The 55,631-nt window shown below is 75.0% G+C and carries 54 protein-coding genes, 1 tRNA gene and 1 riboswitch (1 of these 56 only partly in view); of the genes, 17 read left to right on the forward strand and 38 right to left on the reverse strand.

Translation table 11 applies throughout. The features are described 5' to 3' along the window. Together ACK8HX_RS13360 and ACK8HX_RS13365 are read left to right on the forward strand one after the other, a co-directional pair. Positions 1 to 1,323: the 3' portion of a hypothetical protein gene (locus ACK8HX_RS13360; RefSeq protein ID WP_411941201.1), read on the forward strand. The gene continues 729 nt to the left of window position 1, outside the view; the window shows 1,323 of its 2,052 coding nt (coding positions 730-2,052); its start codon lies off the left edge, out of view; the stop codon is at positions 1,321 to 1,323. Further along, complete coding sequence (locus ACK8HX_RS13365; protein WP_411941202.1) at positions 1,320 to 2,441, forward strand: glycosyltransferase family 4 protein; 1,122 nt, start codon at positions 1,320 to 1,322, stop codon at positions 2,439 to 2,441. The genes ACK8HX_RS13360 and ACK8HX_RS13365 overlap by 4 nt, the downstream gene beginning before the upstream one ends. 12 nt (positions 2,442 to 2,453) lie before the next feature. On the opposite strand, the gene ACK8HX_RS13370 is transcribed toward ACK8HX_RS13365, so the two are convergent. Then, positions 2,454 to 2,594, reverse strand: coding sequence for a DUF2613 family protein (locus tag ACK8HX_RS13370; RefSeq protein WP_411941203.1), 141 nt, complete (start codon positions 2,592 to 2,594; stop codon positions 2,454 to 2,456). 20 nt (positions 2,595 to 2,614) lie between these two features. Continuing rightward, positions 2,615 to 4,366 (reverse strand): hypothetical protein, encoded by a 1,752-nt coding sequence (locus ACK8HX_RS13375; protein ID WP_411941204.1) that lies wholly within the window; start codon positions 4,364 to 4,366, stop codon positions 2,615 to 2,617. A 62-nt stretch (positions 4,367 to 4,428) separates the two neighbouring features. On the opposite strand from ACK8HX_RS13375, the gene ACK8HX_RS13380 reads away from it, so the two are divergent. Next, on the forward strand, positions 4,429 to 5,163 hold the full coding sequence (locus ACK8HX_RS13380) for a class I SAM-dependent methyltransferase (protein ID WP_411941205.1): 735 nt from the start codon (positions 4,429 to 4,431) through the stop codon (positions 5,161 to 5,163). 60 nt (positions 5,164 to 5,223) lie between these two features. Continuing rightward, positions 5,224 to 6,546: a lipopolysaccharide biosynthesis protein gene (locus tag ACK8HX_RS13385; protein ID WP_411941206.1), complete on the forward strand. Its 1,323-nt coding sequence runs from the start codon at positions 5,224 to 5,226 to the stop codon at positions 6,544 to 6,546. Between the two features lie 22 nt (positions 6,547 to 6,568). On the opposite strand, the gene polA is transcribed toward ACK8HX_RS13385, so the two are convergent. Further along, positions 6,569 to 9,265, reverse strand: a complete 2,697-nt coding sequence (gene polA / locus ACK8HX_RS13390) for a DNA polymerase I (RefSeq protein WP_411941207.1) — start codon at positions 9,263 to 9,265, stop codon at positions 6,569 to 6,571. On the opposite strand from polA, the gene ACK8HX_RS13395 reads away from it, so the two are divergent. The 3 genes from ACK8HX_RS13395 (at position 9,264) to ACK8HX_RS13405 (ending at position 12,898) form a co-directional block, all read left to right on the forward strand. Then, positions 9,264 to 9,647 (forward strand): hotdog fold thioesterase, encoded by a 384-nt coding sequence (locus tag ACK8HX_RS13395; RefSeq protein WP_411941208.1) that lies wholly within the window; start codon positions 9,264 to 9,266, stop codon positions 9,645 to 9,647. The two genes, polA and ACK8HX_RS13395, sit on opposite strands and share 2 nt — an antisense overlap. A 163-nt stretch (positions 9,648 to 9,810) precedes the next feature. Next, the gene (locus tag ACK8HX_RS13400; protein WP_411941209.1) at positions 9,811 to 11,553 is read left to right on the forward strand and encodes a DUF1800 domain-containing protein; all 1,743 of its coding nucleotides are present in this window, start codon (positions 9,811 to 9,813) and stop codon (positions 11,551 to 11,553) included. 10 nt (positions 11,554 to 11,563) lie between these two features. Continuing rightward, positions 11,564 to 12,898 carry a DUF1501 domain-containing protein gene (locus ACK8HX_RS13405; RefSeq protein WP_411941210.1) on the forward strand — a complete coding sequence of 445 codons (1,335 nt, stop codon included), beginning with the start codon at positions 11,564 to 11,566 and terminating at the stop codon, positions 12,896 to 12,898. Between the two features lie 37 nt (positions 12,899 to 12,935). Here the strand turns inward: ACK8HX_RS13405 and ACK8HX_RS13410 are convergent, their stop codons facing one another. Continuing rightward, positions 12,936 to 13,481 (reverse strand): GNAT family N-acetyltransferase, encoded by a 546-nt coding sequence (locus tag ACK8HX_RS13410; RefSeq protein ID WP_411941211.1) that lies wholly within the window; start codon positions 13,479 to 13,481, stop codon positions 12,936 to 12,938. A gap of 157 nt (positions 13,482 to 13,638) precedes the next feature. Between ACK8HX_RS13410 and ACK8HX_RS13415 the strand changes: the two genes are divergently transcribed. Next, on the forward strand, positions 13,639 to 14,412 hold the full coding sequence (locus ACK8HX_RS13415; protein ID WP_411941212.1) for a DUF554 domain-containing protein: 774 nt from the start codon (positions 13,639 to 13,641) through the stop codon (positions 14,410 to 14,412). Between the two features lie 23 nt (positions 14,413 to 14,435). Here ACK8HX_RS13415 and ACK8HX_RS13420 read toward each other — a convergent pair whose 3' ends face one another. From ACK8HX_RS13420 to hisI, 15 genes are all read right to left on the reverse strand, one after another. After that, entirely contained in the window at positions 14,436 to 15,044 is a 609-nt protein-coding gene (locus ACK8HX_RS13420; protein ID WP_411941213.1) for an ANTAR domain-containing response regulator, read from the reverse strand. A gap of 1 nt (position 15,045) precedes the next feature. Then, a tRNA-Leu gene (locus ACK8HX_RS13425) sits at positions 15,046 to 15,128 on the reverse strand. A 50-nt stretch (positions 15,129 to 15,178) separates the two neighbouring features. Beyond that, positions 15,179 to 16,630 carry a pyruvate kinase gene (gene pyk / locus ACK8HX_RS13430; RefSeq protein WP_411941214.1) on the reverse strand — a complete coding sequence of 484 codons (1,452 nt, stop codon included), beginning with the start codon at positions 16,628 to 16,630 and terminating at the stop codon, positions 15,179 to 15,181. Between the two features lie 248 nt (positions 16,631 to 16,878). Next, positions 16,879 to 18,339 (reverse strand): glutamate synthase subunit beta, encoded by a 1,461-nt coding sequence (locus tag ACK8HX_RS13435; protein WP_411941215.1) that lies wholly within the window; start codon positions 18,337 to 18,339, stop codon positions 16,879 to 16,881. Next, positions 18,332 to 22,873, reverse strand: coding sequence for a glutamate synthase large subunit (gene gltB, locus ACK8HX_RS13440; protein ID WP_411941216.1), 4,542 nt, complete (start codon positions 22,871 to 22,873; stop codon positions 18,332 to 18,334). Before gltB ends, ACK8HX_RS13435 begins: the two co-directional genes overlap by 8 nt. 128 nt (positions 22,874 to 23,001) lie before the next feature. Next, complete coding sequence (lgt, locus tag ACK8HX_RS13445; protein WP_411941217.1) at positions 23,002 to 23,922, reverse strand: prolipoprotein diacylglyceryl transferase; 921 nt, start codon at positions 23,920 to 23,922, stop codon at positions 23,002 to 23,004. Then, positions 23,919 to 24,686 carry a DsbA family protein gene (locus ACK8HX_RS13450; protein WP_411941218.1) on the reverse strand — a complete coding sequence of 256 codons (768 nt, stop codon included), beginning with the start codon at positions 24,684 to 24,686 and terminating at the stop codon, positions 23,919 to 23,921. The genes lgt and ACK8HX_RS13450 overlap by 4 nt, the downstream gene beginning before the upstream one ends. A gap of 26 nt (positions 24,687 to 24,712) precedes the next feature. After that, positions 24,713 to 25,195: a MauE/DoxX family redox-associated membrane protein gene (locus tag ACK8HX_RS13455; RefSeq protein WP_411941219.1), complete on the reverse strand. Its 483-nt coding sequence runs from the start codon at positions 25,193 to 25,195 to the stop codon at positions 24,713 to 24,715. Positions 25,196 to 25,230: 35 nt separating this feature from the next. Continuing rightward, a complete protein-coding gene (gene trpA / locus ACK8HX_RS13460; protein ID WP_411941220.1) occupies positions 25,231 to 26,046 on the reverse strand; it encodes a tryptophan synthase subunit alpha in 816 nt (271 codons plus the stop codon). Further along, positions 26,043 to 27,287 carry a tryptophan synthase subunit beta gene (gene trpB / locus ACK8HX_RS13465; protein ID WP_411941221.1) on the reverse strand — a complete coding sequence of 415 codons (1,245 nt, stop codon included), beginning with the start codon at positions 27,285 to 27,287 and terminating at the stop codon, positions 26,043 to 26,045. The genes trpA and trpB overlap by 4 nt, the downstream gene beginning before the upstream one ends. A 6-nt stretch (positions 27,288 to 27,293) precedes the next feature. Continuing rightward, entirely contained in the window at positions 27,294 to 28,103 is an 810-nt protein-coding gene (gene trpC, locus ACK8HX_RS13470) for an indole-3-glycerol phosphate synthase TrpC (protein ID WP_411941222.1), read from the reverse strand. A 14-nt stretch (positions 28,104 to 28,117) separates the two neighbouring features. Then, on the reverse strand, positions 28,118 to 28,354 hold the full coding sequence (locus ACK8HX_RS13475; protein ID WP_411941223.1) for an HGxxPAAW family protein: 237 nt from the start codon (positions 28,352 to 28,354) through the stop codon (positions 28,118 to 28,120). Positions 28,355 to 28,410: 56 nt separating this feature from the next. Beyond that, a complete protein-coding gene (locus tag ACK8HX_RS13480) occupies positions 28,411 to 29,016 on the reverse strand; it encodes a Trp biosynthesis-associated membrane protein (RefSeq protein WP_411941224.1) in 606 nt (201 codons plus the stop codon). Continuing rightward, positions 29,013 to 30,587 carry an anthranilate synthase component I gene (locus tag ACK8HX_RS13485; protein ID WP_411941225.1) on the reverse strand — a complete coding sequence of 525 codons (1,575 nt, stop codon included), beginning with the start codon at positions 30,585 to 30,587 and terminating at the stop codon, positions 29,013 to 29,015. The genes ACK8HX_RS13480 and ACK8HX_RS13485 overlap by 4 nt, the downstream gene beginning before the upstream one ends. Further along, positions 30,584 to 30,970: a phosphoribosyl-AMP cyclohydrolase gene (gene hisI, locus ACK8HX_RS13490; protein ID WP_411941226.1), complete on the reverse strand. Its 387-nt coding sequence runs from the start codon at positions 30,968 to 30,970 to the stop codon at positions 30,584 to 30,586. The genes ACK8HX_RS13485 and hisI overlap by 4 nt, the downstream gene beginning before the upstream one ends. Positions 30,971 to 31,102: 132 nt before the next feature. Here hisI and ACK8HX_RS13495 point away from each other — a divergent pair, with 132 nt between their 5' ends. Both ACK8HX_RS13495 and ACK8HX_RS13500 read left to right on the forward strand, forming a co-directional pair. After that, positions 31,103 to 31,300: a hypothetical protein gene (locus tag ACK8HX_RS13495; RefSeq protein WP_411941227.1), complete on the forward strand. Its 198-nt coding sequence runs from the start codon at positions 31,103 to 31,105 to the stop codon at positions 31,298 to 31,300. Next, positions 31,297 to 31,950, forward strand: coding sequence for a TIGR03085 family metal-binding protein (locus ACK8HX_RS13500; protein WP_411941228.1), 654 nt, complete (start codon positions 31,297 to 31,299; stop codon positions 31,948 to 31,950). The genes ACK8HX_RS13495 and ACK8HX_RS13500 overlap by 4 nt, the downstream gene beginning before the upstream one ends. 6 nt (positions 31,951 to 31,956) lie before the next feature. On the opposite strand, the gene hisF is transcribed toward ACK8HX_RS13500, so the two are convergent. Next, positions 31,957 to 32,730, reverse strand: coding sequence for an imidazole glycerol phosphate synthase subunit HisF (hisF, locus tag ACK8HX_RS13505; RefSeq protein WP_411941229.1), 774 nt, complete (start codon positions 32,728 to 32,730; stop codon positions 31,957 to 31,959). A gap of 33 nt (positions 32,731 to 32,763) precedes the next feature. On the opposite strand from hisF, the gene ACK8HX_RS13510 reads away from it, so the two are divergent. The 3 genes from ACK8HX_RS13510 to ACK8HX_RS13520 are packed head-to-tail and all read left to right on the forward strand — an operon-like array spanning position 32,764 to position 35,717. Then, positions 32,764 to 33,351 (forward strand): nucleoside/nucleotide kinase family protein, encoded by a 588-nt coding sequence (locus ACK8HX_RS13510; protein WP_411941230.1) that lies wholly within the window; start codon positions 32,764 to 32,766, stop codon positions 33,349 to 33,351. Continuing rightward, complete coding sequence (locus ACK8HX_RS13515) at positions 33,348 to 34,439, forward strand: FUSC family protein (RefSeq protein ID WP_411941231.1); 1,092 nt, start codon at positions 33,348 to 33,350, stop codon at positions 34,437 to 34,439. The genes ACK8HX_RS13510 and ACK8HX_RS13515 overlap by 4 nt, the downstream gene beginning before the upstream one ends. Positions 34,440 to 34,490: 51 nt before the next feature. Then, positions 34,491 to 35,717, forward strand: a complete 1,227-nt coding sequence (locus ACK8HX_RS13520; RefSeq protein WP_411941232.1) for an MFS transporter — start codon at positions 34,491 to 34,493, stop codon at positions 35,715 to 35,717. A 212-nt stretch (positions 35,718 to 35,929) separates the two neighbouring features. Here ACK8HX_RS13520 and ACK8HX_RS13525 read toward each other — a convergent pair whose 3' ends face one another. The 9 genes from ACK8HX_RS13525 to ribD all read right to left on the reverse strand — a co-directional run bounded on the left by ACK8HX_RS13525 (position 35,930) and on the right by ribD (position 42,848). After that, positions 35,930 to 36,931 (reverse strand): LysR family transcriptional regulator, encoded by a 1,002-nt coding sequence (locus tag ACK8HX_RS13525; protein WP_411941233.1) that lies wholly within the window; start codon positions 36,929 to 36,931, stop codon positions 35,930 to 35,932. A 59-nt stretch (positions 36,932 to 36,990) separates the two neighbouring features. Continuing rightward, complete coding sequence (locus tag ACK8HX_RS13530) at positions 36,991 to 37,377, reverse strand: PH domain-containing protein (protein ID WP_411941234.1); 387 nt, start codon at positions 37,375 to 37,377, stop codon at positions 36,991 to 36,993. A 50-nt stretch (positions 37,378 to 37,427) separates the two neighbouring features. Next, the gene (gene hisG, locus ACK8HX_RS13535) at positions 37,428 to 38,273 is read right to left on the reverse strand and encodes an ATP phosphoribosyltransferase (RefSeq protein WP_411941235.1); all 846 of its coding nucleotides are present in this window, start codon (positions 38,271 to 38,273) and stop codon (positions 37,428 to 37,430) included. Between the two features lie 23 nt (positions 38,274 to 38,296). Beyond that, positions 38,297 to 38,560: a phosphoribosyl-ATP diphosphatase gene (locus ACK8HX_RS13540; protein ID WP_411941236.1), complete on the reverse strand. Its 264-nt coding sequence runs from the start codon at positions 38,558 to 38,560 to the stop codon at positions 38,297 to 38,299. A 104-nt stretch (positions 38,561 to 38,664) separates the two neighbouring features. Next, on the reverse strand, positions 38,665 to 39,399 hold the full coding sequence (gene pnuC / locus ACK8HX_RS13545; protein ID WP_411941259.1) for a nicotinamide riboside transporter PnuC: 735 nt from the start codon (positions 39,397 to 39,399) through the stop codon (positions 38,665 to 38,667). A 5-nt stretch (positions 39,400 to 39,404) separates the two neighbouring features. Then, positions 39,405 to 39,905, reverse strand: coding sequence for a 6,7-dimethyl-8-ribityllumazine synthase (ribH, locus tag ACK8HX_RS13550; RefSeq protein WP_411941237.1), 501 nt, complete (start codon positions 39,903 to 39,905; stop codon positions 39,405 to 39,407). Positions 39,906 to 39,952: 47 nt separating this feature from the next. Further along, complete coding sequence (gene ribB / locus ACK8HX_RS13555) at positions 39,953 to 41,200, reverse strand: 3,4-dihydroxy-2-butanone-4-phosphate synthase (protein WP_411941238.1); 1,248 nt, start codon at positions 41,198 to 41,200, stop codon at positions 39,953 to 39,955. Continuing rightward, entirely contained in the window at positions 41,197 to 41,826 is a 630-nt protein-coding gene (locus ACK8HX_RS13560) for a riboflavin synthase (protein WP_411941239.1), read from the reverse strand. The genes ribB and ACK8HX_RS13560 overlap by 4 nt, the downstream gene beginning before the upstream one ends. A gap of 2 nt (positions 41,827 to 41,828) precedes the next feature. After that, positions 41,829 to 42,848 carry a bifunctional diaminohydroxyphosphoribosylaminopyrimidine deaminase/5-amino-6-(5-phosphoribosylamino)uracil reductase RibD gene (gene ribD / locus ACK8HX_RS13565; RefSeq protein WP_411941240.1) on the reverse strand — a complete coding sequence of 340 codons (1,020 nt, stop codon included), beginning with the start codon at positions 42,846 to 42,848 and terminating at the stop codon, positions 41,829 to 41,831. A gap of 132 nt (positions 42,849 to 42,980) precedes the next feature. Continuing rightward, positions 42,981 to 43,111, reverse strand: a riboswitch (FMN riboswitch). A 116-nt stretch (positions 43,112 to 43,227) separates the two neighbouring features. On the opposite strand from ribD, the gene ACK8HX_RS13570 reads away from it, so the two are divergent. After that, entirely contained in the window at positions 43,228 to 43,428 is a 201-nt protein-coding gene (locus tag ACK8HX_RS13570) for a hypothetical protein (protein ID WP_411941241.1), read from the forward strand. A gap of 72 nt (positions 43,429 to 43,500) precedes the next feature. Here the strand turns inward: ACK8HX_RS13570 and ACK8HX_RS13575 are convergent, their stop codons facing one another. The 6 genes from ACK8HX_RS13575 to ACK8HX_RS13600 form a co-directional block, all read right to left on the reverse strand. Then, the gene (locus ACK8HX_RS13575; RefSeq protein WP_411941242.1) at positions 43,501 to 44,112 is read right to left on the reverse strand and encodes a pentapeptide repeat-containing protein; all 612 of its coding nucleotides are present in this window, start codon (positions 44,110 to 44,112) and stop codon (positions 43,501 to 43,503) included. After that, positions 44,109 to 44,774 carry a ribulose-phosphate 3-epimerase gene (rpe, locus tag ACK8HX_RS13580; RefSeq protein WP_411941243.1) on the reverse strand — a complete coding sequence of 222 codons (666 nt, stop codon included), beginning with the start codon at positions 44,772 to 44,774 and terminating at the stop codon, positions 44,109 to 44,111. Before rpe ends, ACK8HX_RS13575 begins: the two co-directional genes overlap by 4 nt. Positions 44,775 to 44,800: 26 nt before the next feature. Then, positions 44,801 to 46,312 (reverse strand): RsmB/NOP family class I SAM-dependent RNA methyltransferase, encoded by a 1,512-nt coding sequence (locus ACK8HX_RS13585; protein WP_411941244.1) that lies wholly within the window; start codon positions 46,310 to 46,312, stop codon positions 44,801 to 44,803. After that, positions 46,305 to 47,243, reverse strand: coding sequence for a methionyl-tRNA formyltransferase (gene fmt, locus ACK8HX_RS13590; protein WP_411941245.1), 939 nt, complete (start codon positions 47,241 to 47,243; stop codon positions 46,305 to 46,307). The genes ACK8HX_RS13585 and fmt overlap by 8 nt, the downstream gene beginning before the upstream one ends. After that, a complete protein-coding gene (gene def / locus ACK8HX_RS13595) occupies positions 47,244 to 47,786 on the reverse strand; it encodes a peptide deformylase (protein WP_411941246.1) in 543 nt (180 codons plus the stop codon). Positions 47,787 to 47,897: 111 nt separating this feature from the next. Further along, complete coding sequence (locus ACK8HX_RS13600; protein ID WP_411941247.1) at positions 47,898 to 49,964, reverse strand: primosomal protein N' family DNA-binding protein; 2,067 nt, start codon at positions 49,962 to 49,964, stop codon at positions 47,898 to 47,900. Between the two features lie 67 nt (positions 49,965 to 50,031). On the opposite strand from ACK8HX_RS13600, the gene ACK8HX_RS13605 reads away from it, so the two are divergent. Continuing rightward, positions 50,032 to 50,178 carry a hypothetical protein gene (locus ACK8HX_RS13605; RefSeq protein WP_411941248.1) on the forward strand — a complete coding sequence of 49 codons (147 nt, stop codon included), beginning with the start codon at positions 50,032 to 50,034 and terminating at the stop codon, positions 50,176 to 50,178. 63 nt (positions 50,179 to 50,241) lie between these two features. Here the strand turns inward: ACK8HX_RS13605 and metK are convergent, their stop codons facing one another. After that, positions 50,242 to 51,462 carry a methionine adenosyltransferase gene (gene metK / locus ACK8HX_RS13610; protein WP_411941249.1) on the reverse strand — a complete coding sequence of 407 codons (1,221 nt, stop codon included), beginning with the start codon at positions 51,460 to 51,462 and terminating at the stop codon, positions 50,242 to 50,244. A gap of 133 nt (positions 51,463 to 51,595) precedes the next feature. On the opposite strand from metK, the gene ACK8HX_RS13615 reads away from it, so the two are divergent. Beyond that, complete coding sequence (locus ACK8HX_RS13615) at positions 51,596 to 53,056, forward strand: coiled-coil domain-containing protein (RefSeq protein WP_411941250.1); 1,461 nt, start codon at positions 51,596 to 51,598, stop codon at positions 53,054 to 53,056. Then, on the forward strand, positions 53,053 to 54,300 hold the full coding sequence (locus tag ACK8HX_RS13620) for a DivIVA domain-containing protein (protein ID WP_411941251.1): 1,248 nt from the start codon (positions 53,053 to 53,055) through the stop codon (positions 54,298 to 54,300). Before ACK8HX_RS13615 ends, ACK8HX_RS13620 begins: the two co-directional genes overlap by 4 nt. 65 nt (positions 54,301 to 54,365) lie before the next feature. Here ACK8HX_RS13620 and ACK8HX_RS13625 read toward each other — a convergent pair whose 3' ends face one another. Then, on the reverse strand, positions 54,366 to 55,172 hold the full coding sequence (locus ACK8HX_RS13625) for a hypothetical protein (protein ID WP_411941252.1): 807 nt from the start codon (positions 55,170 to 55,172) through the stop codon (positions 54,366 to 54,368). 195 nt (positions 55,173 to 55,367) lie between these two features. Next, on the reverse strand, positions 55,368 to 55,631 hold a 264-nt coding region (locus tag ACK8HX_RS13630), incomplete at its 5' end, for a hypothetical protein (RefSeq protein WP_411941253.1).

Below are 55,631 nucleotides of genomic sequence, written 5' to 3' on the forward strand. Positions count from 1 at the left end.
GGCCGGGCGGTGGTCGCCCTCCTCGTCGCCTCGCTGGTGCCGGCGCTCGCCTCGGTGACCCTCAACCTCGCGAAGTTCGACCACCCCTACCTGTTCCCCCTGCGTGAGCAGGTGTGGACGGAGGTCAGCGAGCAACGCCGCGAGGCGCTCGAGGCCAACGGCGGCACCATCACCGGTCCCCAGTTCCTCCCGACGACGTTGCCGACGTACTTCGGCGTCGAGGGCATCCGCTTCACGCCCTGGTTCCCCTGGGTGTCGGCGCCCGCCGACCCGCCGCCGGTGCACGCCGACGCCGTCTTCGACCAGACGTACCGGACCGCGAGCGTCACCGCGACGACGCCCCTCCTGCTCCTCCTCGCGGCACTGGCACTGCCCCTCGCGCTCACCCGCCGGGCCGCGACGAGAGCGGTGCTCGTGCCCCCGCTCCTCGGGTCGGCGGCCGTCGGGATGGGCGTGCTCATGTACGGGTACATCGCGAACCGCTACACGAGCGAGTTCGTGCCGTTCCTCGTCGTCGGCTCGGCGGTGACGGTGGCCACCCTCGCGCCGTACGCCCGGCGGCTCGGGCCCGTCGTCGGCGGCCTCCTGCTCGCGGGCGCGGCCGTGCTCACCGCGTACTCGCTCGCCGTCCACGCCCTCATGGGTCTGACGACGAGCGCGGTGACCGCCGGTGGGGACAGGCTCGTGCGCCACCTCGAGTGGCAGCGGGCCCTCTCCGGCGGGGAGGGGTCGGCGCAGGCCGGTCTCGTCGAGCAGGTCGACGGACCGCCCGCCGCGCCCGGGACGCCGGACACGCTCGCGATGACGCCCGGTTGCGGGGCCCTCTACCTCGCGACGGGCGACCGGTACGAGCCCTGGGTCCTCGTCGAGGAGCGACCCACGGTGCTCGAGGTCGGCCTCGGTCGCGACATCGAGCCGGGCACGGTCCGGCTCGCGAGCGTCCTCGCGACCTCGGTGCGCGACGTCGACCTCGAGGTCCGCGACGACCACCACGTGCGGGTGGTCGTCCGCGACGCCTACGCCACGGTCGAGGGCCCGTGGTTCGGCGTCTACCCGACGACGACCTTCCGCCTCGCCATCGCCCCACGGCCCTCGGCCCAGCTCGCGACGGTGACGACGACGCCGGGCGGCTTCGTCGCCCAGGTCCCCTACGTGCGCCGGGACCTCGACTTCAACTCCGCACCGGGCCGGGTCGTCGTCGATGCCGGGGCCCCGGCCCGAGCCCGTGCCCTCGGGGCGACCGTGGTGCCGCGCGAGGGCCGTCCCCCCGCCCTGTGCGAGGGCCTGGCCCGCGACGCAGGCGTCCCGGGCACCGAACCGTGAGCGCGCCGGACGGTGGCCGCCCGCTGCGAATCGGCGTGCTCGCCTGGCGCGACGTGCGGCACCCGGAGGCCGGCGGGTCGGAGGTCTACGTCCACGAGGTGACCACGCGGTGGGTCCGCGAGGGCCACGACGTCACCGTCGTCTCGGCCCGTCCCCACGGGCTCGCCCGTGAGGAGGTCGTCGACGGCGTCCGGCACGTGCGCGGCGGCGGGCGGCTCGGCGTGTACCCGTTCGGCCTCGCATGGGTGGCGCGGCACCGCCGCAGGCTCGACGCCGTCGTCGACGTCGTCAACGGCATCCCCTTCGCGACGCCGCTCGCCCGTCCCCGGGTCGTCGTGGCGCTCGTCCACCACGTCCACCGCCGGCAGTGGCAGCTCATCTACCCCGACTGGCGCGGACGTGTGGGCTGGTTCGTCGAGTCACGGGTCGTGCCGGCGCTGTACCGGGGGCGTCGCTTCGTCGCCGTGTCGGGCGCGACGCGGGAGGACCTGGGTCGGATCGGTGTCGACGCCGCGCGGGTCACCGTGGTGCGCAACGGCCTCACACCCCGCCCGCTCGCCGACGTCCCGCCCGGCGAGGAGCCCCGCGTCGTCGTCCTCACCCGACTGGTCCCCCACAAGCAGGTCGAGCACGTCCTCGAGGTCGCGGCGCGGCTGCGAGCGCGGCACCCTCGGCTGCGGGTCGACGTCGTGGGCGACGGCTGGTGGCGCGACCGGCTCGAGGCGCGCACCGCGGAGCTCGGGGCCGGCGACCTCGTGACCTTCCACGGCCACGTCGGCGACGGTGAGCGGGACGCGCTCCTGGCGCGGGCCCGGGTCATGGTGCTGCCGTCGGTGACCGAGGGGTGGGGCATCGCCGTCACGGAGGCGGCCGTGCAGGGCACCCCGACGATCGGCTACCGGTCGAGCGGGGGGCTCACCGAGTCGGTGGTGGACGGCGGCACGGGGTGGCTCGTCGACGACCTGGACGGGCTCGTGGCGCAGGTGGACGCGGTGCTGTCCGGTCGGGTGGACCTGGCGGGGACGTCCCGGCGGGCCCGGGGCCGGGCGCTGACCCTCGACTGGGACGAGACGGCCCGCGAGCTCCTCACGGTGCTGCGGGCGGAGGGTGCGGGCTGACCCGCGGGCGGCTCAGCGGTCGCCGTAGACGATGATCTCCTGGTTCGCCGGGTTCTTCTCCGGCGCGGCCGTCTGGGCCGAGACGAGGCTGAAGAGCGCCACCGTGGCGAGCACGACCCCGGCGACGGCCGGGGCGACGATGTTGCTGATCATGACGTCCTTCCTCGAATGGGCTACGCCACAGTAACAGAGCCCGAACGGCCGCCACGCGAGCTTCGGGGGCGCGCCACGACGAGGGTGACGAGGAGCACGAGCAGGTCCACCGCGGCGACGAGGGCGACCCGCCACCCGGGCACCTCGAGGGCGGCGCCGGCCCGGTCGTCGGTGCCGGTCACGCCGAGGAGGACGAAGGCCGGACCCTCGACGGCCGGCTCGGTTCCCGACGTGGCGAGGAGCGCGTCGAGGAGGTCGGGCGCGGCCGGGTCGTCTAGGGCGACGAGAACCCACCGGACGCCCAGCGCCGCGAGCCCTTCGGCGGTTCCCGGCCCGGGGTCGTCGACGAGGGACCCGATCCGAGCGGCGAGGGGGTCCTCACCGCGGACGACCCGGTCGGCGAGGACGAGGTCGTCACTCGTCACGACCCGGGCGTCGAGCCACCGCGATGCCGGGTCGTAGGTCGTGTAGGGGCCGGCCCAGGCGAAGGTGCGGTACAGCCGCCACGGGGTCGACGCGACGAGCCCCGGGTCGGCGGCGACGACCTCGGCGGCCCGCCCCAGCTCGGTCGGGTAGGCGACGGGGGTGAGGACCCGGTGCACCACGACCGTCGCGTCGGGCAGGAGGGCGAAGGGGGCGACGACCACGAGCACGAGGGCCGTCGGGGCGAGGGCGCCGGCGCGCCTGCGCACGAGCCGCAGCAGCCGGTCGGCGGTGACCGCGGCGGCGACGACGGCGAGCGCGACGAACGCAGCGAGCCACTTCTGCGCGTCGCGCAGCAGGCCCAGCCCCGGGACGACGGCGGTGAGGTCGGCGACGACCTCGCCGGCCACGGGGAGCGACGTGAGCGCGGCGAGGGCGAGCGAGCCGAGACCCAGCGCCCACAGCCGTCCCGACGGCCGCGCGGGGCCTGCGCCGCTCCGGCGGGCCGCGACGACGAGCACGACCACGACGAGGCCCGCGGTGAGGTGGCCGAGCCAGCCGGTGCGGCTGCCGGGGACGCTCTGGCCGTCCCAGATGCCACCGAGGCCGACGAGCGACAACAGGGCCGGGCCAGGGCGTTCGGCGCGGGCGGCGAACGCCGCCACGGCGGCCGGGTCGGACACCGCGCCGGCCCCACCGAGCAGGGCCGGGAGCAACCAGGGCAGCTGGACGAGGCCGGCGAGGACGACGACACCGACGTCGCGACGGTGACGGACGGCCAGCACGACCGCGGCCGCCCCGGCCAGGAGGGCACCGGTGGGGGTCAGCGCGCCCAGGAGCAGCCACGGCGCGACGCGTGCCGCGGTCCCGCGTCGTCCCGCGTCGCGGCCCGGGCGGACCACTGCGAGCACTCCGAGGACGGCCGCGTACCCGGCGAGGAGCGCCCACTGACCCAGACCGAGCCGCTCGACCACGAAGGGGTTCCAGACGGCCAGCGCCCCCGCCAGGGCGCGGGGCGCGACACCGAGCCCCCTGACCGCGCGGTGCCCCGCCATCCCAGCGGCGAGGAGGACGCCGACGACCGCGACGCGGCCCACCACACCCCCGTCGACCACTGTCGAGAGGACGGCGACCACGGCGTCGAGGGGTGCGGCGCGCGGCGAGCCGGTGCCGAGGCCGAGCGCCTCCGGCCGCAGGGGCAGCGCCGGGGTGAGGACCAGGTCGCGCGCGAAGGGGTACCCGCCACTGGTCAGCAGGGGCCGGCACAGGACGACGACCGGCACGAGGACCCAGAGGTCGAGCAGTGCCTCGACGCGCCGCTGGGGACGCACCTCCCTGTCGTCGGTCACGACGTCGCTCTCCCTATGCTGGCGCGGTCGTGGACACCCTAGACCGGAGGAGGTGGCTCGCCGTGGACGCTGCGGACGCCCCGGGCCGAGGGCCCGCCGGCGACGGTGGCTTCGACGCGCGGTGGCCCCTCGTCGACGCGGTCCCCGGGTGGCTGACCCGCGAGCAGGCGCGCGTCCTCCACGACGCCGTCCTCGCCGCTCCCCCGGACCCGTGCGTCGTGGAGATCGGGTCGCACCACGGGAGGTCGACGCTCGTCCTCGCCGCCTCCCGGCCCGACGTCCGCGTCACCGCCGTCGACCCGTTCGTCACGGCCCGCCTCTTCGCCGGCCCGTCCGTTCGGGAGTCGTTGGAGGCGAACCTGGCGTCGGCCGGCGTGGCGGACCGCGTCGACCTCAGGGTGACGACGAGCCGCGCCGCCCGGGCCACCTGGTCGGGAGTGGTCGACGTCCTCTACGTGGACGGCAAGCACGACGTGTGGACCGTGCGCGACGACCTGCGCTGGGTGGCGCACGTCCGCCCGGGGGGCGCGGTCCTCGTGCACGACGCGTTCTCGTCGGTGGGGGTCACGCTCGGCCTGCTCCTCCGCGTCCTCCCGCGTCGCGAGCTGCGCTTCGTCGGGCGCACCGGGTCGCTGGCCCGCTTCGTCGTCGGTGCCCCGACCCTCGGGGACCGGGCGCGGATGGTCGCGGGCCTGCCGTGGTTCGCGCGCAACCTCGTCGTCAAGGTGCTCCTGCGGCTGCGGTTGGGGCGGGCGGCGCGGGTCCTGGGCCACGACGACCGCGACGACCCCTTCTGAGGCGCACGACACCCCTCGAGGCCTGGTCGCGCCGGCCCTACGCGGTGGTAACTTTCGCCGGTGGCCAGCGCGGACCGGAAGGGCGGTGTCGTCGGCGGCGCCGTCGTCGCCGCCGCGATCGGCGTCATGAACCTCACGACCTACGGCCTGACCCTCGCCACGGCCCGCGTCCTCGGTCCCGACCAGTTCGGGCAGTTCTCCTCGGTCCTCGGCGCGCTCATCGTCGTCAACGTCGTCTCCCTCGCCCTCCAGGCCACCGGCGCCCGACGCGTCTCGACGGCACCCGGCGACCGGCAGGTCATCGAGCGCACCGTCCTCCGGTCGACCGCGGTCAGCGCCTTGGGCGTCGGCGCCGTCACGGTCCTCGCGGCACCACTGGTCACGGCCGGTCTCCGGCTCGACTCCCCCGTCGGCGCGCTGGCGATGGCGGTGGCCGCCGGGTTCCTCACCCTCATGGGCGGACAGGCCGGCATCCTCCAGGGCGAGCAGCGATGGGTGCCGCTCGCCGGGGTGTATGCGTCGATGGGCGTCGCCCGGCTCGCGTGCGGCGGCATCGCGCTCCTCGTCGACCGGTCGGCCGCGGCGGCGCTCGTCGGCGTCGCGGTGGGCGCGGCCGTGCCGGTGGTCGTCGCCGCGCTGGCGCTGCGGCACCCGGCCCGCACGGCGGGCCGCCCCCCGGTCGGCGCCGAGCCCGTCGAGTCCTGGCGCGCGTGGGAGCGCGGCGGCATCGCCCGCGAGGTGGCCCACAGCGCGCACGCGCTCCTCGCGTTCTTCGCCGTGTCGAACGTCGATGTCCTCCTCGCCCGCGCCCTCCTCGACGACGTGCCGGCCGGGCACTACGCCGCGGGACTCGTCCTCACCAAGGCGATGCTCTTCCTCCCCCAGTTCGTCGTCATCGTCCTCTTCCCCGCGATGGCCCGCTCCCGCGGCGGACGGCGCACGCACGTCCTCGGGCTCGGCGCCATCCTGGGGCTCGGCGTCGTCGCCGCCGGGGCCGTCGCCGTGGCCTCCGGCCTCGCGCTGGCGTTCGTCGGCGGGCCGGCCTACGAGCCCGTCGAGCCCGCCCTCCCCCTCTTCGCGGTGCTCGGCACCGTGCTCGCGATGGTCCAGCTGCTCGTCTACAGCGCGTTGGCGCAACAGCACCCGAGGGCCGTCGTCTCGCTGTGGCTCGCGCTCGTGGTGACGGTGGCCCTCTCCCCGCTCGCCGACTCCGCCCCGCAGCTGCTCGCCATCAAGCTCGGCGTCGACGCCGTGCTGCTCGCCGTGCTGACGGTGCACCTGCTCGTCGTCACCCCACGCGCCGCCGACCCGCCCGCCCCGCCGGTCGTCGAGCCCGCGATCGCCGAGGACACGAGCTCGCCGGAGCAGCCCGCCGTCCGCTGACGGCCGACCCGCGCCGCCGTGGTCAGTGGGCGGCGTCGTGCCAGGAGCGGCCGACCCCGACGCTGACCTCGAGCGGCACGTCGCCGAGGTCGAGGGCCGCACCCATCTCGCGGCGCACGAGCTCCTCGACCTTGTCGCGCTCGCCGGGGGCGACCTCGAGGACGAGCTCGTCGTGGACCTGGAGGAGCATCCTCGACGTCAGCCCCTCCGACCGCAGCGCGCCGTCGACGCCCTTCATCGCGAGCTTGATGATGTCGGCCGCCGACCCCTGGATGGGGGCGTTGAGCGCCATCCGCTCGGCGCCCTCGCGGCGCTGGCGGTTGTCGCTCATCAGGTCGGGGAGGTAGCGGCGCCGGCCGAGCATCGTCGCCGTGTAGCCGGTGGCCCGCGCCTCGGCGACGACCTCGCGCAGGTAGTCGCGGACCCCGCCGAACCGGGCGAAGTACTCGTCCATGAGGCCCTGCGCCTCGCCCGTGCTGATCGTCAGCTGCTTGGACAGACCGAACGCCGACAACCCGTAGGCGAGGCCGTACGACATCGCCTTGACCTTGCTGCGCATCTCGAGGGTGACGTCCTCCGGCGCGACGCCGAAGACACGCGCCCCGACGAAGCGGTGCAGGTCCTCACCGCTGCGGAACGCCTCGATGAGCCCCTCGTCGCCGGAGAGGTGGGCCATGATCCGCATCTCGATCTGGCTGTAGTCGGCCGACATCAGCGACTCGAAGCCCTCGCCGACGACGAAGACCTCGCGGATGCGGCGGCCCTCCTCGGTGCGGATCGGCACGTTCTGCAGGTTCGGGTCGGTGGACGACAGGCGCCCGGTGGCCGCGATCGTCTGGATGTACGTCGTGTGGATGCGCCGGTCGGGGGCCACCGACTTGATGAGCCCCTCGACGGTGACCCGCAGCCGCGAGGTGTCGCGGTGGCGCAGCAGCGCCTCGAGGAAGGGGTGCTCGGTCTTGGCGAACAGGTCGGCGAGCGCGTCGGCGTCGGTGGTGTAGCCGGTCTTCGTGCGCTTCGTCTTCGGCATGCCGAGCTGGTCGAAGAGCACCTCCTGCAGCTGCTTGGGCGACCCGAGGTTGACGTCGCGGCGGTCGATGGCCGACCACGCGTCCTCCTGCGCCTGGCGCATCTTGGCGCCGAAGTCGGCCTCGAGGGCGGTGAGGGCCGCCTCGTCGACCGCGATGCCCGTGCGCTCCATCACCGCGAGGATGTCGACGAGCGGGAGCTCGAGGTCGGCGAGCAGCTCGGTACCGCCGGTCTCGTCGAGCTTCCCGGCGAGCGCGGCCGACAGCTCGAGGACGGCGCGCGCCCGGACCATCGCGTCGCGCGAGGCGGCGTCGTCGTCGGTGGCGAAGTCCAGCATCCCCTGGTCGGAGGTCTCGGCCTCGGCCTTGAGCTCGCGGCCGAGGTGGCGCACGACGAGGTCCTCGAGGTCGTAGGACCGCTGGTCGGGCCGGACGAGGTAGGCGGCCAGGGCCGTGTCGCTCGTGATGCCGCGCAGCTCGAGGCCGCGGGTCGAGAGCGCCTGGACCTGCTCCTTCGCGTCGTGGAGGACCTTGGGCGCCTGCGGGTCGGCGAGCCACGACGCGAGGACCGACTCCTGCTCGGGCGTCAGCGCCGTGAGGTCGAGGTAGCCGGTGGCGCCGTCCTCCCCGGCCAGGGCGACGGCGCCGGCGTCGCCCGACCCGCCGCGGTAGTGACCGACGACGACCACGCCGTGCGGCACCTGCCGCCCGTGGGCCCCGTCGCCGAAGCGCACCGCGAGGTCGCTCGCGGTGAACACCTCCTCGCCGAGGTCGAAGCCGCCCTCGACCTCGTCGGCCTCGACCTCGAAGGTCTGGAACAGCCGGTCGCGCAGGACCCGGAACTCGAGGCCGTCGAAGACGCGGTGCACCTCCTCGCGGTCCCACGTGTGGCGCTCGAGGTCGGCGAGGCGAAGGGGGAGCTCGAGGTCGTCGACGAGGCGGTTGAGGCGCCGGTTGCGCAGCACGGCGTCGAGGTGCTCGCGCAGGTTCTCGCCGGCCTTGCCCTTGATCTCGTCGGCGTGCGCGACGACGCCGGTGAGGTCGCCGTACTGGGTGATCCACTTCGCCGCGGTCTTGGGGCCGACGCCGGGGACGCCCGGCAGGTTGTCGCTGGACTCGCCGACGAGGGCCGCGAGGTCGCTGTAGCGGTTCGGCGGGACGAGGTACTTCTCCTCGACCGCGGCCGGGTCCATGCGCCACACCTCGGAGACACCGCGCACGGGGTAGAGCAGGGTCACCTGGTCCGAGACCAGCTGGAACGCGTCGCGGTCACCGGTGCAGACGACGACCTCGGCCCCCTCGGCGACGGCCTCCTTCGTCAGCGACGCGATGACGTCGTCGGCCTCGAAGCCCTCCACGCCGACGTGCCTGATCCGGAGCGCGTCGAGGACCTCGCGGAGCAGCGGCAGCTGGCCGGAGAACTCGGTGGGTGTCTTGGAGCGCCCCGCCTTGTACTCGGCGTACTCCTCGAGCCGGAAGGTCTGGCGCGAGACGTCGAAGGCGACGCACACGTGCGTGGGCGCCTCGTCGCGCAGGACGTTGATGAGCATCGAGGTGAAGCCGTAGACGGCGTTGGTGTTCTGCCCCGTGCTCGTGGAGAAGTTCTCGACCGGGAGGGCGAAGAAGGCACGGTAGGCGAGCGAGTGGCCGTCGAGGAGGAGGAGCTTCACGCGTGGCAGCCTATCCACCATGACCGACACCGAACTGATCCACCGGATGGGCATCGAGGTCGTCGAGGCGAGCGCCGAGCGCCTCGTCGCGACCATGCCGGTCGCCGGCAACACCCAGCCCTACGGCCTGCTCCACGGCGGCGCCTCGGTCGTCCTCGCCGAGACGCTCGGGTCGATGGGCGCGGCCCTGCACGCCGGTCCGGGCAAGGCCGTCGTCGGCCTCGACATCAACGCGACGCACCACCGGGCCGCGCGCTCCGGCCACGTCACCGGGACCGCCACCGCCCTGAGCCTGGGCCGGACCCTCGCGTCGTACGAGGTCGTCGTCACCGACGAGGACGGGAGGCGGATCTGCACCTCGCGGATCACCTGCCTCGTCCGCGAGGCCGCGCCCGGGGCGTGACCCGGACCACCGCGTTCGGTCAACCTCCGGACAAGCGTCGGTCTGCCCCCGGTCAGGGTTCGGTCAAGCGCAGGTCAAGAACGGCACCTGCGGCCCGTTAGGCCGATCGGGCTGTGGCTGAACGGCCGACGCCGGGCCCCTGGCCCGCGGTCACGATCGTCGGGTGTCCCCTGCTCCCCTCTCACGCCGGTCGACCGCCGCCGCCCTCCTCGCCTCGGCCCTGGACACCGTGGCGCCCGGTGCGGCCGGCCGCGCGGCGATGCGCGCGGCAGCCGCTCCCGCCACGGCCCCCGCCGTCGACCCGGCCGTTCCGTCCACCAACGCCCAGGTCACCGGTGCGCCCGTCCGGGTGAGGGCACCGAAGGCGGCCACCGTCGACCGGGTCTACCGGCCGCGCGTGCCGCTCTCGGAACCTCGCACCAGCACGGCGTCGTCGTGGAGCCGCAAGGTCGGCATCGGCCGGATGACGAGCGGCAGCTCGGCGTCGACCTCGGCCGAGGCCGCCCTCCACCTCGCCCGGCGGGCCTCGTGGGGTGCGACCCCCGGGCTCGTCGCCGAGATCCGGGCCGCCGGCGCGACGGCGTGGGTCGACGCCCAGCTCGCCCCCGCAGGCATCGCCGACACGGAGATGGACGCCCTCCTCGCGGCCCAGTGGCCCCGCCTGTCGATGGCGATCTGGGAGGTCCACGACGCCTACTGGCCGAGCTCGACCGGCGACCTCGGCAACGACCTCGTCCAGTCCTACGTCGCCCGGGCCCTGTGGTCCAGGCGTCAGCTCCTCGAGGTGCTCGTCGACTTCTGGACCAACCACCTCGTCGTCACCGCCCCCTGGGGCGACGCGTGGGACAGCGCCCACCGCTTCCACGCCGACGTCATCCGCAAGCACGCCCTCGGTCGCTACGCCGACATGCTCGTCGCGGCCGCCAAGCACCCGGCCATGCTCGAGCAGCTCGACAACGCCTCGTCGACCAAGCGCGCCCCGAACGAGAACTTCGGCCGAGAGGTCCTCGAACTGCACACCGTCGGCCACGACGGGGGCTACCTCGAGTCCGACATCCTGCGCTCGGCGCTGGTCCTCACCGGGATGTCGGTCGACGACGAGTCCGGGGAGTACCAGTACCGGCACATCCGCCACCACAAGGGCCGCATCGACATCCTCGGCTTCTCCCACGCGAACGACTCGGCCTTCGGCGAGGCGGCCGGTGTCGCCTACCTGACCCACCTCGCCCGCCACCCGAGGACGGCCCGCCGGATCGCGACCAAGCTGTGCGTGCGGTTCGTCGCCGACGCACCGCCCGCAGCCCTCGTCGACCGCCTCGCGCAGGTCTACCTCGCCAACGACACGCGCATCGCCCCCGTCGTGCGCGCCCTGCTCCTGTCCCCGGAGTTCGCCGCGTCGACGGGCCAGAAGACGAAGCGGCCCCTGGAGAACCTCGTGTCGACCGCCCGCGTCCTGGGCGCACGGCCGGGCGCCGACACCAAGGACTGGCTGCGCGAGCTGCTGTGGGCGGCCCGCGTCGCCGGCCAGGCGCCGATGGCGTGGCCGGCACCCAACGGCTACCCCGACGTCGCCGGGGCCTGGGCCGGGGCGGGCGCCGTCCTCGCGTGCTGGAACTGGCACATGTCGCAGGGCTGGGAGGCCACCTCCTCCACCCCGGAGATCTCCTACCCGGCGCTGCGCACGCTCCTGCCGGCCACGCTTCCCGCCACCTACGGCGGCTATGTCGACGCCCTCGCGACCCGTCTGCTCCACGCGCCCCTCCCGGCGACCAAGCGCGACGCGGTCTGCGCCTTCCTCGACAGGACCGCCGCGACCGCCCTCAAGCCGACCGACCCCGCCGTCGGGTGGCGCCTGCCCTACGTCGTGGCCCTCGTCCTCGACTCCCCCGAGTTCGCGACCCGCTGAGGACGTCCCGATGACCGACACCACGACCGACACCACGACCGACGCCGCCACCGACCTGACCGCCGTCGGCCACACCGGATGCGGCTGCCCGGAGGGTGTGGCGGCCGGCGTCTCCCGTCGCGGCCTCCTCGGCGGCGCCGGCGTGCTCGGTGCCGTCGCGGGCGCCGTCACGGCGGCCTCCCCCGCCGAGGCGACCACCCGCTTCACGTTCGCGGACGCCGGCTACACCGGCGACACCCTCGTCGTGCTCTCCTTCCGCGGCGGGTTCGACGGGTTGTCCGCCGTGGCGCCGGTCGACGAGCCGGCCTATCACGCCGCCCGGCCGAACATCGCCGTCCCGCAGTCGCGCGGCATCGCCCTGACGTCCAAGTTCGCCCTGCACCCGGCGCTCGCCCCGCTCCAGCCGCTCTACGCGTCCGGGAAGCTCGCCGTCGTCCACGCCATGGGCCAGCCGAACCCGACCCGGTCGCACTTCACCGACATGGACGAGATGGAGCGCGCCGCCCCGGGCTCGTCGCTGCGCACGGGCTGGCTGGACCGGATGGTCGGCGCGACGACGACACCCGGCGCGTTCGCCGGGACCTCTCTCGGCTCGACCACCTCACCGCGCTCCTTCCTCGGACCGGCCACCGAGCTGTCCCTGCGCTCGGTCGACCAGTTCTCGCTCTCCGGACCCTGGGACGCGACCGAGACCACCCGCTGGACCACCGCGCTGCGGGCCCTGCACGTCGGGGCCGCCGAGCCGGTCGGCGTCCCCGCGCGCTCGACGCTCGACGCCCTCGCGACGACGACGGCGCTCAAGGCCGCCGGCTACACCCCCGCCAACGGGGCCTCCTACCCCTCGGGCGGGCTGGGTGAGGCGCTGCGCGACACCGCACGCCTCGTCAAGGCCGGGGTCGGGCTGCGCGCCGTCACCGTCGACTCCGGCAACTGGGACATGCACGCCGGCCTCGGCCGCGTCGACAGCGGGTGGATGGCGCGCCAGCTCACCGAGGTCGGCCTGGCCCTCGCCGCCTTCATGACCGACCTGGGCAGCGCCGCCGACCGGGTCACCCTCGTGACGCTCTCCGAGTTCGGGCGGCGGGTCGCCGAGAACGGCTCCGGCGGAACCGACCACGGCCACGGCAACGTCTCGTTCGTCCTCGGCGGCGGCGTCGTCGGCGGGGCCGTCTACGGGGCGTGGCCGGGGGTCGGCCCCGACCAGCTCCAGGCAGGTGACCTCAAGGCGACGACCGACTACCGCGTCGTCCTCGGCGAGATCCTCGAGCGGCGGTGCGGCCTCGCGGCGAGCACCGTCCTCCCGGGGCTCCCGACGCAGCGCCTCGGGCTGGTCCGCGCACGCTGACGCGTCCCCGGCCGCGGAGGGGCGGTCAGGGGGCTCGTCAGAGGGTGCGGGTGGCCGCGAACGCGCGGCTGCGCAGCGAGCGACGACGACGCATCAGCTCGTTGCCGGTCTCGCAGGTCTCCGGCGCCAGCTTGCGGCGCAGCGTGGCGGTGGGGACGACCCGGCGGACGATCGTCGAGGTGAAGCCGAGCCGGGCGAAGAACCGGTTGGCGTCGCGGCTCGTCGTCGGCACGTTGGACACGACGATCTCGCAGCCGGACCGCTCGGCGGAGGTGAGGATGGCGCCGATCAGCGACTTCGCAACACCGTGGCGACGCACCTCGGGCCCCACCCACAGCTGCTCGATGGCGAGCTCGGCCGTCGGGCTGAGGCCGAAGGGGTTCTCGGTGGCGATGGCGTACCCGACGGCCTCGCCGTCGAGGCGGGCGACGAAGGCCTGCACGCCCGGGCGGCGCAGCGCCGTGGTGAGCCGGCCGTCGGTGACCGCGCGCGCGGCGGCCTCCTTGCTCGAGCCACCGTCGATGCGCGCGGCGAGCCACAGGCCCGTGATGTCGCGGAGGTCGTCGGGGTCGACCGGGGTCACGTCAACCGTGCGCCTGGCCACGGCACCTCCGTCATCGTCGTCACGGCTCGCTGTCCGACCGCGTGGGAGCACTCCCAAGCACCCGACCCTAGACCCCGGCGGGCGCCGGGGGAAGCCCGGGGGACGGACAGCGGACCGGGGTGTCTAGGCTGCCACGGTGACCAGCGCCTTTCCCGGCTTCGGGACCGTTCTCAACGTCCTCACAGTCGTCGTCGGGGCCGGGCTCGGGATGGCCGTGGGTCACCGGCTGCGCGCGCACACCCGCGACGTCGTCACCGACTGCCTCGGCCTGGTCACCCTGCTCGTCGCCGCGCTGTCGGCGTTCTCGGTCACCGACGCCGCGCTCGCGGACGCCGTCGGGTCCGGCGCACCGGTACTCGTCGTCCTCGGCTCGCTGCTCATCGGGTCGGTCACCGGCTCGCTGCTGCGGATCGAGGAGCGCCTCGAGGGGCTCGCCGGCCGGGTGCAGGGCTGGGTGTCCCGCCGCTCGAGGAGCGAGGGCGGCACCGACCACGCGGCGCGCGAGCGGTTCATCGAGGGCTGGCTCACCGCGTCGCTGCTGTTCTGCGTCGGTCCGCTGACGATCCTGGGCTCGCTCAACGACGGGCTGGGCCGCGGCATCGACCAGCTCGCCCTCAAGGCGGTGCTCGACGGCTTCGCGGCCCTCGCCTTCGCCGCGAGCTTCGGTGTGGGAGTGCTGATGTCGGCCGTCTCGGTGGCGGTCGTCCAGGGGCTGCTGACCCTCGTGGGGGTGCTGCTGGGATCGGTGGTCCCCGACGCCCACATCGCTGCGCTGACCGCCACCGGCGGTCTCATGCTGGTGGGAATCGGGTTGCGGCTGCTGCGGATCCGCGAGGTACCCGTGGGCCACATGCTGCCCGCCCTGATCGTGGCGCCGGTGCTGACCCAGCTCGTCGTCTGGCTGCGCTAGCGAGCCCGTGGCGCGCCGTGGGCTCAGGCCTTCTCCATGCCGGCGATCACGGCGTCCGCGACCTCCTTCATCCCCATCCGGCGGTCCATGGCGGTCTTCTGGATCCAGCGGAACGCGTCGGCCTCGGAGATCTTCAGCTTGGCCATGAGGACGCCCTTGGCGCGGTCGACGGCCTTGCGCGTCTCGAGCCGCTCGCCGAGGTCGGCGACCTCCTCCTCGAGCGCCTTGAGCTCGCCCCAGCGGGAGAGGGCGATGTCGATCGCCGGCGTCACGTCACCCGCGGTGAACGGCTTGACGATGTAGGCCATCACGCCGGCGTCGCGCGCCCGTTCGACGAGCTCGGTCTGGCTGAACGCCGTGAGCATGACGACGGGGCAGATGCGCTCCTTGCCGATCTGCTCGGCGGCGGTGATGCCGTCCATGACCGGCATCTTGACGTCCATGATGACGATGTCGGGCTTGAGCTCGAGGGCCATCGCCACGGCCTGCTCGCCGTCGCCGGCCTGGCCCACGACGTCGTAGCCCGCCTCGCCGAGCATCTCGGCGAGGTCGAGGCGGATGATGGCCTCGTCCTCGGCCACGAGGACGCGACGGGGCGTGCGAGGGGCCTGGGCGGCGGTCGTCTCACTCATGTGCCGGGAGCGGGACTTGAACCCGCACGCCCTCGCGGGCAGCGGATTTTGAGTCCGCCGTGTCTGCCATTCCACCACCCCGGCCGGGGCGCGCCGTCAGCATACCGAGGCCCTTCGCACCGGCCGGCGACCGCTCAGGGCCTGAGCTGGCTGTACGCGGGGGCGACCCGGTTCTTCGCGTCGCCGATGCGGTGCACCCGCAGCGCGTTCGTCGAGCCGGGGATGCCGGGGGGCGAGCCGGCGACGATGATGACGAGGTCGCCCTCGACCACGCGGCCCGCCGCGAGGAGCACCTCGTCGACCTGCATCGCCATCTCGTCGGTGTGCTTGGCGTCGCCGACGAGGAAGGTCTCCACGCCCCACGTGAGGGCCAGCTGGCTGCGGGTCCACTGGCTGGGGGTGAACGCCAGCATCGGGATGCGCGGGCGCACGCGCGACAGCCGCCGCGTGGAGTCGCCGCTCATCGTGAACGTGATGAGGTGCTTGCAGCCCAGGAGCTCGCCGATCTCGGCGGCCGCCGCGGTGACGGCTCCGCCCTTGGTGTGCGGGCGGCTGCCGAGCGGGGGGATGCGGTGCAGGCCGTGGTCCTCGGTGTTCTCGATGATCCGGGCCATCGTGCGGACCGCGGTGAACGGGTGCTTCCCGACGCTCGTCTCGCCCGAGAGCATGAGGGCGTCGGCGCCGTCGAGGACGGCGTTCGCGGCGTCGGAGGCCTCGGCGCGCGTCGGGCGGCTGTTCTCGATCATCGACTCGAGCACCTGGGTCGCGACGATGACCGGCTTGGCCTGGCGGCGGGCCAGCTCGCACGCGCGCTTCTGGACCAGCGGCACCTCCTCGAGCGGCATCTCGACGCCGAGGTCACCACGGGCGACCATGAGACCGTCGAACGCACGGACGATGTCGTCGAGGTTCTCGACGGCCTGGGGCTTCTCGATCTTCGCGATGACGGGCAGGCGGATGCCCTCCTCGTCCATGATCCGGTGCACGTCGAGGATGTCGTCGGCGTTGCGGACGAAGGAGAGCGCGATCATGTCGGCGCGCATCCGCAGCGCCCAGCGCAGGTCGTCCTCGTCCTTCTCCGACAGGGCGGGGACCGACACCGAGACGCCGGGCAGGTTGATGCCCTTGTTGTTCGACAGGGTGCCGCCCTCGACCACCTCGCAGACGACGTCGGTGGCCGTGACGTCGGTGGCGACGAGGGCGAGCTTGCCGTCGTCGATGAGGATCCGGTCGCCGGCCGTGACGTCGCCGGGCAGCCCTGCGTACGTGGTGCCGACCTCGTTGACGTCGCCGGGGACGTCCCTCGTGGTGATGGTGAAGCTCGCGCCGCGGACGAGCTGGACGGGGCCGTTCTCGAACCGGGCCGTGCGGATCTTGGGGCCCTGGAGGTCGACGAGGACGCCGACCGCGCGACTCTCGGCGTCACTGGCGCGACGCACGTCCATGTAGACGCGCTCGTGGTCCTTGTGGTCGCCGTGGCTGAGGTTGAGCCGCGCGACGTCCATGCCCGACCGGACGAGCTCGCGGAGGTTCTCGGACGAGCTGGTGGCGGGTCCGACGGTGCAGACGATCTTCGCGCGACGCATGCTCGAACCCTATCGGTGGAACCGTTTGCACCAGTGACGCGGGCCACATCCCGGACCCGGGTTCACCCTTCGTTCACGCGAGCCCGCGCGCGCCCTCCCGCACCCCCTCGCCGCCCTGCGCGCAACCTCCGGCCACAGCGCGACCTACCGCCTGGTCAGTGCTGTGATCGCAGCGCTGACCAGGCGGTAGGTCGCGGTCTCGGGCGGTCTCAGGCGGAGTCGAGGGTGGAGGAGCAGGGGCGACGGTGTCAGACGGCGAGCGGGCGGTCCGTGGGGCTGACCGGGCGCGGTAGGCGCGAGGGCTTGCCCATGAGCCAGGCGTCGACCTCGTGCGCGGCCGAGCGCCCCTCGGCGATGGCCCACACGATGAGCGACTGCCCGCGACCGGCGTCGCCGGCGACGAAGACGCCCGGGACGTTGGTCATGAAGTGGCCGTCGCGCGCGACGTTGGTGCGGGCGTCCTTCTCGACGCCGAGCTGGTCGAGCAGACCCTCGGCCTGCGGACCGAGGAAGCCCATCGCGAGGAGGACCAGCTGGGCCGGGATCTCGCGCTCGGTGCCCTCGACCTTCTCGAAGCCCTGCTCGCCCATGACGACCTCGTGCAGCCGCAGGCCGGCGACCCGGCCCTGCTCGTCGCCGACGATCTCGGAGGTCGACACGGCGTAGACGCGGTCTCCGCCCTCCTCGTGGGCGGAGGCGACGCGGAACAGCATCGGGTAGGTCGGCCACGGGTGCGCGGCGGCCCGCGCGGTGCCCGGCTGCGGCATGATCTCCAGGCTCGTCACCGACCGGGCGCCCTGGCGGTGCGCGGTGCCGATGCAGTCGGCGCCGGTGTCGCCGCCGCCGATGACGACGACGTCCTTGCCGGCCGCCGTGACCTGGCCCTCGACCGACTGGCCGAGCGCGACGCGGTTGGCGGGCGGCAGGTAGTCCATCGCCTGGAGGACGCCGTCGAGCTCGCGCCCGGGCACCGGCAGCTCGCGCGGGACCGTCGCACCGATGGCGACGACGACCGCGTCGAAGCGCTTGCGGAGGTCGGCGCCGGTGAGGTCGACCCCGACCTCGACGCCGGTGCGGAAGCGGGTGCCCTCGGACTTCATCTGGGCGATCCGCCGGTCGACGTGCTGCTTCTCCATCTTGAACTCGGGGATGCCGTAGCGCAGGAGGCCGCCGGGGCTGTCGGCGCGCTCGTAGACGGCGACGGTGTGGCCGGCGCGGGTCAGCTGCTGCGCGGCCGCCAGCCCGGCCGGGCCGGACCCGACGACGGCCACGGTCTTGCCCGAGAGCCGCTCGGGCGCCACGGGGTCGACGACGCCGTTGGCGAACGCGCGGTCGATGATCGAGACCTCGACCTGCTTGATCGTCACGGCCGGCTGGTTGATGCCGAGGACGCACGCCGACTCGCAGGGCGCGGGGCAGAGGCGACCCGTGAACTCCGGGAAGTTGTTCGTCGCGTGGAGGCGGTCGATGGCCTGGCGCCACTCACCGCGCCACGCGAGGTCGTTCCACTCGGGGATGAGGTTGCCGAGCGGACACCCGCTGTGGCAGAACGGGATCCCGCAGTCCATGCAGCGGCCGGCCTGGCGCTGGAGCTCGGTCGACGACTGCTCCTCGTAGACCTCCTTCCAGTCCCTGATCCGGACCGGTACGGGTCGGCGGCGCGGCAGCTCGCGCTCGCGCGTCTTGAGAAAGCCCTGGGGGTCAGCCACGGGACGCCTCCATGATCCGCTCCCACACCTGGGTGCCGTCGGGGTCGAGTCCCTCCGCGGTCGCCTTGGCCCGCACGTCGAGGACGCGCTGGTAGGCCCGCGGGAGGACGAGGGTGAAGGCCGAGCGGGCGGTGTCCCAGTCGGCGAGGAGCCGCGCCGCGACGGCGGAGTCGGTCCACCCGAGGTGGCGCTCGAGGAGGTCGTGCACGACGAGCTCGTCCTCGGGCCGCAGGGGCCGGAGGTCGACGAGCTCGGGGTTGACGTGGCTGCGGTCGAGGTCGAGGACGTACGCGACCCCGCCCGACATCCCGGCCGCGACGTTGCGCCCCGTCGGGCCGAGGACGAGCGCGGTCCCCCCGGTCATGTACTCGAGGCCGTGGTCGCCCACGCCCTCGACGACCGCCGTGGCGCCGGAGTTGCGGACGCAGAACCGCTCGCCGACCCGGCCGCGCAGGAACAGCTCGCCGGAGGTCGCGCCGTAGCCGATGACGTTGCCGGCGATGACGTTGTCCTCGGCGACGAGCGCCGAGCCCGGGGCCGGGCGGACGACGACCCGGCCACCGGAGAGCCCCTTGCCGACGTAGTCGTTGGCGTCGCCCTCGAGGCGCAGGGTGATCCCGGCCGGGAGGAACGCGCCGAAGCTCTGGCCCGCGGACCCGGTGAGGGTGAGGTCGATGGTGCCGTCGGGCAGGCCCTGCGCGTGCCGCTTGGTCACCTCGTGGCCGAGCATCGTCCCGACGGTGCGGTTGACGTTGCGGACGGCGAAGCGGGCCTGCACGCGCGCGCCGCTGTCGATGGCGTCGCGCGCGGCGGCGATGAGCTGGTGGTCGAGGGCCTTCTCGAGACCGTGGTCCTGGGCGATGGTGTGCCGCACGCCGGACCCGTCGGGGCTCTCGACCCTGGTGAGCACCGGGCCGAGGTCGAGCCCGCTCGCCTTCCAGTGCCGGACCGCCTTGGCCGTGTCGAGGTGCTGGATCTGGCCCACGGCCTCGGCGACCGACCGGAACCCGAGCGCCGCGAGGTGCTCGCGCACCTCCTCGGCGACGTACTCGAAGAACGTCTCGACGAACTCCGGCGCCCCGGCGAAGCGCGCCCGCAGCTCGGGGTTCTGGGTGGCGATGCCGACCGGACAGGTGTCGAGGTGGCAGACCCGCATGAGGATGCAGCCGGAGACGACGAGCGGGGCCGTGGCGAAGCCGAACTCCTCGGCGCCGAGCAGCGCGGCGATGACGACGTCGCGCCCGGTCTTGATCTGGCCGTCGACCTGCACGACGATCCGGTCGCGCAGCCCGTTGAGGACGAGGGTCTGCTGGGTCTCGGCGAGGCCGAGCTCCCAGGGCCCGCCCGCGTGCTTGAGCGAGGTGAGCGGCGAGGCCCCGGTGCCGCCGTCGTGCCCGGAGATGAGGACGACGTCGGCGTGGGCCTTGCTGACGCCCGCGGCGACCGTGCCGACCCCCACCTCGGAGACGAGCTTGACGTGCACCCGGGCGGCCGGGTTCGCGTTCTTGAGGTCGTGGATCAGCTGTGCGAGGTCCTCGATCGAGTAGATGTCGTGGTGCGGCGGCGGGCTGATCAGGCCGACGCCGGGCGTCGAGTGCCGGGTCTTCGCCACCCACGGGTAGACCTTCGGCCCGGGCAGCTGGCCGCCCTCCCCCGGCTTGGCACCCTGGGCCATCTTGATCTGGATGTCGTCGGCGTGGGTCAGGTACATCGACGTCACGCCGAACCGCCCCGAGGCGACCTGCTTGATCGCCGAGCGGCGCTCGGGGTCGAGGAGGCGCTCGACGTCCTCACCGCCCTCGCCGGTGTTCGAGCGGGCCTTGAGCCGGTTCATCGCGATGGCGAGGGTCTCGTGTGCCTCCTGGCTGATCGAGCCGTAGCTCATCGCCCCGGTGTTGAACCGCTGGACGATCTGCGAGACCGGCTCGACCTCCTCGATCGGCACGGGCGGGCGCCGCTCGGCGCCGCCGAGCTCGAAGAGCCCGCGCAGCGTCATCAGGCGGCCCGACTGCTCGTCGATGCGCTGGGTGTACTGCTTGAAGACGTCGTACCGCTTGGCGCGCGTCGCGTGCTGGAGGCGGAAGACGGTCTCGGGGTCGAACAGGTGCGGCTCGCCCTCGCGGCGCCACTGGTACTCCCCACCGACCATGAGCTTGCGGTGCGCCTGGCGGATGCCGTCGGGCGGGTAGGCCATGGCGTGCCGGGCCGCGGTCTCGGCGGCGATGACGTCGAGCCCGACGCCGCCGAGCTGGCTCACGGTGCCGGTGAAGAACTCGTCGACGAGCTCCTGCGAGAGGCCGATCGCCTCGAAGACCTGGGCCCCGCGGTAGGAGGCCACGGTGGAGATGCCCATCTTCGACATCACCTTGAGCACGCCCTTGCCGAGTGCCTTGATGAGGTTCGCGACCGCCTTCTCCTCGGTGACGTCGGTGATGGCGCCGCTGCGCACCATGTCCTCGACGGTCTCCATCGCGAGGTAGGGGTTGATCGCGGCCGCGCCGTACCCGACGAGGAGCGCCACGTGGTGGACCTCGCGGACGTCGCCGGCCTCGACGAGGAGGCCGACCTGGGTGCGGGTCTTCTCGCGGATCAGGTGGTGGTGCACGGCGCTCGTCAGCAGCAGCGACGGGATCGGCGCGAGGTCGCGGTCGGAGTCGCGGTCGGAGAGGACGACGAACCGGGCACCCTCGGCGATCGCGGCCGACACCTCGTCGAAGATCTCGTGGAGCCGGGCGCGCAGCGCGGCCTCGCCGCCGGTGACGTCGTAGGTGCCGCGGATGACGACGGTGCTGAAGCCGGGCAGGTCGCCGTCGGCGTTGATGTGGACGATCTTCGCGAGGTCGTCGTTGTCGATGACCGGGAACGGCAGGACCACCTGGCGGGCGTGGGCCGGCGAGGCGTCGAGGACGTTGCCCTCGGGTCCGATCGTCGAGCCGAGCGAGGTGACGAGCTCCTCGCGGATGGCGTCGAGCGGAGGGTTCGTCACCTGGGCGAACAGCTGCGTGAAGTAGTCGAAGACGAGCCGCGGACGGTCGGACAGCACGGCGATCGGGGTGTCGGTCCCCATCGAGCCGAGGGCCTCTCCCCCGGTGCTCGCCATCGGTGCGACGAGGATCTTCAGCTCCTCCTCGGTGTAGCCGAAGGTCCGCTGGCGGCGCGCGACCGAGGCGGCCGTGTGGATGATGTGCTCGCGGTCGGGGAGGTCCTCGAGCTCGATGAGGCCGGCGTGCAGCCACTCCTCGTAGGGGTTCTCCCCCGCGAGCCCGGTCTTGACCTCCTCGTCGCTGACGATCCGCCCGGCGGCGGTGTCGACGAGGAACATCCGGCCCGGCTGGAGGCGGCCGCGGCGCACGACGTTCTCGGGCTCGAGGTCGAGGACGCCGGCCTCCGAGGCGAGGACGACGAGGCCGTCGTCGGTGACCCAGTAGCGGCCGGGCCGCAGGCCGTTGCGGTCGAGGACGGCGCCGATGAGGGTGCCGTCGGTGAAGGTGACGCAGGCCGGTCCGTCCCAGGGCTCCATGAAGGTCGAGTGGAACTCGTAGAACGCCTTGCGGGCGGGGTCCATCGACTCGTGGTTCTCCCAGGCCTCCGGGATCATCATGAGGACCGAGTGCGGCAGGGAGCGCCCGCCGAGGTGGAGCAGCTCGAGGACCTCGTCGAAGGTCGCCGAGTCGGACGCCCCCGGGGTGCAGATCGGGAAGAGCCGCTCGAGGTCGCCGGGGATGAGCTCGGAGCTCACCTGGCTCTCCCGCGCCATCATCCAGTTGCGGTTGCCCTTGACGGTGTTGATCTCGCCGTTGTGCGCGATGAGCCGGTACGGGTGGGCCAGCGGCCAGCTCGGGAAGGTGTTCGTCGAGAAGCGCGAGTGGACGAGCGCGAGCTCGGTGGCGAACCGCTCGTCGGAGAGGTCGGGGAAGAACGGCTCGAGCTGGCCGGTGGTGAGCATCCCCTTGTAGACGACCGTGCGACACGACAGGGACGGGAAGTACACCTCGACCTCGCGCTCGGCCCGCTTGCGCAGGCAGAAGGCGAGCCGGTCGAGCGCGACGCCGGTGGCGCCGGAGGTGGCGGAGACGAACAGCTGGCGGAAGGTCGGCATGCACTCGCGCGCCGCCCGGCCGACGAGGTCGGGGGTGACGGGGACGTCGCGCCACGCCAGGACCCGCAGGCCCTCCTCGGTCGCGATCTCGCCGATGCGGCGCTCGGCCTCGGCGCGTTCGGCGTCGTCGGTGGGGAGGTAGGCCATGCCGACCGCGTAGGCGCCCGGGTCGGGCAGCTCGGTGTCGAGCACGGCCCGCAGGAACGCGTCCGGGACCTGGGTGAGGATGCCGGCCCCGTCCCCCACGAGGGGGTCGGCACCGGTGGCGCCGCGGTGGTCGAGGTTGCGCAGGGCGTCGAGGGCGTGGACGACGATGTCGTGACCCGCGCTGCCCCGCATGGTCGCCACCATGGCCACGCCGCACGCGTCGTGCTCGTGCTCACGGCGGTACAGGCCCGTGTCGGCGGGCTGGGCGGAGAAGCGGGCGACGGTCACGTCGCATCACCGTCCTCAGAGGTCGTCGATCCCTCGGGGACCGGGCACGGCAAGGTCAGGCGCGGACGGCGTCGGCCACGTGCCGGAATGCTATCGCCGGGCCCTCTCGTCTTGCATTTCGAGCCGGGCTATCCCAGATTCTGGGACTCCGCGTCGGTCTCCGTGCGGGGACCGGGGTCGCTCCCCGGTGTCGGTGGGGTGTCGGTGCGCTCGGCCCGACGGCGGGTGAACCACACGATCCACAGGCCCAGGAGGAAGACGAGGATGCTCGTCCACACGTTGAGCCGCTGGCCGAGGACGACCTCGGCGTCGTCCGTGCGCATCCTCTCGACGACGATCCGCCCGATCGGGTAGCCCGCGACGTAGAGGCCGAACACCGCCCCCGGGTGCAGGCGGCGCCGGCGGTCGAGGACGAGCAGCGCCGCGGCGAGGACGACGAGGAACAGCGACTCGTAGAGGAAGGTCGGGTGGAAGGTCCCGAGGACGACCGGCTCCCCCGAGGCGTCGACGACGGCCCGGCCCGCGCCGTTGTCCCACTCGTGGATCGTCAGGCCCCACGGGAGGTCGGTGGGCCCGCCGTAGAGCTCGTTGTTGAACCAGTTGCCCCACCGGCCGATCGCCTGGGCGAGCGCCACCCCGGGCGCCGCGGCGTCGGCGTACGCGAGGAAGGGGATGCCGTGGCGGCGGCAGCCGATCCACGCACCGAGCGCGCCGAGGGCGATCGCCCCCCAGATGCCGAGGCCGCCCTCCCAGATCTTCACCGCGTCGACGGGGTTGCCGCCCTCGCCCCAGTACGGATCGGGGGTCGTGACGACGTGGTAGAGCCGCCCGCCGACGATCCCGAAGAGGACGGCCCACGCGGCGACGTCGAGGGCCTGGGCCGACTCGAACCCGCGCGGCACGAGCCGGCGCCCGGTGAGCCACACGGCGACGACGATCCCCAGGAGGATGCAGACCGCGTACATCCGCAGCGGCAGCGGCCCGAGGTGCCAGACCCCGACGGTGGGGCTGGGCAGGGCCGCGGGGAGCACGGTCGCGAGGGCGCTCACTTCGTGGCCGCCTCGACGGCCGCGGTGAACCCCTCGGGCGAGGCGATGGCGCCGAGCTCCTGGTCGACCCCGTCGAACCGCACCGTGGGCGTCCCGCGCACGCCGTCCTCGAAGCTCTTCCTCTCGACCGAGTCGACGTAGGCGTCGTAGCGCCCGGAGTCGAGGCACGCCTCCCAGGTCGAGAGCGCGTCGCCGGTGATGCCGGCCGCCTGCGCGAACCCGGCGAGGTCGGCGTCGGTGAAGCCGGTGCCCTCCTGCTCGGGCTGGCCGGGGAAGACGCGGTCGTGGAACTCCTGGAACCTGCCGGCGTCGGCGGCGCAGAAGGCGGCGTTCCCGGCCCGCGTCGAGCTGTCGTTCCTGAGGTTGTCGTCGAGGAAGTTCTTGACGTGGTAGACGAGGACGATCCGTCCCTCCTGCGCCAGCGAGCTGATCGTCGACCCGGTCAGCTCCTCGAACTGCGCGCAGGCCGGGCACTGGAAGTCCTCGTAGACGTCGACGGTCGGCGCGCCGGGTCGGGGCGTGACGTCGGCGAAGGCGCGGTAGCCCGCCCCCATGGCGGTGACGCCCTTCGGCAGGGCCGTGCCGCCGGAGCCGGTGTCGGACGACCGGGAGGACCAGACCACCCCGCCGACCACCGCGACGATCGCGACGACGACGACCACGGCGGCGACGACGACCTTGTCGGCGCCGCCCCCGCCGTCCTTGCGCGCGGCCTCGATCCTGGCCCTGCGGTCGGCGGACGGGGACGACTTCGTGCTGCCCATGGCGTGCGGTGTTCCTCTCGGGGTGGTCAGTGGCCGAAGAGCCGGTGGTCGAGGGCGGCGAGCGACCGCGGCCGGACGACGAGCCAGGTGCCCGCCGCCGCGAAGGCGAGGTCGCGAGCGATCTCCTGGGGGTAGCGCGTCTCGTCGGCGCCGACCTGCCCGCCACCGCCGAAGCAGCCGCAGTCGATCGTCAGACCGCGCGCCCACGCCTGGGCGATCCCGAGGACGAAGGCCGCCATGAGCACCGTCGAGACGGCGGCGACCGGGCGCGTGAACAGGCCCACGAGGAGCAGGACGCCGAGGACGACCTCGACGAAGGGCAGCGCGAGCCCGACCGCCCCGGCGAGGTCCATGGGGAGGATCTCGTACGCCTGGACGGCGCGCTGGGCGGTCAGGGGCGAGCCGATCTTGGCCGCCCCCGCCCAGACGAGGACGACGCCGAGGACCATGCGGGCGAGGAGCCCGACGACGTCGAGGACGAGGGTGCGCCGGGGGGCCGGTGCCTCCACCTCGGTGGCGTCCGTCCCCGGATCCGTACGCGCGATCACCGCCGCCCCGACCTCACTCCCTCGGCCAGCTCGGCCGTCAGCCCGCGCAACGTCTCGAGCCGTCCGGGGAGTTCCCCGTCGCCCCCGAGGGCACGCACGAGCGCGGAGCCGACGATGACGCCGTCGGCGTACCCGGCGAGCTCGGCGGCCTGCTCGCCGGTGGAGACACCGAGGCCGACGCAGACCGGGAGGTCGGTGACGGCCTTCGTGCGCTCGACGAGGCCGCGCGCGTCGCTGTCGACGCTCGTGCGGGCGCCGGTGACGCCCATCGTCGAGGCGGCGTAGACGAAGCCCCGACAGGCCGCGGTGACGCGGGCGAGCCGCTCGGGGGTCGAGGACGGCGCGACGAGGAAGACCCGGTCCAGGCCGTGCCGGTCGCTGGCCGCGACCCACTCGTCGGCCTCGTCGGGGATGAGGTCGGGGGTGATGAGGCCCGCTCCCCCGTGCGCGGCGAGGTCGGCGGCGAAGCGCTCGACCCCGCGGTGGAGCACGAGGTTCCAGTACGTCATGACGAGCGGGGAGCCTCCCGCCTCGCGGACGGCTGCCGTGGCGCGGAAGACGTCGTCGACCCGGGACCCCTGCGCGAGGGCGGTGGCGGCGGCGTGCTGGATGACCTCGCCGTCCATGAGGGGGTCGCTGTAGGGGACGCCGACCTCGACGACGTCGCAGCCGGCCTCGACGAGCACCCGCATCGCCTCCAGCGAACCCTCGACCGAGGGGTAGCCCACGGGCAGGTAGCCGACGAGGGCGGCACGTCCCTCCTCGCGGCAGCGGCGCAGGACGTCCTCGACGCCGCGCGTCGCCGTGGTCACGAGGAGGGCCCGTCGACGAGGCCGAACCACTCGGCCGCGGTGTGCATGTCCTTGTCTCCCCGCCCGGAGAGGTTGACGAGGAGCAGTCCGTCAGGCCCGACCTCGCGGCCGACCTCGATGGCACCGGCGAGGGCGTGCGCGGACTCGAGCGCCGGGATGATGCCCTCGGTGCGGCACAGGAGGGAGAACGCCTCCATGACCTTCTCGTCGGTGGCGTACCGGTACTCGGCGCGGCCGCTGTCGCGCAGGAAGGAGTGCTCGGGACCGACGCTCGGGTAGTCGAGCCCGGCGGAGATGGAGTGCGACTCGACGGTCTGCCCGTCGTCGTCCTGCATGAGGTAGCTCATCGCGCCGTGGAGGACGCCCGGGGTGGCCGAGGCGAACCGAGCGGCGTGCCGTCCGCTCTCGATGCCCGACCCGCCCGCCTCGATGCCGATGAGGCGCACCCCCTCATCGGGGACGAAGCGGTGGAAGATCCCCATGGCGTTGGATCCGCCTCCGACACAGGCGATCACGGCGTCGGGGAGGCGCCCGGTGAGCTCGAGCACCTGTTCGCGGGCCTCCTCGCCGATGACGGCGTGGAAGTCGCGGACCATCTCGGGGAACGGGTGCGGGCCGGTGACGGTGCCGATGAGGTAGTGCGTCGTGCGGACGTTGGTGACCCAGTCGCGCAGGGCCTCGTTGATGGCGTCCTTGAGGGTCGCGCTGCCGTGCTCGACGGGGACGACCTCGGCGCCGAGGATCTTCATCCGGGCGACGTTGAGCGCCTGGCGCTCGGTGTCGACCTTGCCCATGTAGACCCGGCACTCCAGGCCCATGAGGGCGGCCGCGGTGGCCGTGGCGACGCCGTGCTGGCCGGCGCCGGTCTCGGCGATGACCCGCGTCTTGCCCATCCGCTTGGTGAGCAGCGCCTGGGCGAGGACGTTGTTGATCTTGTGCGAGCCGGTGTGGTTGAGGTCCTCGCGCTTGAGGACGACGCGCGCTCCCCCGCAGTGCGCCGCGAACCGGGGCACCTCGGTGACGATGCTCGGCCGGCCGGTGTAGGTGCGGTGCAGGCGGGCCAGCTCGTCGAGGAAGTCGGGGTCGACCATCGCCTTCTGGCGGGCCTCGTCGAGCTGCTCGAGGGCGGGGACGAGCGCCTCGGGCACGTAGCGGCCCCCGAACGGGCCGAACCGCCCGGGGCGGGGCAGCTCCTCGGGGACGAGGTCGTGGGTCGAGGGGATGGTGGCGTCGTCGGGCACGGTGGGTCAGGCCTCCAGGGGTGCGGCACCGGCCACGCCGGCGGCGACGATCGCGGCGGCGCCGGCGTGGGCGTCGCCGGTGCGGACGAGCGCCTCCCCGACGAGGACGGCGTCCGCGCCCTGTGCGGCGTAGGAGGCGGCGTCCTCCGGCCCGGCGATGCCGGACTCGGCGACGGTCACGACGCCCTCGGGGATGAGGGGGCGCAGGCGGGAGAAGGTGTCGGGGTGGATCTCGAGGGTCTTCAGGTTGCGCGCGTTGACGCCGATGACGGCCGCGCCGACGTCGACGGCGCGCTGGGTCTCGACCTCGTCGTGGACCTCGACGAGCGCGGTCATCCCGAGCTCGCCGGTCCGGTGCAGCATCGAGGAGAGGTCGTCGTCGGTGAGCGCGGCGACGATGAGGAGGACGAGGTCGGCGCCGTGGGCTCGCGCCTCCCACAGCTGGTAGTCGCTGACCATGAAGTCCTTGCGCAGGACCGGCACGTCGACGGCCGCGCGCACGGCGTCGAGGTCGTCGAGGCTGCCGCCGAAGCGCCGCCCCTCGGTGAGCACCGACACCGCCGTGGCCCCGCCGAGCGCGTACTGCGCGGCGAGGGCCGCCGGGTCGGGGATGTCCGAGAGCGGGCCCTTGCTCGGGCTCGCCCGCTTCACCTCGGCGATGAGCGACAGGCCGGGCCGCCGCAGGGCGGTCTCGGCGTCGAGCGCCGGGGGTGCGGCGAGGACCGCGGCCTCCAGCTCGGAGAGCGAGGTGCGGCGCTCGCGGGCCGCGAGGTCCTCGCGGACCCCGGCGACGATGGAGTCGAGGACGGTCGTCACGACGCGCCCAGCCGTCAGTGGATGGAGGGGGCCTCGTCACGGGGGCGCCCGGCCGCGCCGTAACCGGCCATCGACAGCACCTTCCCCGCGACGACGCCGACGACGGCGAGCACGACCCCACCGACGAACACCCAGACGTTGGGGAAGAGGACGGCGAGCGCCATCACGGCCGACGCGACGATGCAGATCGTCACGGCGGTCCAGGCAGCGACGCTGTGCCCGTGGTCCTCGTGCTCGTCGTGCTGGCTCATGGCGTCACTCCTCGTGGTGGGGTCGGCGACCCGCGGCGTGGTCTGGGGCGATTCTGTCAGGTCGGGCGGTCGGGACCGACATCGGTGGGGTCGCGGCCGGCGGACAGCTCGTCCCAGTCGCTCGCGACCCGCTCGCCCCGGGGTCCGGCGACGTCCCCGCCGTCCGTGGGGGCGACCTCGTACCGGCTGCTCGGGCCGCCCCAGGACCCCATGCCCCACGCGGCGCAGGCGAGCCCGACGAGGGAGAGGGCCAGGGCCCCGAGGGCGACGACGGGCCAGGCGCTCGGGTCGGCGACCGTCTCGACCGATCCCGTGCGTCCCACGCGGGCCGCGCCGACGGGACCGAGGACGCCGTCCGGGTCGAGCAGGACCCGTCCGGTGAGCCCGGCGGCGACGACGAGGAGGCCGGCCCAGCCGAGGAGGGCGACGACGCGCGTGACCCGGCCACCGGCCACGGTCGCCACGGTCGCGGCCGCGAGGGCCAGGGCGACGGCGGTGAGGCCGGGGGCGACCTCGGCACCCGTCGCGCCGATCCGGGTCGCGCCGAGCACGGCGTCGTCGACGGCGCCGGACACCCAGGGCCGGAAGGCGACCGCGAGGAGGGCGAACCCGCCGACGAGACCGAGGAGGGCGACCGGACCGCGACGCGCCAAGGCCCTCACGACACCGTCCTCATCGCCCCCGCGGTCGCGACGGCGCGCAGGGCGGCGGCGGCCTTGTGCAGGCACTCCTCGTGCTCGCGGGTGGGGTGGGAGTCGGCGACGATGCCGGCGCCGGCCTGGACGTGGGCGACCCCGTTCTTGACGACCGCGGTGCGGATGGCGATGGCCATGTCGAGGTCGCCGTGGAAGTCGAGGTAGCCGACGACGCCGCCGTAGAGGCCGCGCCGCGAGGGCTCGTAGTGCTCGATGAGGGAGAGGGCACGCGGCTTGGGTGCCCCCGAGAGCGTGCCGGCCGGGAAGGTCGAGACGAGGACGTCGTAGGCGCTGACGCCGGGACGGGTCTCCCCCACGACGGTGGACTCGATGTGCATGACGTGGCTGTAGCGGCGGACGTCCATGAGCTCGACGACGTCGACGGTCCCGGGCCGGCACACGCGCTGGAGGTCGTTGCGCCCGAGGTCGACGAGCATGACGTGCTCGCTGCGCTCCTTGGGGTCGGCGAGGAGCTCCTCGGCGAGGCGCACGTCGTCCTCGGGCGTCTTCCCGCGCGGGCGGCTGCCGGCGATGGGGTGGGTGATCGCGCGCTCCCCCGTGACCCGGACGAGGGCCTCGGGGCTGCTGCCGACGACGGCGTAGTCGGACCCGTCGGGCGCGGGGAAGCGGAAGAGGTACATGTACGGGCTCGGGTTGCCGGCGCGCAGCGCGCGGTACACGTCGAGCGGGTCGGCCGGGCACGGCATCGAGAAGCGCTGCGAGAGGACGACCTGGAAGACCTCGCCGGCCCGGATGTCCTCCTTGGCGAGCTCGACGACCTCCTCGTAGCGCTCCTGGGTCGTGTTGGACGTGACGAGCGCCATCGCGGCGTCGACGGCGTCGGTGTCGACGACGGCGACGGTGCTGTCCGCGGGTGCCGCGAGGGCGCGCGTCATCGCGTCGAGGCGGTCGACGGCGTCGGCCCAGGCCTGCTCCGCCCGCTCGTCGGTGTCGTCGTAGTTGACGGCGTTGGCGACGAGGAGGATCGAGCCGTCGGTGTGGTCGAGGACGGCGAGGTCCGTGGCGAGCATCATCGCGACCTCGGGCAGGCCGAGGTCGTCGGGCGCCGTGCTCGGGACCCTCTCCCAGCGGCGGACGGCGTCGTAGGTGATGGCGCCGACCATCCCGCCGGTGAGCGGCGGCAGCCCGGCGACCGGCTCGGTGGCGAGCGCCTCCATCGTCGCGCGGAGGGCCTCGGTGGCGAGCCCGGTCGTGGGCACGCCGACGGGCGGCTCGCCGATCCAGTGGACCTCGCCCCCGCGCTCGGTGAGCGTGGCCCGGCTCGCGGCCCCGACGATCGACCAGCGCGACCAGACGCCGCCGTGCTCGGCCGACTCGAGGAGGAAGGTGCCGGGCCGGTCGCCGGCGAGCTTGCGGTAGACCCCGACCGGGGTCTCGGCGTCACCCATGAGGCGGCGCACCACGGGGATGACGCGGCGGTCGCGGGCGAGGACGCCGAAGACGTCGAGCGTGGGCCAGGTCTGGCCGTAGGCCAGGGGCGGGGTCTCGGCGGCCGGGGCGGCTCCGGTACTCGTCACGCGGCTCCCCCGGGGCCGGCGCCGACCACCGCGCCGAGGTCGTGGGCGTCGAAGCAGGTGCGGTCGCCGGTGTGGCAGGCCACGCCGACCTGCTCGACGCGCACGAGGAGCGCGTCGCCGTCGCAGTCGAGCGCCACGGAGCGCACGTGCTGGACGTGGCCGCTCGTGTCGCCCTTGCGCCAGTACTCCTGCCGGCTGCGCGACCAGAACGTCACCCGGCCCTCCGTGAGGGTGCGGCGCAGCGCCTCGTCGTCCATCCACCCGAGCATGAGCACCTCGCCGGTGTCGTGCTGCTGCACGACCGCCGCGACGAGGCCGTGCTCGTCGCGCTTCAGGCGCGCGGCGACGGCGGGGTCGAGGATGGGCTCGGGGGTGGCGGACACCCCGTCATTGTGCCGCGCGGAGCACGTCGTCCCTGCCCCGGGCCGGTCAGCGGACGGGGGCGGCCGGCGCGGGTGCCAGGCGCCGGTCGAGGGCGCGGGCCCCGGCGAAGGAGCGCGAGGACGAGCACGGTGATGCCGCGGCAGGCACCGACGACCGCGCCGCCACCGCTCTCGCGCGCGTCCAGGAAGGGGTACGGGTACCAGCCGGTCGGCGCCGTCGAGGTCGAGCAGGGGCCGGAGCAGGACGAAGTGGCGAGCCCCGTCACGGTGATCCCGACGACGGCCGCCAGCCGCACCGGCCGCCACCACCGGGCCACAATGGCGGCATGACCACCGACGCGCGGACCCCCGTCGTCCGCCTCGAGCGCGACGCCCTCTGTGACACCCTCCTCGCCGTCGGGCCGGACGCCCCGACCCTGTGCGACCCGTGGCGCACGCGCGACCTGGCCGCCCACCTCGTCGTGCGGGAGCGCCGCCCGGACGCCGCCGTCGGCATCTGGGTCCCCGCGTTCTCGGGGTGGACGCAGCACGAGCAGGAGCGCATCGCCCGCGGCGACTGGGACGAGCTCGTCGCGACGGTCCGCTCGGGGGCCCCGTGGTGGTCGCCCGCGCGCATCGACCGCGTCGAGTCGGTGTTCAACACCGTCGAGCTGATCGTCCACCACGAGGACGTCCTGCGCGGCGACGGCGCCGTCGGCCCGCGCCGCGAGGTGCCGGACCGCGTGGCGCGGGCCGCCTTCCACGCCCTGCGCAAGGCGGCCGACCTGATGTTCCGGCGCTCACCCGTCGGGGTCACCCTCGTCGCCCCGGGCCGCGAGCCGCTCCACGCCGGACCCGACGACCGGTCGGTCACGGTGAGCGGCGAGCCGGTCGAGCTGCTCCTCCTCGCGTCCGGCCGCGCGCGCGTCGCCGAGGTCACGATGGACGGGTCGCCGGAGGACGTGGCGACGCTGCGGACCGCGCAGCTCGGGATGTCCTGACGGCCGTCAGCGCACAGGTTGGCCGTCGGCCCGCAGCGCCTCCTTGACCTGGCCGATGGTCAGCTCGCCGAAGTGGAAGACGCTCGCGGCGAGGACGGCGTCGGCGCCCGCGCGCACCGCGGGGGCGAAGTGGCCCACCGCGCCCGCTCCCCCGCTCGCGATGACCGGGACGTCGACGGCGGCCCGCACGAGCGCGATGAGCTCGAGGTCGAAGCCGTCCTTGGTGCCGTCGGCGTCCATCGAGTTGAGGAGGATCTCGCCCGCGCCGAGCTCGGCGGCCCGGGCGCACCACTCGACGGCGTCGAGGCCGGTGCGCGTGCGCCCGCCGTGCGTGGTCACCTCGAACCCGCCCGTGGGCGAGCCGCTCTCGTCACGCCGGCGCCGGACGTCGGCCGACAGCACGAGCACCTGCGCCCCGAACCGGTCGGCGGTCTCGGCGATGAGCGCCGGGCGGGCGATGGCCGCGGTGTTGACCCCGACCTTGTCGGCGCCGGCACGCAGCAGCCGGTCGACGTCGTCGACGGTGCGCACCCCTCCGCCCACGGTGAGGGGGATGAAGACCTCCTCGGCGGTCCGCGCGACGACGTCGTACATCGTCTCGCGGGCCCCGCTGCTGGCCGTGACGTCGAGGAAGGTCAGCTCGTCGGCGCCCTGCTCGCCGTAGCGGCGGGCCAGCTCGACGGGGTCACCGGCGTCGCGGAGGTTCTCGAAGTTGACCCCCTTGACGACGCGCCCGGCGTCGACGTCGAGGCACGGGATGACGCGGACCGCCACGGACATGCGCCAACGGTACCGAGCACTAGGCTCGCCGCCATGGCCGCCCCGTCCCGTGAGCACGAGCGCACCGAGCGGGCCGACCCCTCCCACGTGGCGGCGGTCGTGGCGAGCGCGCGGACGGCCACGCCGCCTCCCGGCGGCACGGTCGTCGTCGCCGTCGACGGGCGGAGCGGGAGCGGCAAGACCCTCCTCGCGACGGCCGTCGCGGCCGCGCTCGACGCCCCGGTCGTCCACCTCGACGACGTCTACCCCGGGTGGGACGGGCTCGCCGAGGGCGTCGCCCTCGTCACGGCAGACCTGCTCGGGCCCGTCTCCCGCGGGGAGGCCGGCACCTACCGCCGCTGGGACTGGATGAGGTCGCGCCCGGGCCGCGTCGTCCGGGTGCCCGTCGCCCCGGTCCTCGTCGTCGAGGGGTGTGGCGCGCTCGTCGAGCCGGCCGCCGCGCACGCGACGGTCCGCGTCTGGGTCGAGGCGCCCGACGAGGAGCGCAGGCGCCGCGCCCTCGCCCGGGACGGCGAGACCTACGCCCCGCACTGGGACCGCTGGGCAGCCCAGGAGGACCTCGCCTACGCCGCACGTCCCTGGGAGGACGCCGACCTCGTCGTCCGGACGGTCGCCCGGTGAGCGCGGCCGCGTTCGACCGGGTCCGGCCCACCCTCGAGCGCGGGCTGCGGCGGCTCGGCGACCGGTGGGTCCTCATCCTCCAGGTCGGGGTGGCCGTCCTCGTCGCCTGGCTCGTCGCGAAGCACGTGCTCGGCCACGAGGTGCCCTTCTTCGCCCCGGTCACCGCCATCCTGTGCCTCGGACTCACCTACGGGCAGCGGCTGCGCCGGATCGCGGAGGTGACGGTGGGCGTCGCAATCGGTGTCCTCGTCGGCGACGTCATCGTCCTCGGGCTCGGCACCGGGGCGTGGCAGATGGCGGTCGTCGTCGTCCTCGCGATGGCCATCGCGGTGGTGCTGTCGAGCGGTCAGCTGCTCGTCATCCAGGCGGGCGTGCAGTCGGTGTTCATCGTCGCCCTCGTCGCGAACCAGTCCGACGCGGTGTCGCGGTGGCTCGACGCCGTCGTCGGCGGCGTCGTCGCGCTCGTCATCGGCGCCGTCGCCCCGACCTCGCCGGTGCGCCGTCCCCGCGCGGAGGCCGCCCGGACCGTCCGTCAGGTGGCCGTGACCCTGCGCGACGTCGTCGCCGCCCTGCGGCGCCGCGACCGGGCCCTCGCGACGGCCGCCCTGGCCGAGGCGCGCGACCTCGAGGGCCAGATCTCCGAGCTGCGGACCGCCGCGGCCGAGGGGGTCGCCGTCGTCCGCCAGTCGCCGTTCCTGCGCGGCCACGCCCAGTCCGCGCACGCGGCGCAGGGGCTCGTCGTGCCGCTCGACCGCTGTGTGCGCAACCTGCGGGTGCTCGCGCGCCGCGCGTCCGTGGCGGTCTCCCGCCCGGAGGTCGTGCCGGACCACTACGTCGACCTCGTCTCGGCACTCGCGGACGCCGCCGACGACCTCGCCCGCGTCCTCGACGAGCACGCGACGCCCTCGGCGGCCCGCGCCGTCCTCGGTCGCGTCGCGGGGCTGTCGGCACGGGTCGACCCGGCGGCGGGGCTGTCGGCCGAGATGATCCGCGGCCAGGTGCGCTCGATGGTCGTCGACCTCCTCGTCGTCGCGGGGCTCGACGACGACGAGGCGCTCCAGCTCGTCCCGGAGTCGCACCTGCCCTAGGCGGCCGGGCCCCCTGCGACGGCGGCGACCCCGCGTGGCACGATCGGGCCGGTGACCACCCCCAGCCCACGCGGCGCCGGGGCCCCCGAGGCGCCGACCTGGGCGCTCGTCCTCGCGGTCGTCCTCGTCGCCGCGAACCTGCGCACCGTCATGGCCAGCCTCCCGCCGCTCGCCGAGGCGGTGCGGGCCGACCTCGGCCTGTCGAGCCTGGCGATGGGCGTGCTGACGACCCTGCCCGTCCTCTCCATGGGGCTGCTCGCGCCGGTCGCGGTCCGGGTCGCTCGCCGGACCGGCGCCGTGGCCGCGGTCGCCGGCGGCACGGGGGCGGTGCTCGTCGGACTCGTCCTGCGCGGCGTCGGCGACCGGTCGGTGGAGGCGCTGTACGCCGGGACGCTCCTCGCCGGCGCGGGCATCGCCCTGACGGGGACCCTGCTTCCGGGCGTCGTCAAGGCGGTCTTCCCACCGCACCGGGCCGGGCTCGGGACGGGTCTGACGATGAGCGCGATGATGGCCGCCGCGGCCCTGGCGTCCGCCGGCGCCGTCCCGCTCGCCGACGCGTTCGGCGGCTGGACGGCCTCGCTGCTCACGTGGGCGGCACCGGCGGCCCTCGGGCTGCTCGCCTGGCTCGCCGTGCGCCGTCCCCTGCGTCGGAGGACGGCGGTGCCGGCCGGCGACCACGGCGGCTCGCACGCGCTGCCCTGGCGCAGCACCACGGCCTGGCTGCTCGCGGCGTACCTGACGGCCCAGTCCTGGCAGTTCTACTCGGCCCTCGCCTGGCTGGCCCCGACCTACGAGTCGCACGGCTGGAGCGCCCGCGACGCCGGCCTCCTCATGGCCCTGTTCACCGGCGCCCAGCTCGTCTCCGGGCTCGTCGCCCCGACCCTGCTCGACCGCGTGGCCGACGCACGCGTCCTCCTCGTGACGGCGGGAGTGCTCGGCGGGTCCGGCGAGCTCGGGGTGTGGCTCGCCCCGGACGCCGCGCCGTGGGTCTGGGCGCTCCTCCTCGGCGCCGGGCAGGGGGCGTCCTTCGCGCTCGGCCTCGGCCTGCTCGTCCGATACGCCGTGACGGCCCGCGACAGCTCCCGGCTCACCGCCATGGGCTTCCTCGTCTGCTACTCGATCGCGGCCTTCGGACCCGCGACGTCGGGTGCGGTCGAGGACGCCACCGGCGGCTTCGGGGCCGTCTGGATGCTCCTCGCCGTCGCCATGGTGCCCCAGCTCCTCGCGTCGGCCCGGCTGGGACCGCACCTGCCGCGCGTGGGCGCCCCCGGGGGCTGACCGACCCGCGGCCCGATCCCGCCGGGGCGTCCCCTGTGACGACCCCGGCGGGACACGTCGGTCGCGCGGCCCCCCGGCCCCCTGCGTCGGCGGGCCGGCGGCGACCTGTCGTCCCCACTGGGTGGGCCACTCGGTCCCGTCGGTCTGGCCCGACCGTCACCGTACAAAGACCCTGACCTGCAGCGACAGGGGCCGCTGATCGGTCCTGTCGATCAGCGGTGTCCGTCGAGCGGCACCCGGACCACACCCGGCCGGCTCGTCACCGCGACCGCGGCGCGGGCCGCCTCCACGAGGGCGGGGCCGAGCGGCAGGTGGGCCCGGTGCACGACCTGCAGCGGGGCCCACCGCTCGTCCGTCAGGGGGACGACGACGGAGCCGGACCCGTCGGGGACCACGACGTCGGTGGGCCAGAGGGCGACGACACCCTTGCGGGCGGCCAGCGCCGCGATGGTGGCGGGGTCCTCCCCCAGCCCGAGGTCGACGGGCCGCGGCGCCGAGGGGTGGTCGCGCAGGAGCCAGAACCGGGTGAACTCCTCACCGGCACCGGCGGGCGGCTCGGCCCGCAGGTGCGGCGCGACGAGGTCGAGCGGGACCGCCTCCAGCGTCGCGAAGGGGTGCGAGCCCGGCGCCAGGACGCCGACCCTGACCTCGCCGACGGTGACGACGACGCGACCCGGGCGTTCCGCCACGGGGCCGTGGAGGAGGACGGCGTCGACGGTGCCGTCGTCGAGCGAGGTCAGCATCGTGCCGAAGCCGACCGGGCGCAGGGCGACGTCGAGCTCGGGGCGCTCCCCCATGAGCCGCCGCACCGCCGACCACGTCGCCGGGCCGATGCCGTCCGGGGCCACCCCCAGGCTGAGCCGGTCGGCCCCCGCCTCGGGGCGACCGGCGACGGACTCCAGGTCCTCGAGCGCGCGCAGGGCCTGCCGGGCCAACGGGAGGACGGTGGCCGCCTCGTCGGTGAGCCGGGTGCCCTCCCGGCCCCGTTCGAACAGGACGACGCCGAGGTCGCGCTCGAGTCCGTGGATCTGCGCGCTGAGGGTCGGCTGGCTGACGAAGAGGCGTGCTGCGGCGCGCCGGAAGTTCAGCTCCTCCGCGAGGACGGCGAACGCCCTGACCTGCTCGACCCGCACGGGCCCCACCCCCGACGCCGGAGGCCGCCCGGGGTGGGCGGCTCGGGCGCTCATGGTCCCGGAGATCGGGGTGGAGTGCACGCCCCCCACCTGAGGGTTCCTCAGGTTTCTCCGGCTCGGCCGTGGAAAGGACCCGCAGGTCAGGCCGTTCGGGAGCCGTCACCCCGCGCGTCGAGGAGGGCCGCGAGCCGACCGGCCTCCCCGCGCGCGACCTCGCCGTCGGCGCGCTGCACGGCCATCACGGCGAGCTCGTCGCCGTCGTGGAGGTCGAGCACCACCCACGGCGCCCCCTCGTCGAACCGGACTCCCTCGACGTCCTCCCACCGCACCCGACGGGTGAGCAGGAGGTTGCGCACGGTGAGCCCGTCGTCGTCCGGGACGGCACGGATCGTCGCGTAGCGCAGGAGGAAGGCGGCGATCCCTGCCCCGAACACGACGAGGGCGACCTGGTCGGCCGGTCCCCACTGGCGGGCCCCGCCGAGGAGGACGGCCGCGAGGACGCAGACGAGGACGGCCGCGGTCGCCATCGCGAGCGCCATCGTGCGCCCGCGGCGCGGTCGGAACGGCGCCGCGGGCGTCAGAGGCGACACGCGGCGATGTCGGTGACGAGGATGGCGCGGGCACCGAGGTCGTACAGCTCGTCCATGACGGCGTTCGTGCCGGCCCGTGGCACCATCGCCCGGACCGCGACCCACTCGGGGTTCTGCAGCGGGGACACGGTCGGTGACTCCAGCCCGGGCGTGATGGCGCAGGCACGGTCGACGAGGGCGTTCGGGACGTCGTAGTCGAGCATGACGTAGTGCCGTGCGGTGATGACGCCGAGGAGACGGCGGCGCAGCACCTCGATGCCGGCCTTCTCCTCGCTGCCCTCGCGCCGGACGAGGACGGCCTCGCTGCGCAGGATGGGCTCGCCGAAGACCTCGAGGCCCTGGCTGCGCAACGTGGCGCCGGTCTCGACGACGTCGGCGATGACGTCGGCGACGCCGAGGGTGATCGCGGTCTCCACGGCACCGTCGAGGCGGGTCACCGACGCGACGACGCCGTGGTCGGCGAGGTGCTTCTCGACCAGCCCCGGGTAGCTGGTGGCGACCCGGTGCCCGCCGATGTCGGCGAGGGCGGAGGCCGTGCCGGGGCGGGCGGCGTAGCGGAAGGTCGAGGCGCCGAAGCCGAGGGCCATGAGCTCGACGGCGGCGGAGCCGGAGTCGAGGAGCAGGTCGCGGCCGGTGATGCCGCAGTCGACGGTGCCGGAGCCGACGTAGACGGCGATGTCGCGGGGGCGCAGGTAGAACAGCTCGACGCCGTTGTCGACGTCACTGACGACGAGCTCCTTGGCGTCACGGCGGGTGCGGTACCCGGCCTCGCGGAGCATGGCGGCCGCGGGGTCGGCGAGCGATCCCTTGTTGGGGACGGCGATGCGCAGCATGGGTGGTTCTCCGGTCTGCCTCGTCAGAGGTGCTTGTAGACGTCGTCAGGGGTGAGGTCGGCGGCGACCATGAGGACCTGCAGGTGGTAGATCAGCTGGCTGACCTCCTCGGCGGTCCGGTCGCGCCCCTCGTGCTCGGCCGCCATCCACACCTCCGCGGCCTCCTCCACGATCTTCTTGCCGATCGCATGGACGCCGGCGTCGAGGGCGGCCACGGTCACCGAGCCCTCGGGGCGGAGCCGGGCCTTCTCGGCGAGCTCGGCGTACAGCGAGTCGAAGGTCTTCACGAGGGCAGAGTCTAGGAGGCGCGGGGGACGGCGCCGACGGGGCGTCCGCGGGGACGAGCACCCGGACGGGCCCACCGGAGGGGTGGCGGACCCGCCCGGGTGGTTCAGGGGGTGCGCACCGGCTCGGGCGCACCGGCCTCGGCGACCTCGTCGGTGGGCTCGGTGCGCGAGGCGCGCAGCCAGACCGTGAAGCCGTAGAGGACGAGCCCGCCGTACACCGCGTAGAGGACGGCGGTCGGGTAGTACTGGCTGTGCCACAGGAGCGGGACGCCGACGAGGTCGACGGCGATCCACATGAGCCAGAAGTCGTTCCACCCGCGCGCCATCGCGTACGTCGCCATCATCGAGCCGACGAGGATCCACGCGTCGCACCAGAAGTACCAGCGCGGCGCGGGCCACGCGGCACCGATGGCGGCGAGCGCCCACTGCGCGACGAGGACGAGCCCCACCCACGCGAGGACGTAGCCGAGCCGCTCCCGGGCCGTGGCCCAGCGCGGGGTGATGGCGGGCGTGTCGTCCGGCGCACCGGCGGCGAGGCGGGCCTTGCGGTGCTGGTCCCAGCGCCACCAGCCGTACAGGCTCGTCGCGATGAAGAAGACCTGGCGCCCCGCCTGCCCGAACAGCGGCGTGCGGGCGGCCTCGTCGAAGGTCGCGGAGACGAAGATGAGGAAGAGGAGCAGGTTGCCGACGATGCCGACCGGCCACGCCCACACGCGGCGCCGCATGCCGAGGATGGCGGAGGCGAACCCGAAGGCGTTGCCGACGATCTCGATCCACGGCAGCTGGTACCCGCCGACGGTCACGGACTCGTGCTGGATCCAGGCGAGGAGCTCGCGCAGGCCGTTCACGCCGGCACCACCGTGGCACCGAGCGGGCGGGGCGCGAGCTCGCGCAGCGTGGCGGCGGTCGCGACGGCGGCGGTGGCGGCCTCGTGGCCCTTGTCCTCGCGCGAGCCCGGCAGGCCCGAGCGGTCGCGCGCCTGGGCGTCGTCGTCGCAGGTGAGGACGCCGAACCCGACGGGGACGCCGGTGCGCACCGCGACCTCGGTCAGGCCCGCCGTGGCGCTCTGGCAGACGTAGTCGAAGTGCGGGGTCCCGCCGCGGACGACGACCCCGAGGGCGACGAGCGCGTCGTGCGACGGGGCGAGGCGCGCGCACGCCACGGACAGCTCGACCGTGCCGGGCACCCGCACGACGAGCGGGTCCTCGACCCCGGCCTCGGTGAGGCCGCGCAGGGCACCGTCGAGGAGGCCGGTCATGACCTCCTCGTGCCACGACGCGGCGACGACCGCGACGCGCAGCCCGTGCCCGTCGGCCGTGACGGCGGGGGCTCCGTGTCCACTCATGCTGGGGTTCTCCTCGGGGTTCGTGGTGCCTCGTCGGGGGTCCGGGGTCAGGCGGTGGTGCCGGAGTCGGCCGGGTCGAGGACGAGGTCGTGCCCCATCCGGTCGCGCTTCGTGCGCAGGTACGCCGCGTTCGCGGGGAGGGGGGTCGTGCGCAGCCGCTCGACGGCGACGACCTCGACCCCGTGGGCCCGCAGGCCCTCCACCTTCGCGGGGTTGTTCGTGAGCAGCCGGACGCCGTCGACCTGGAGGTCGGCGAGGACGCCCGCCGCGGCGACGTAGTCGCGGGCGTCGACCGGCAGGCCGAGCTCGACCTGGGCGTCGACGGTGTCGAGCCCGCGGTCCTGGAGGGCGTAGGCCCGAAGCTTCTCGGCGAGGCCGACGCCGCGGCCCTCGTGGCCGCGCAGGTAGAGCACGATGCCGCCCTCGGCCGCCACGCGCTCGAGGGAGCGCTCGAGCTGGGGGCCGCAGTCGCAGCGCTGCGAGCCGAGGACGTCGCCGGTGAGGCACTCGGAGTGCACCCGGACGAGGGGGGCGCCCGGCGGGACCCCCCGCGGGCTCACCAGCGCGAGGTGCTCGTCGCCGGTGATCCGGTCGCGGTAGGCCAGGGCCCGGAACGCGCCGTACCGCGTGGGGACGACGGTGTCGGCGACCCGCTCGACGCGGTCGTGCCGCTGCCGCCACGCGACGAGGTCGGCGATGGTGAGGACGGGCAGCCCCTCGCGGGTGCCGAGCGCGAGGACACCGGGCAGGCGCGTCATCGAGCCGTCGTCCTCGACGAGCTCGCCGATGACGCCCACGGGGGCGAGGCCGGCGAGGCGACAGAGGTCGACCGCGGCCTCGGTGTGCCCGGGTCGGACGAGGACGCCGCCCTCGCGCGCCCGCAGCGGGACGAGGTGGCCGGGGCGGCGCAGGTCCGCTGCCGTCGCGGAGGGGTCGGCGAGGACGCGGGCCGTCCTCGTGCGGTCGGCGGCGGAGATGCCGGTCGTGACGCCCACGGCGGCGTCGACCGTGACGGTGTAGGCGGTCCGCAGCGGGTCGTGGTTGTCGGGCACCATGAGCGGCAGGCCGAGGCGGTCGGCGACCTCCTCGGTCACCGGGGCGCAGAGGTAGCCGCTGCTGTGTCGGACCGCCCAGGCGGTCCAGCGCTCGGTGAGCGTCTCGGCGGCGAGGACGACGTCGCCCTCGTTCTCGCGGTCGGCGTCGTCGACGACGAGGACGGGTCGGCCCGCGCGGAGGGCGTCGAGGGCCTCCTCGACGGTGGCGAGGCCGGGGGTGCGGACGGGGTCGGCGCTCATGCGCGGGCCTCCTCGCGGTCGGGGGTGGTGGCGGCGAAGCGGGTGGCGAGGAGCCGTTCGACGTACTTGGCGAGGACGTCGACCTCGAGGTTGACGGGGTCGCCGACGCCCTTGGTTCCGAGCGTCGTGAGCGCGAGGGTCGTCGGGATGAGCGAGACGGAGAAGGCGTCCTCCTCGACGTCGACGACGGTGAGCGAGACGCCGTCGACGGTGATCGAGCCCTTCTCGACGAGGTACGGGGCGAGGTCGGCAGGGAGGGTGAGGCGGACGACCTCCCACCGCTCGCCCGGCTCACGGGCGGCGATGGTGGCGGTGCCGTCGACGTGGCCCTGGACGACGTGCCCGCCGAAGCGGGAGGACGCCGCCATCGCCCGCTCGAGGTTGACCCGGTCGCCCGGGCGGAGGACGCCCAGGCTCGTGCGGCGCAGCGTCTCGGCCATGACGTCGGCGGTGAACGCGCCCTCACCGTGTTCGGTGACGGTCAGGCAGACGCCGTTGACGGCGATCGAGGCGCCGTGCTCGGCGTCGGACGTGACGAGGGGTCCGTGGACGGTGAGCCGGGCGCTGTCGGTGCCCTGCTCGAGGGCGGTGACGGTGCCGAGCTCCTCGACGATGCCGGTGAACATGGTCAGGTCCTCACGGGTCGGCTGGTGATGCGGACGTCTCCGTCGAGCACGGTGACGTCCGTGGTCTCGAGGCGGACCGCCTCGGTGATGGTCGAGATGCGGAGCTCGCCGACCGTCGCGGGGCCGGCCCCGAGGAGGACGGGCGCCACGTAGGTGACGACCTCGTCGACGAGCCCGGCGCGCAGGAACGCCGCGGCGAGGGTGGCGCCGCCCTCGAGGAGGACGTGGTGGACGCCGCGCCCCGTGAGGGCGGCCAGCACCTCGGCCGGGTCGCGGGTCACCACGACGAGGGTGTCGGCGGCGCCGTCGAGGAGGCGGGCGTCCTCCGGGACCGGGCGCAGCCCCGCGACGACGCGGAGGGGCTGGCGGGGTGCGGGGCTGCCGTCGCGGTCGCGGACGGTGAGGGCGGGGTCGTCGGCGAGGACGGTGCCGGTGCCGACGAGGACGGCGCCGACCCGGGCGCGCAGCGCGTGGACGTCGGCCCGGGCGGCCGGCCCGGTGATCCAGCGGCTCGTGCCGTCGGCGGCGGCGGTGCGTCCGTCGAGCGTGACCGCGGTCTTCCAGGTGACGAACGGGCGGCCGGTGCGGCGGGCGTGCAGCCACGTGGCGTTGAGGTCCTCGGCGGCGGCGCGCAGGAGCGGGTCCTCCTCGAGGACGACGTCCAGACCCGCGGCGGCCAGGCGGGTCGCGCCCCCGGCGGCGAGGGGGTGGGGGTCGGCGACGGCGTAGCGGACGCGCTCGATGCCGGCGTCGAGGAGGGCGCTCGTGCAGGGGCCGGTGCGGCCGGTGTGGTCGCACGGCTCGAGGGTGACGACGGCGGTGCCGCCGCGAGCGGCCGTCCCCGCTGCGGCGAGGGCGGCGACCTCGGCGTGCGCGGTCCCGGCGCCGCGGTGGTGGCCGGTACCGACGACGCGTCCGTGGCGGTCGGTGACGACGCACCCCACGCGGGGGTTGGGGTCGGCCTCGGGCCCGAGGAGGGCAGCGTCGAGCGCCCGCTGCATCAGCGCGCTGTGCTGCTCCATCTCGCCTGCCCTCGTGCCTCGAACCGGTCTCTCGGTCGGGCTCCGGGCGGATGGCCGGCGTCGACGGGGGCACCCCGAAGGGGTACGCCGTCGCCACGGCCGCCGACACCGACCCTCACGGGTCGCGCATCGGCACGTGCTGCCTCCCATCCGGACTCTCACCGTCGGTCCCGGAGTTTCACCGGGTCAACCGGCCGCTGGCTGCGGTCGGGTCGTGGACTGTCACCACCGGTTCGGAATTGCACCGACCCCGGAGCACGTACTGGCCCAGTATGCACCCGCGTGCCGCGGCGGGCCACGGCCGCCCGGCGTGCGGTCCGCCACAGCCGGCGCCCGCGATGGCGCCGGACGGGCCGCCGGAAACCCCGTGGCGGCCCCCGTGGCGCTGCTCGACCCGGTCGAGCTGTCCGACGCGCCGCCCGTCCGACGAGGGTCGTGGGTCGTCGGGACCCCGTGGTCCGAGGCCGCGCTCCTCCACCGGCTCGACGCCGCGGTGCGACACGGTCGGGAGTCCTGGTGGGCCGAGGTGTCACCGCGGTACGGCTGCGAACCCCGGTGTTCGTCCTCCCCGGTGTCCTGAGTCCGTGCGTCGAGGTATTGCGCCGGTGCCTGGCACCGGCGCAACACCTCGACCCCGGGTGTGGTCGACGCCTCAGTCGGCGAGGACGAGGCCCATGGCCCGGAGGATGCCGCCCGCACCGGCGGCGTCGACGGTCAGCCCCTGCACCCGGCTCGCGGTGGGGTCGAAGGCGTACCCGTAGGAGCCGACGAGCGAGGCCTCGCGCAGGTCGGTGTCGGCGACCGTGGCACCGGTGAGGTCGCAGCCGCGCAGCTCGGCCCGCCGGGCGTCGGCCCCAGCGAGGTCGACCTCGCGCATCGAGCACTCGACGAAGCGCGACCCCGCGACGTCGGCATCGCGCCACGAGCCGAGGTCGAGCCGGCAGCGCTCCATGTCCCACGGCCGCGTCGAGAGGGGCGCCGCGTCGGCACGGGCCCACGCGACGGCGAGTGCCTTGCACTCGAGGAACCGGCAGTCGGTGAACCGCGAGCCGGCGAGGTCGGCCATCGACAGGTTGCAGCCGGTGAAGATGCACCCGGTGAACCGGCAGCCACGCAGGACCGCCTTCTCGAGCACCGACCCGGTGAACCGGCAGTCCTCGAACTCGACGCCGGCGAGGACCTCCCCGGGTGCCAGGCCCTCGGTGAGGTCGACGCCGACGACCCAGCCCTCGGTGCCCGCGACCCGCTCGGCGAGCGACGTCATCCGGCGGGGTGGGCGTGCCGGAGCGCCAGCGCCCGCAGCTCGTCGACGGCCCCGGATGCCGACTCGGCCCCGTAGACCGCGGAGCCGGCGACGAACACGTCGGCCCCGGCCTCGGCACACTGCTCGATCGTCGAGGCCGACACCCCGCCGTCGACCTGGATCCACACCTCGCCGCCGTGGCGTCGCACGGCCTCGCGGACCTGACGGACCTTGGGCATCTGGTCGGCCATGAACGACTGGCCCCCGAAGCCGGGCTCGACGGTCATGACGAGGACCATGTCGACCTCGGGCAGCAGCTGCTCGTAGGGGGCGAAGTCCGTGCCCGGCTTGACGGCGAACGCGGCCCGCGCCCCGGCGGCCCGGATGGCGCGCGCCGTGGCCACGGGGTCGTGGGCGGCCTCGACGTGGAAGGTCACCGACTGCGCACCGGCCTCGGCGTAGGGCGGCGCCCAGCGGTCGGGGTCGTCGATCATCAGGTGGCAGTCGAGCGGGATCGGCGACACCGCCAGCAGCGCCTCGACGACCGGCAGCCCGAGCGTGAGGTTCGGGACGAAGTGGTTGTCCATGACGTCGACGTGCGCCCAGTCGGCGTTGCCGATGGCGCGCAGCTCGCGCTCGAGGTTGGCGAAGTCGGCCGACAGGATCGACGGGGAGATCTGCACGGCACCGACCCTAGCGACCGCCGGCGTCAGCCCTTCCGGCGGAGCAGGGCGAGGAACATCGCGTCGGTGCCGTGGACATGGGGCCACAGCTGCACGTAGGGCCCGTCGCCGAGGTCGGGCAGGGGCGCCCCGGACGCGTCGGTGACGAAGGGCCGGGCGTCGAGGACCTCGACGTCCGGGTGCCTCTTGAGGACGTCGGCCACGACGAACCGGGTCTCGGCGACGTGCGGGCTGCACGTCGCGTAGGCGACGACACCCCCCGGCGCCACCGCGGACAGGGCCGAGCCGAGGAGCGAGCGCTGGAGCGGGCCGAGCTCGGCGAGGTCGGACGGCTGGCGCCGCCAGCGGGCCTCCGGGCGGCGGCGCAGCGCCCCGAGGCCGGTGCACGGCGCGTCGACGAGGACGCGCGCGTAGGCGCCCGGCTCGTCCTCCCCGACCTCGCGGCCGTCCGCCGTGCGGACCTCGATGCTGCGCCCCTCGGCCTCCGCACGGGCGACGAGCGCGGCGAGGCCCCCGCGCACGAGGTCGGCGCGGTGGGGGCTCACCTCGGTGGCGACGAGGTCGGCGCCCTGCTGGAGGGCGAGCCCGCCGAGGACGCCCGCCTTGCCGCCCGGCCCGGCGCAGAGGTCGAGCCAGCGCGCCGGCAGCCCGGCGGCCACCGGCGCGGCGGCGAGGGCGAGGGCGAGGTGCTGGCTGCCCTCGTCCTGGACCGCCGCGCGCCCGTCGCGGACTGCCGCGATGCGGCCCGGGTCCCCCGACCGCAGGACCGCGCCGACCGGGCTGGTGGCGCTCGGCTCGGCGTCGGCGGCGGCGAGCAGCTCGTCGACCGTGGCGAGCCCGGGCCGCGCGACGAGGTGCACCACGGGTGGCACGTTGTCGGCCTCGAGGAGCGCGTCGAGCTCGGCGTCGACGGTGGCGGGCGTCGCGCGGCCGTGGCCGAGCAGGGCCGCCCGCAGCGCCGTGACGACCCACTCGGGATGGCTGTGGCGCACCGCGAGCGCGGCCGCTCCCCCGCCCTCGGGCGTGACGGCCTCGCGCCACTCCTCGAGCGTGCGCTCCCCCACCCGGCGCAGGACCGCGTTGACGAACCCGCCCGCGCCCTGGCTCACCACGGCCCGCGCCAGCCCGACCGTCTGGTCGGCGGCGGCGTGCGGAGCGACCCTCATCCCGAGCATCTGGTGCACGCCGAGGCGCATGACGTCGAGGACCGGGGCGTCGATCCGCGCCACCGGCCGGTCGGCGGCGACCGCGATGACCGCGTCGTAGAGGCCCTGCCACCGCAGGGTCCCGAAGGCGAGCTCGGTCGTGAAGGCGGCGTCGCGGGCGTCGAGGCGGCGCTCGCGCAGGATCCGCGGCAGCTCGAGGTTGGCGTAGGCACCGTCGGCCACCGCGCGCAACAGCGTGTACGCCGCGAACCGGGTCGGCTCGGCGTGCCGGCTGCGCTGGGCCGGGCGGGTCGCGGACCGCCGGCGCGGACCGTCGCGGCGCGGGCCGTCGTGGCGCGGGCCGCGCCCGCGGTCCCCTCGTTCGTCAGCCACCGAGCACCTCCCCGGCGTCGATCCGGACCCCCCGCGCCCAGTCCGCGGCGGCCATCGGGCGCTTGCCGAGCGGACCCACCTCGCCGAGGGCGACCGGCCCGGACGCGGTGCCGACGTGCACCGACCGCTTCGTCACGTGGAGGGCACCGGGCGCGAGCGCGGGGAGGTCGGCCTCGCCGGCCCCCCGGACGAACGGCCCGACCTTGAGCCGCTCGCCCCGGAAGGTCGTCCACGCCCCCGGTGCCGGTGTGCACCCGCGCACGTGCCGGTCGACGACGTGGGCCGGCAGGTCCCAGCGGACTCGGGCCTCCTCGGTCGTGAGCTTCGGCGCGTGGCTGACCCCGTCCTCCGGCTGTGCCACGGCCCGGAGCGAGCCGTCCTCCAGCCCGTCGACGGTGGCGACAAGCAGTCCGGCGCCCGCGTGGGCGAGCCGGTCGAGGAGGGTGCCGGAGGTGTCGTCCGGGCGGACGGTCTCGGTGAGGGCGCCGAGCACGGGTCCGGTGTCGAGGCCCTCCTCGAGGACGAACGTCGTCGCCCCGGTGACGTCGTCGCCCGCCATGATCGCCCGCTGCACGGGGGCGGCTCCGCGCCAGGCGGGCAGGAGCGAGAAGTGGAGGTTGACCCAGCCGTGCCGGGGCACGTCGAGCGCGGCCCGCGGCACGAGGGCCCCGTACGCGACGACGGGGCAGCAGTCCGGCGCGAGCGCCCGCAGCCGGTCGAGGAACTCGGGGTCGCGCGGGGTCACCGGGGTGAGGACCTCGACACCCGCCTCGAGGGCGACCTCCTTCACCGGGGAGGGCGACAGCGTGCGCCCGCGCCCCGACCGGGCGTCCGGGCGGGTCACGACGGCGAGGACCTCGTGCCGCGACGCGAGGAGGGCTCGCAGGGACGGGACGGCGGTCTCGGGGGTCCCGGCGACGACGAGGCGCACTCACGGCCTCCCGAAGGCGCCGGCGTGCGGGCTGACCCTGACCCGGGGAACCGACGACCCCCAGTCGGCCTCGCGGACCAGGCGTATCGCCTCGCGCCGCTGCTCGGGGTCGAGCCGGTCGACGAAGAGGACGCCGTCGAGGTGGTCGGTCTCGTGCTGCACCGCACGGGCGAGCAGGTGCGTCCCCTCGACGGTCACCGGCTCGCCGTGCATCGACCAGCCGCGGGCGACGACGGACACCGACCGCGGGGTGTCGAACCGCAGCCCGGGAAAGGACAGGCAGCCCTCGGGGCCGACCTCCTCCTCGTCGCCCAGGGTGAGGTCGGGGTTGACGAGGTGCCCGACGACGCCGTCGACGTGGTAGGTGAACACGCGCAGGCCGACCCCGAGCTGCGGGGCCGCGAGCCCGGCTCCCCCGGCGTCGAGCATCGTGTCGGTGAGGTCGCCGACGAGGCGGCGCAGCTCGGCGTCGAAGTCGACGACGGGCTCGGCCGGGGTCCGCAGGACGGGGTCGCCGAAGAGGCGGATCGGGGTCACGCTCACGCCGGGGAGTCTAGGAGGCGCTGACGGGCAGGGCCGCGCCCGGTGGTGCTCCACGGGTGACCTCCGCGTCGACGAGGGCCCGGCGCCGGTGGGCCGGGGTCCCGCGGCGGTTCAGGCCGTCGGGTCGGGGGGGTCGACCCGCACCGTGACCGGGTCGCCCTCCTTGCGGGCGGACGCCCGGGCCCGCAGGGCGGCGAGCTCGCGGGTCAGCGCGGGCCCGTCGCCCGGGGCCACCGTGACGAGCAGCCGCCACCGCGGCTCGCCCCCGGACGCGGCCGGCGCGTGCGGCAGGGGGCCGAGGACGGACGCCGAGCCCGGGAGCGTCAGCTCGCCGACCGCGGCGTCGAGCGCGGCGCGCGACCCGGTGAGGGCCGCCATCCGGGCGGTCGGCGGCAGCGAGAGCTCGCGCCGCTCGGTGAGCTCACGGGAGGCGAACCAGGCGGGGTCCCAGCGCACGAGCGCCTCGACGGCCGGGACCGGCACGTCGGTGGGGGCGCCGGCGAGGACGACCCGGCCGCCCTCGGCCGCAGGGCGCACGAGGGCGGCGGCCGCCATCCACCGGCGCAGGGCCTCCTCGCCCGCCATGAGGCTCGGTCGCTCGAGGAGCGCCCACGCGTCGAGGAGGAGCGCGGCCGCGTAGCCCTCCGGGGCGACCGGCTCGGCACCGGGGGTGGCGACGACGAGCCGGGGGCCGGCGGGGACGGTCTCGAGGACGACGCCGGCCCCCGACCGCTCGACCGGGGTGCCGGGGAAGGCCCGCCCGAGCTCCTCGGCGGTGCGCCGCGCCCCGACGACCGAGGACCGGACCCGGGTACCCCCGCAGGAGGGGCAGGCGAAGCCGGTCTCGACGCGCCCGCACCACCGGCAGGCCGGTGGTCCCTGCGGGCCGGGCAGACCCAGCGGGCCGGAGCAGGCGCGGCACCGGGCCGGGCGTCGGCAGGTCTGGCAGGACAGCGCCGGCAGGTACCCGCGCCGGGGCACCTGGACGAGGACCGGGCCGTGCTCGAGCGCGTCCTTCGCGGCGCGCCACGCCACCGAGGGCAGGTGGGCGGCGGCGACGGCCGGGTCGCGGTCGGCGTCGTGCCCCTCGCCGGCGACGCGCACAGACGGCACGGAGCGCCGTTGCACGGCCCGCGCAGCCTCGACCGGGGCGAGGACCCCGTCCTCGACGAGCTCGGCGACCGCGACCGACCGGGTGTGCCCGGCCGCGAGCACGGCCGCACCCGACTCACGGGCCCGCGCCAGCAGCACCTCGCGGACGTGGGGGTACGGGGCCCGCGGCTCGTCGAGGAGGTCGTCGCCGTCGTCCCACCACGCGACGAGGCCGAGGTCGTGGACGGGCGCGAACGCGGCGGCCCGGGTGCCGACGACGACGTCGACGTGCCCGCGCAGCGTCATGAGGAAGGCGGTGTAGCGCGCCTGGGGTCCCTGGTCGGCGGTGAGCCGGGTGAACCGCCCGCGGCCGACGACCTCGGCGAGGGCTGCCTCGACCCGCGCGACGTCGCGGTGGTCCGGGACGACGAGGAGGGCGCCGCGGCCTCCCTCGACGGTGGCCCGGGCGGCCTCGGCGAGCAGGACCGGCCAGTCGTGCCCGGGTCGGCCCGGGACGGCGAGCACGGAGGCCGCGGGATCGCCCCCGTCGCGGACCCGGCCCAGGAAGGCCGCACCGGCCGGCAGCACGGGCCACGTGACGGTCTCGTGGGCGGGCAGGTCGGGCGGGGCCGGCGCCTCGGCCGCGAGCGCCTTCTCCGCGGTCGCGTGCCGCTTGGGCACCGCGAGCCGCAGGACGTCGCCGAGGGTGCCCGCGTAGCGGTCGGCGACGGCCCGGGCGGCGGTGAGCACGGCGGGCACGAGCACCGGCTCGGGCGAGACGACCGTGCGCAGCGGTGCCAGGCGGCCGGTGTGCTCGGCGCCCTCGCGGCGCTCGAGGACGAAGCCGTCGAGGTCCTGCCCGGCGAAGCGCACCTTGACGCGGACGCCCGGCCGCGCCGCCTCCGCCATCGAGGTGGGCACGAGGTACTCGAACGGGCGGTCGAGGTGGGCCAGCCCGGTGTCGACCTGGACGAGGGCGACCGGGTGGTCGTCGGTGACGGGGTCGTCGCCGGCCACCCGGCGCCGGTGCGGGGTCGCGGGGCGGAGGAGGGCGAGCTGCTCGCCGTCGTCCGCCGCCTCCGTCACCCTGCGAACCTAGCGGAGCCCACCGACCGGCCGGGGGCGGGCTCGGCCGCCTGTGGACGACGAGGGCATGGTCGTCCTCGAGCCGCCGGGCGGCGGCATCGTCGGCCACATCGAGTTCTGCCGGCCGGTCTCCTACTGGGACGCCTTGCCGTCCTCGCTGCTGCGGACCGACCCGAGGCCCTGGCACGCCGCCACCCCGGTCCGGGACCCCTGAGGCACGGACGGCGCGGGGTTGGCCCAGTGCCCTCCCCGCGCCGTGCGCGACGTGCTGGTCCGGTCAGGAGTGCGCAGCCCGCTGGAGCGCCTCCACGCGGTCGGTGCGCTCCCAGGTGAAGGCCTTGTCGACGCCGTCGGCGCCCGTGCGGCCGAAGTGGCCGTACGCCGCCGTCGGCTTGTAGATGGGCCGGAGCAGCTCGAGCGACTCGAGGATGGCGAGGGGCCGCAGGTCGAAGGTCGACAGGATCGCGGCCTGGATCTTCTCCGCGGCCACGGTCTCGGTGCCGAAGGTCTCGACGTACAGGCCGACCGGCTGCGCCTTGCCGATCGCGTAGGCGACCTGGACCTCGCAGCGACGGGCCAGGCCGGCGGCGACGACGTTCTTGGCGACCCAGCGGGTGGCGTAGGCGGCCGACCGGTCGACCTTCGAGGGGTCCTTGCCCGAGAAGGCGCCGCCGCCGTGGCGCGCCATGCCGCCGTACGTGTCGACGATGATCTTGCGGCCGGTGAGTCCGGCGTCGCCCATTGGGCCGCCGATGACGAACTTGCCGGTGGGGTTGATGTACGCGCGGTAGTCGCCCGTCGCGAGGTCGGTGCCTGCCTCGGCGAGCTCGGCGAGGACGGGGTCGACGACGTGCGTGCGGATGTCGGGCTCGAGCATGCCGTCGAGGGAGATGTCCTCGGCGTGCTGCGTCGACACGACGACGGCGTCGAGGGAGACGGCCTTGTCCCCCTCGTAAGCGATGGTGACCTGGGTCTTGCCGTCGGGGCGCAGGTAGGACAGCTCACCGGACTTGCGGACCTCGGTGAGGCGCTCGGCGAGCCGGTGCGCGAGGAAGATCGGCAGCGGCATCAGCTCGGGGGTGTCGTCGCAGGCGTAGCCGAACATCAGGCCCTGGTCGCCGGCGCCCTGCTTGTCGAGCGGGTCGACCCCACCGGTGCGGCTCTCGAACGCGGTGTCGACACCCTGGGCGATGTCGGGGCTCTGCTGGCCGATGGAGACCTCGACGCCGCAGGACGCGCCGTCGAAGCCCTTCGTCGAGCTGTCGTAGCCGATGCCGAGGACGGTGTCGCGGACGATGCGCGGGATCTCGACGTAGGCCTCGGTCGTCACCTCGCCGGCGACGTGGACCAGGCCCGTCGTCACCATCGTCTCGACGGCGACCCGGCTGCCGGGGTCCTGCTCGAGGAGCGCGTCGAGGATCGAGTCCGAGATCTGGTCGCAGATCTTGTCGGGGTGACCCTCGGTGACGGACTCGGACGTGAACAGGCGTGCGGACACGCGGGCTCCTTACGGTGGATCGGGGGGTGACCCCGCCGCGTCGGCCGAGGTCCGCGGGCCAATCTACCCGCCCGCGCCTCGCGGGTCGGACTCCGTCCGGCCCCGGCCCGGATCGTCTGCGATCATGGGGCGCGTGTCAGACCGCTCCACGCGTGAGGCGACGCCGGTCGAGGCGGCCCCCGACGCCCCCGCCTCGGGTGCCCCCGTGACGGTGAGCCCGGTCGACGAGGCCCTGGGCCTGCTCACCCGGGCCCAGACCCTCGCCGACCAGCTGCGCGCCGACGCCAACCGGGAGGTCGCGGAGGCCCGTGCCGAGGCCGCGCGACTGCGGGGCGAGTCCCAGCAGGCCGGCCTCGAGCTCGAGGACCTGCGCGCCACGTTGTCGACCGCCCGCGAGGACGCCCAGCGCCGCCTGGACGAGACGCGGGCCGAGGTCGAGCTCATGCTCGCCGACGCCGCCGACCAGGCCGCCCTGCTGCGCGCGCGTGCCACGAAGGCGAGCGACGAGGCCGTCGCGCTGGCCGAGGAGCAGGCCGAGCAGCGGCTCGCCGAGGCCCAGGCCCGCGCCGACGAGCTGCTCGAGCGGGCCCGCCACGAGCACGACTCGACCGTGGCCCGCCTCGCCGAGGAGGAACGGGAGAACCAGGAGCGCTGGGGGCGCGAGCACGAGGCCCACGCCGTCGAGCTGTCCTCCCTGCGCGAGGCGACCCTCGCCGACCTCGCCCGCCTCCGCCGCGAGACCGAGGAGTACGCCGACGGGCACCGCAGCGTGGCCGAGCGGGAGGTCGGCGCGCGCCTCGAGGAGCTCGCCGCCCACGAGGAGGCGACGCGGGCCGAGGCGGCGAGCCTCCTCCAGCTGGCCCGTGACGACGCCGCGCGCCTGGTCTCCGAGGCCACTGCCGAGTCCGAGGCCGTCATGGCGAGCGCGCAGGCGCACCTCGCCTGGGCGCAGGGCACGGTGCGCGAGATCCTCGAGCGGGCCGAGTCCGAGGCCCGCGAGCGCGCCCGCGCGCACCACCGGGAGCTCGCCGAGCGCTCCCGCGTCCACCGGCACCGGGCCCAGGCCGCCCTCGGCAGCGCCCTCACGCGGGGGCGCGACCGGCTCGCGGAGGCCGAGTCCGAGTCGACCCGGATGCGCGAGCAGGCCGAGTCGGTCCTCGCCGAGGCCCGCGCCGACGCCGAACGCACCCGTGAGGCCGCCGCCCGCGAGGCCGAGCGCCTCCTCGCCGACGCCCGCGTCCGCGAGGAGGAGGCCCGCGAGCGCGCCGAGCGTCGCCTCGCCGAGGCCGAGCAGGGGGCCCGCCTCGTCCGTGAACGCGCGGCCGACGACGTGGAGCGGATGCAGCGCGAGGCCCACGAGGCACACCGTGCCGCCCGCGCCGAGATCGTCCGCCAGGGCGAGCAGGCCCGCGAGCTCGCCGACGCCGCCCGTGCCGAGGCCCAGGCCGCGGTCGAGCGCGCCAGGGCCGAGGTGCATACTCTCGCTGCGCGCCGCGACGCCATCACCGCCCAGCTCGGCAACCTCACCGGAGTCATCGACGCCCTGTCCGTCTCCGAGACCTCCTCCCCTCCCCCCACCCAGGAGTCCTCATGAACCAGCCCGAGTTCCCCACCGTCTTCCGCGGCTATGACCCCGCCCAGGTCGACCAGCACCTCGCCGCCCTGCAGCAGGCCGCGGAGGCGGCCAAGCAGGAGGCGGCCTCCGGGAGCGTGGAGCTGACCAAGCTGCGGCAGTCGCACGATGCCCTGCTGCGCCAGCTCGAGGCCGAGCGCGCCCGCGCCGCCGACCTCGAGGAGCAGACCCGCAAGGTGTCCAGCCCGACGTGGGCCGACCTCGGAGAGCGCATCGGCACGATGCTCGGCCTCGCCGACGAGGAGGCCAACGCCATCCGCTCGGCCGCGACGACCGAGGTCGACGAGCACCGCCGCCTCGCGGAGGAGGCTGCCGCGCAGGTCCGGGGGGATGCCGACCGCTACGCCGAGGACGTCCGCTCGCGCGCCGACGTGCAGGCGTCGGAGACCGTGACCCGCGCCAGGCAGGAGGCCGACTCGATCATCGACGACGCCGCCCGCGAGGCCGCGGCTCGCCGCGAGGAGGCCGAGGCGTACTTCGAGAAGCAGCGCGCCACCGCCGCCGCCCAGGCCGCCGACTTCGAGCGCACGCTCGGCGAGCGCCGCGAGCGCTCGGCCGCGGAGTTCACCGCCCAGATGGCCAAGCAGGACCAGGCGCTCGCCGCCATCCAGGAGCGTGCCGACCTGTTGGCGCGCGAGGCCGAGGAGGAGCGCGCCGCCCGCGCCGAGGAGTCCGCCCGTCTCCTCGAGTCCGCGAAGGCCGAGGCCGCCCAGCTCGTCGGGTCGGCGAAGGAGCAGGCCGAGCGGGTCCGCCGCGACTCCGAGCGCGAGCTCGCCGCCGCCACCGCGCGCCGCGACAGCATCACCGCGCAGCTCTCCAACGTCCGCAACATGCTCGCCACGCTCGGTGGGGGCGCCGCCCTCGGCGCACTCGTCGACGAGGCCCCCACCGACGAGGCGCCCGCCGAGGGCGCTGCGGACGTGCCGGTCGGCGAGGAGGCCGGAGCCAAGGAGGCCGGTGCCGAGGAGGCCGATGCCGAGGACGTCGTCGTCGACGAGACGGTCGAGGAGCCCACCGACGCCGCCGCGGAGGGGACCGACGAGGAGCCGGCCGACGTCACGGACGAGGCCGGCGAGGCCGGCGAAGGTGCGACCGACGAGGCCGAGGGCCAGGAGGGCGAGACGGCCGAGGGCCAGGAGGGCGAGACGGCCGAGGGTCGCCAGGAGCGGTCCGGCAAGGGGCAGAAGGCCGGCGCCCGCCGCTGAGCGACCCCCGCCCACGACGAGGGGCCCGTGACCGGTGTGGTCACGGGCCCCTCGTCGTCGGTGCGTCAGGAGAGGTCGGCGCGGTCGACCCGCCGGTGGAAGCGCATGCCCGCGAGGCCGCCGAGCACGGCGCCGAGCAGGCTGGTCAGGAGAACGACACCCACGGCGACGAGGCCGACGGTCGTGACGTCGCCCTCCCCCACCGGGAAGCGCGGGAAGCCGTCGAGCGAGGCGAGGACGTTGTACCGCTCGCCGAGCAGGACCACGAGGATCGCGACGACGAGGGCCACGACGACGGCCCACAGCCACACGGCGAAGCCCTGGCGGGCTCCGTCGAAGCGCGCCATCCGGCCGGCGACGTACCCGCCGCAGTAGTAGGCGACGAACACGACGACGGCCAGCGCGACCGCGCCGATGACCCCGACCGAGGTCGGGTCGCCCACGGCGTCCGCGGCGGCCTCCGAGGGGGTGCTGCCGTCGGACAGGCCCACCGCGGTGCCCGCGGCGGCGAGGACGGCGGTGAGCAGGACGGCGGTGCCGGTGGCGGTCAGCCAGCCGAAGAAGGCCGAGCCGAGCTTGACCCCGCCGAACGCCTCGCGCTCGGCGTGGAGGTCGTGGCGCGCGACGGCCGGCGCGGCCGCGGGCTCGTCGACGAGCGCGTCGCGGTGGACGTGGTCCTCCCGCGCAAGCCGCTCGTCGTCGTGGACGCGCCGGTCGAAGGCCATGGTCCGGTCGTCGTCCTCGGTGGTGTGGGGATCGGTGCGCCGGTCGTGGTCCGTGGTTCGGCCGGTGTCGAGGCCCCGGTCGGGGTCCGTGGTTCGGCCGGTGTCGCTGGGTCGGTCGGTCGAGGCTTCTGGCTCGTGGCGGCTCATCCTGCTCCTCCTCTCCGCCGGACCGATCTGGCCCGGGCGGTTGGTGCGGTCTCGTCGACCCAACCATGCCCCCGGGGGCCGCGGTCAAACCGCCCGCGTGACGCACGGGTTCGCACGACGATCCGGCTCGGACGATGAGTTGGGCGGATCGGTTCGCGCCGGTCCTCCAGGAGACGCGACCCCCTCGGCGGCCGGTCAGAAGGGTGGTTCGTCGGGGAAGCGGTCCTTCGCTGCGCGAGGTCGCCGACAGCGACCGTACGGGTCGAAGACGGTGATGGTGTCGGCGGGGCGGATGACGCTGACTCGGCCTGCGCGCCTGGAGCTGGTGGTGGGGCGGGCCCGGGCGGGCAGGGTGGTCAGGTCGGGTCCGAGGAGGTGCTCCAGCGCGTACTCGAGGTGGCTGAACCGGTCGGGTGGGGTGGCCCGTGGTGCGGGGGTGCCGGGTCGGTCGCTGGCGGC

Source organism: Oryzobacter faecalis (assembly GCF_046764005.1).
Classification (GTDB): Bacteria; Actinomycetota; Actinomycetes; order Actinomycetales; family Dermatophilaceae; genus Oryzobacter; species Oryzobacter faecalis.

Coding starts and splice junctions, on each gene's coding strand:
- hisF (WP_411941229.1), bottom strand. CDS start 32,730: ATGTCCGTGGCGGTCCGCGTCATCCCGTGCCTCGACGTCGACGCCGGG.
- ACK8HX_RS13560 (WP_411941239.1), bottom strand. CDS start 41,826: ATGTTCACCGGCATCGTCGAGGAGCTCGGCACCGTCACCGCCCTCGAG.
- ACK8HX_RS13500 (WP_411941228.1), top strand. CDS start 31,297: ATGACCACCGACGCGCGGACCCCCGTCGTCCGCCTCGAGCGCGACGCC.
- ACK8HX_RS13605 (WP_411941248.1), top strand. CDS start 50,032: ATGGTCGTCCTCGAGCCGCCGGGCGGCGGCATCGTCGGCCACATCGAG.
- ribB (WP_411941238.1), bottom strand. CDS start 41,200: ATGAGCGCCGACCCCGTCCGCACCCCCGGCCTCGCCACCGTCGAGGAG.
- ribH (WP_411941237.1), bottom strand. CDS start 39,905: ATGAGTGGACACGGAGCCCCCGCCGTCACGGCCGACGGGCACGGGCTG.
- ribD (WP_411941240.1), bottom strand. CDS start 42,848: ATGGAGCAGCACAGCGCGCTGATGCAGCGGGCGCTCGACGCTGCCCTC.
- ACK8HX_RS13405 (WP_411941210.1), top strand. CDS start 11,564: ATGACCGACACCACGACCGACACCACGACCGACGCCGCCACCGACCTG.
- ACK8HX_RS13420 (WP_411941213.1), bottom strand. CDS start 15,044: ATGAGTGAGACGACCGCCGCCCAGGCCCCTCGCACGCCCCGTCGCGTC.
- ACK8HX_RS13510 (WP_411941230.1), top strand. CDS start 32,764: ATGGCCGCCCCGTCCCGTGAGCACGAGCGCACCGAGCGGGCCGACCCC.
- ACK8HX_RS13620 (WP_411941251.1), top strand. CDS start 53,053: ATGAACCAGCCCGAGTTCCCCACCGTCTTCCGCGGCTATGACCCCGCC.
- ACK8HX_RS13395 (WP_411941208.1), top strand. CDS start 9,264: ATGACCGACACCGAACTGATCCACCGGATGGGCATCGAGGTCGTCGAG.
- ACK8HX_RS13575 (WP_411941242.1), bottom strand. CDS start 44,112: ATGACGTCGCTCGCCGAGCGGGTCGCGGGCACCGAGGGCTGGGTCGTC.
- hisG (WP_411941235.1), bottom strand. CDS start 38,273: ATGCTGCGCATCGCCGTCCCCAACAAGGGATCGCTCGCCGACCCCGCG.
- pyk (WP_411941214.1), bottom strand. CDS start 16,630: ATGCGTCGCGCGAAGATCGTCTGCACCGTCGGACCCGCCACCAGCTCG.
- ACK8HX_RS13475 (WP_411941223.1), bottom strand. CDS start 28,354: ATGAGCCAGCACGACGAGCACGAGGACCACGGGCACAGCGTCGCTGCC.
- ACK8HX_RS13530 (WP_411941234.1), bottom strand. CDS start 37,377: ATGGCGACCGCGGCCGTCCTCGTCTGCGTCCTCGCGGCCGTCCTCCTC.
- ACK8HX_RS13495 (WP_411941227.1), top strand. CDS start 31,103: ATGCCGCGGCAGGCACCGACGACCGCGCCGCCACCGCTCTCGCGCGCG.
- ACK8HX_RS13450 (WP_411941218.1), bottom strand. CDS start 24,686: ATGGGCAGCACGAAGTCGTCCCCGTCCGCCGACCGCAGGGCCAGGATC.
- ACK8HX_RS13370 (WP_411941203.1), bottom strand. CDS start 2,594: ATGATCAGCAACATCGTCGCCCCGGCCGTCGCCGGGGTCGTGCTCGCC.
- polA (WP_411941207.1), bottom strand. CDS start 9,265: ATGGTGGATAGGCTGCCACGCGTGAAGCTCCTCCTCCTCGACGGCCAC.
- ACK8HX_RS13625 (WP_411941252.1), bottom strand. CDS start 55,172: ATGAGCCGCCACGAGCCAGAAGCCTCGACCGACCGACCCAGCGACACC.